Origin of the sequence: Pseudomonas sp. NPDC089428 (genome assembly GCF_044749325.1) — a bacterium.
Classification (GTDB): Bacteria; Pseudomonadota; Gammaproteobacteria; order Pseudomonadales; family Pseudomonadaceae; genus Aquipseudomonas.
Window position 1 is genome coordinate 57,672 of the sequence record NZ_JBIVHT010000007.1, and the last position, 57,671, is coordinate 115,342.

The 57,671-nt window shown below is 58.7% G+C and carries 44 protein-coding genes and 1 other RNA gene (2 of these 45 cut by a window edge); 19 read left to right on the plus strand and 26 right to left on the minus strand.

The features are described from left to right. From carB to grpE, 6 genes are all read right to left on the minus strand, one after another. On the minus strand, positions 1-1,391 hold the 5' portion of the coding sequence (gene carB, locus ACIPZ5_RS15040; protein WP_261941626.1) for a carbamoyl-phosphate synthase large subunit. Its footprint begins 1,831 nt before the window's first position; only the first 1,391 of its 3,222 coding nucleotides appear in the window; its start codon is at positions 1,389-1,391; its stop codon lies off the left edge, out of view. Positions 1,392-1,497: 106 nt separating this feature from the next. Then, positions 1,498-2,634: a glutamine-hydrolyzing carbamoyl-phosphate synthase small subunit gene (gene carA, locus ACIPZ5_RS15045; RefSeq protein ID WP_261941627.1), complete on the minus strand. Its 1,137-nt coding sequence runs from the start codon at positions 2,632-2,634 to the stop codon at positions 1,498-1,500. Positions 2,635-2,960: 326 nt separating this feature from the next. After that, positions 2,961-3,764: a 4-hydroxy-tetrahydrodipicolinate reductase gene (gene dapB / locus ACIPZ5_RS15050; protein WP_003249933.1), complete on the minus strand. Its 804-nt coding sequence runs from the start codon at positions 3,762-3,764 to the stop codon at positions 2,961-2,963. A gap of 13 nt (positions 3,765-3,777) precedes the next feature. After that, positions 3,778-4,902 (minus strand): molecular chaperone DnaJ, encoded by a 1,125-nt coding sequence (gene dnaJ, locus ACIPZ5_RS15055; protein WP_027917696.1) that lies wholly within the window; start codon positions 4,900-4,902, stop codon positions 3,778-3,780. 197 nt (positions 4,903-5,099) lie between these two features. After that, positions 5,100-7,025, minus strand: a complete 1,926-nt coding sequence (dnaK, locus tag ACIPZ5_RS15060) for a molecular chaperone DnaK (protein ID WP_261941629.1) — start codon at positions 7,023-7,025, stop codon at positions 5,100-5,102. 102 nt (positions 7,026-7,127) lie between these two features. Then, positions 7,128-7,682: a nucleotide exchange factor GrpE gene (grpE, locus tag ACIPZ5_RS15065; protein ID WP_343599365.1), complete on the minus strand. Its 555-nt coding sequence runs from the start codon at positions 7,680-7,682 to the stop codon at positions 7,128-7,130. 191 nt (positions 7,683-7,873) lie between these two features. Here grpE and recN point away from each other — a divergent pair, with 191 nt between their 5' ends. After that, entirely contained in the window at positions 7,874-9,547 is a 1,674-nt protein-coding gene (gene recN, locus ACIPZ5_RS15070) for a DNA repair protein RecN (protein WP_400809418.1), read from the plus strand. 190 nt (positions 9,548-9,737) lie between these two features. Here recN and fur read toward each other — a convergent pair whose 3' ends face one another. After that, positions 9,738-10,142, minus strand: a complete 405-nt coding sequence (gene fur, locus ACIPZ5_RS15075) for a ferric iron uptake transcriptional regulator (RefSeq protein ID WP_046788147.1) — start codon at positions 10,140-10,142, stop codon at positions 9,738-9,740. A gap of 97 nt (positions 10,143-10,239) precedes the next feature. On the opposite strand from fur, the gene ACIPZ5_RS15080 reads away from it, so the two are divergent. Continuing rightward, a complete protein-coding gene (locus ACIPZ5_RS15080) occupies positions 10,240-10,773 on the plus strand; it encodes an outer membrane protein assembly factor BamE (RefSeq protein ID WP_261941632.1) in 534 nt (177 codons plus the stop codon). 61 nt (positions 10,774-10,834) lie between these two features. On the opposite strand, the gene ACIPZ5_RS15085 is transcribed toward ACIPZ5_RS15080, so the two are convergent. Both ACIPZ5_RS15085 and ACIPZ5_RS15090 read right to left on the minus strand, forming a co-directional pair. Next, positions 10,835-11,125, minus strand: coding sequence for an RnfH family protein (locus ACIPZ5_RS15085; protein WP_261941633.1), 291 nt, complete (start codon positions 11,123-11,125; stop codon positions 10,835-10,837). Continuing rightward, on the minus strand, positions 11,118-11,552 hold the full coding sequence (locus ACIPZ5_RS15090; RefSeq protein ID WP_261941634.1) for a type II toxin-antitoxin system RatA family toxin: 435 nt from the start codon (positions 11,550-11,552) through the stop codon (positions 11,118-11,120). Before ACIPZ5_RS15090 ends, ACIPZ5_RS15085 begins: the two co-directional genes overlap by 8 nt. Positions 11,553-11,715: 163 nt before the next feature. Here ACIPZ5_RS15090 and smpB point away from each other — a divergent pair, with 163 nt between their 5' ends. After that, positions 11,716-12,198 carry an SsrA-binding protein SmpB gene (smpB, locus tag ACIPZ5_RS15095; RefSeq protein WP_003249914.1) on the plus strand — a complete coding sequence of 161 codons (483 nt, stop codon included), beginning with the start codon at positions 11,716-11,718 and terminating at the stop codon, positions 12,196-12,198. 124 nt (positions 12,199-12,322) lie between these two features. On the opposite strand, the gene ACIPZ5_RS15100 is transcribed toward smpB, so the two are convergent. After that, the gene (locus ACIPZ5_RS15100) at positions 12,323-13,090 is read right to left on the minus strand and encodes an FCD domain-containing protein (protein ID WP_261941635.1); all 768 of its coding nucleotides are present in this window, start codon (positions 13,088-13,090) and stop codon (positions 12,323-12,325) included. Between the two features lie 256 nt (positions 13,091-13,346). Here ACIPZ5_RS15100 and ACIPZ5_RS15105 point away from each other — a divergent pair, with 256 nt between their 5' ends. The 6 genes from ACIPZ5_RS15105 (at position 13,347) to ACIPZ5_RS15130 (ending at position 21,506) form a co-directional block, all read left to right on the plus strand. After that, a complete protein-coding gene (locus tag ACIPZ5_RS15105) occupies positions 13,347-15,017 on the plus strand; it encodes a lactate permease LctP family transporter (protein WP_085677194.1) in 1,671 nt (556 codons plus the stop codon). A 63-nt stretch (positions 15,018-15,080) separates the two neighbouring features. Next, positions 15,081-16,226 (plus strand): FMN-dependent L-lactate dehydrogenase LldD, encoded by a 1,146-nt coding sequence (lldD, locus tag ACIPZ5_RS15110; RefSeq protein ID WP_343599374.1) that lies wholly within the window; start codon positions 15,081-15,083, stop codon positions 16,224-16,226. Between the two features lie 75 nt (positions 16,227-16,301). After that, positions 16,302-19,112 (plus strand): FAD-binding and (Fe-S)-binding domain-containing protein, encoded by a 2,811-nt coding sequence (locus ACIPZ5_RS15115; RefSeq protein WP_400809421.1) that lies wholly within the window; start codon positions 16,302-16,304, stop codon positions 19,110-19,112. Positions 19,113-19,284: 172 nt separating this feature from the next. Next, entirely contained in the window at positions 19,285-19,578 is a 294-nt protein-coding gene (locus ACIPZ5_RS15120) for a hypothetical protein (RefSeq protein WP_343599378.1), read from the plus strand. A 103-nt stretch (positions 19,579-19,681) separates the two neighbouring features. Continuing rightward, positions 19,682-20,073: a transfer-messenger RNA gene (gene ssrA / locus ACIPZ5_RS15125) on the plus strand. Positions 20,074-20,258: 185 nt separating this feature from the next. Next, positions 20,259-21,506: an integrase domain-containing protein gene (locus ACIPZ5_RS15130; RefSeq protein WP_133330382.1), complete on the plus strand. Its 1,248-nt coding sequence runs from the start codon at positions 20,259-20,261 to the stop codon at positions 21,504-21,506. A gap of 202 nt (positions 21,507-21,708) precedes the next feature. Here ACIPZ5_RS15130 and ACIPZ5_RS15135 read toward each other — a convergent pair whose 3' ends face one another. Beyond that, on the minus strand, positions 21,709-22,587 hold the full coding sequence (locus ACIPZ5_RS15135) for a YafY family protein (RefSeq protein ID WP_133330380.1): 879 nt from the start codon (positions 22,585-22,587) through the stop codon (positions 21,709-21,711). A gap of 349 nt (positions 22,588-22,936) precedes the next feature. Here ACIPZ5_RS15135 and ACIPZ5_RS15140 point away from each other — a divergent pair, with 349 nt between their 5' ends. Then, positions 22,937-23,182: a hypothetical protein gene (locus tag ACIPZ5_RS15140; RefSeq protein ID WP_019470431.1), complete on the plus strand. Its 246-nt coding sequence runs from the start codon at positions 22,937-22,939 to the stop codon at positions 23,180-23,182. A gap of 56 nt (positions 23,183-23,238) precedes the next feature. Here the strand turns inward: ACIPZ5_RS15140 and ACIPZ5_RS15145 are convergent, their stop codons facing one another. The 5 genes from ACIPZ5_RS15145 to ACIPZ5_RS15165 all read right to left on the minus strand — a co-directional run bounded on the left by ACIPZ5_RS15145 (position 23,239) and on the right by ACIPZ5_RS15165 (position 31,541). After that, positions 23,239-25,587, minus strand: coding sequence for an AAA family ATPase (locus ACIPZ5_RS15145; protein WP_400809424.1), 2,349 nt, complete (start codon positions 25,585-25,587; stop codon positions 23,239-23,241). Positions 25,588-25,596: 9 nt separating this feature from the next. Continuing rightward, positions 25,597-26,850 (minus strand): DUF1269 domain-containing protein, encoded by a 1,254-nt coding sequence (locus ACIPZ5_RS15150; RefSeq protein ID WP_400809426.1) that lies wholly within the window; start codon positions 26,848-26,850, stop codon positions 25,597-25,599. 95 nt (positions 26,851-26,945) lie between these two features. Next, positions 26,946-27,581: a hypothetical protein gene (locus tag ACIPZ5_RS15155; RefSeq protein ID WP_133330374.1), complete on the minus strand. Its 636-nt coding sequence runs from the start codon at positions 27,579-27,581 to the stop codon at positions 26,946-26,948. After that, the gene (locus ACIPZ5_RS15160; RefSeq protein ID WP_400809429.1) at positions 27,581-29,449 is read right to left on the minus strand and encodes a dynamin family protein; all 1,869 of its coding nucleotides are present in this window, start codon (positions 29,447-29,449) and stop codon (positions 27,581-27,583) included. Before ACIPZ5_RS15160 ends, ACIPZ5_RS15155 begins: the two co-directional genes overlap by 1 nt. Then, positions 29,424-31,541 carry a hypothetical protein gene (locus tag ACIPZ5_RS15165; RefSeq protein WP_400809431.1) on the minus strand — a complete coding sequence of 706 codons (2,118 nt, stop codon included), beginning with the start codon at positions 31,539-31,541 and terminating at the stop codon, positions 29,424-29,426. Before ACIPZ5_RS15165 ends, ACIPZ5_RS15160 begins: the two co-directional genes overlap by 26 nt. A gap of 328 nt (positions 31,542-31,869) precedes the next feature. Between ACIPZ5_RS15165 and ACIPZ5_RS15170 the strand changes: the two genes are divergently transcribed. From ACIPZ5_RS15170 to ACIPZ5_RS15200, 7 genes are all read left to right on the plus strand, one after another. After that, positions 31,870-32,199 (plus strand): hypothetical protein, encoded by a 330-nt coding sequence (locus ACIPZ5_RS15170; protein WP_400809433.1) that lies wholly within the window; start codon positions 31,870-31,872, stop codon positions 32,197-32,199. An 87-nt stretch (positions 32,200-32,286) separates the two neighbouring features. Continuing rightward, entirely contained in the window at positions 32,287-33,255 is a 969-nt protein-coding gene (locus ACIPZ5_RS15175) for a DUF932 domain-containing protein (RefSeq protein ID WP_400809435.1), read from the plus strand. 75 nt (positions 33,256-33,330) lie between these two features. Continuing rightward, positions 33,331-34,335 carry a YqaJ viral recombinase family protein gene (locus tag ACIPZ5_RS15180; protein WP_400809437.1) on the plus strand — a complete coding sequence of 335 codons (1,005 nt, stop codon included), beginning with the start codon at positions 33,331-33,333 and terminating at the stop codon, positions 34,333-34,335. An 88-nt stretch (positions 34,336-34,423) separates the two neighbouring features. After that, positions 34,424-35,374: a hydrolase or metal-binding protein gene (locus ACIPZ5_RS15185; protein ID WP_400809438.1), complete on the plus strand. Its 951-nt coding sequence runs from the start codon at positions 34,424-34,426 to the stop codon at positions 35,372-35,374. Continuing rightward, a complete protein-coding gene (gene radC / locus ACIPZ5_RS15190) occupies positions 35,346-35,843 on the plus strand; it encodes a DNA repair protein RadC (RefSeq protein ID WP_400809440.1) in 498 nt (165 codons plus the stop codon). The genes ACIPZ5_RS15185 and radC overlap by 29 nt, the downstream gene beginning before the upstream one ends. Positions 35,844-35,854: 11 nt before the next feature. Beyond that, a complete protein-coding gene (locus tag ACIPZ5_RS15195; RefSeq protein WP_019470421.1) occupies positions 35,855-36,016 on the plus strand; it encodes a hypothetical protein in 162 nt (53 codons plus the stop codon). A gap of 122 nt (positions 36,017-36,138) precedes the next feature. Next, a complete protein-coding gene (locus tag ACIPZ5_RS15200) occupies positions 36,139-36,441 on the plus strand; it encodes a hypothetical protein (protein WP_186598288.1) in 303 nt (100 codons plus the stop codon). A 48-nt stretch (positions 36,442-36,489) separates the two neighbouring features. Here the strand turns inward: ACIPZ5_RS15200 and brxL are convergent, their stop codons facing one another. From brxL to ACIPZ5_RS15250, 10 genes are all read right to left on the minus strand, one after another. After that, positions 36,490-38,568 carry a BREX system Lon protease-like protein BrxL gene (gene brxL / locus ACIPZ5_RS15205; RefSeq protein WP_400809443.1) on the minus strand — a complete coding sequence of 693 codons (2,079 nt, stop codon included), beginning with the start codon at positions 38,566-38,568 and terminating at the stop codon, positions 36,490-36,492. Positions 38,569-38,571: 3 nt separating this feature from the next. Then, the gene (locus ACIPZ5_RS15210; protein WP_400809445.1) at positions 38,572-41,094 is read right to left on the minus strand and encodes a PglZ domain-containing protein; all 2,523 of its coding nucleotides are present in this window, start codon (positions 41,092-41,094) and stop codon (positions 38,572-38,574) included. Continuing rightward, positions 41,094-42,944 (minus strand): DUF262 domain-containing protein, encoded by a 1,851-nt coding sequence (locus ACIPZ5_RS15215; RefSeq protein WP_400809447.1) that lies wholly within the window; start codon positions 42,942-42,944, stop codon positions 41,094-41,096. Before ACIPZ5_RS15215 ends, ACIPZ5_RS15210 begins: the two co-directional genes overlap by 1 nt. Continuing rightward, the gene (pglX, locus tag ACIPZ5_RS15220) at positions 42,941-46,951 is read right to left on the minus strand and encodes a BREX-1 system adenine-specific DNA-methyltransferase PglX (protein ID WP_400809449.1); all 4,011 of its coding nucleotides are present in this window, start codon (positions 46,949-46,951) and stop codon (positions 42,941-42,943) included. Before pglX ends, ACIPZ5_RS15215 begins: the two co-directional genes overlap by 4 nt. Positions 46,952-46,954: 3 nt before the next feature. Then, positions 46,955-50,593 carry a BREX system P-loop protein BrxC gene (brxC, locus tag ACIPZ5_RS15225; protein ID WP_400809451.1) on the minus strand — a complete coding sequence of 1,213 codons (3,639 nt, stop codon included), beginning with the start codon at positions 50,591-50,593 and terminating at the stop codon, positions 46,955-46,957. A 15-nt stretch (positions 50,594-50,608) separates the two neighbouring features. Continuing rightward, entirely contained in the window at positions 50,609-51,181 is a 573-nt protein-coding gene (locus ACIPZ5_RS15230) for a BREX protein BrxB domain-containing protein (protein ID WP_019470414.1), read from the minus strand. After that, a complete protein-coding gene (locus tag ACIPZ5_RS15235) occupies positions 51,162-51,947 on the minus strand; it encodes a BrxA family protein (RefSeq protein WP_400809453.1) in 786 nt (261 codons plus the stop codon). Before ACIPZ5_RS15235 ends, ACIPZ5_RS15230 begins: the two co-directional genes overlap by 20 nt. Further along, positions 51,944-52,444: a BrxE family protein gene (locus tag ACIPZ5_RS15240; RefSeq protein ID WP_019470412.1), complete on the minus strand. Its 501-nt coding sequence runs from the start codon at positions 52,442-52,444 to the stop codon at positions 51,944-51,946. Before ACIPZ5_RS15240 ends, ACIPZ5_RS15235 begins: the two co-directional genes overlap by 4 nt. A 426-nt stretch (positions 52,445-52,870) precedes the next feature. Further along, entirely contained in the window at positions 52,871-53,842 is a 972-nt protein-coding gene (locus tag ACIPZ5_RS15245) for a hypothetical protein (protein WP_400809457.1), read from the minus strand. Positions 53,843-54,161: 319 nt separating this feature from the next. Continuing rightward, a complete protein-coding gene (locus ACIPZ5_RS15250) occupies positions 54,162-54,392 on the minus strand; it encodes an AlpA family transcriptional regulator (RefSeq protein ID WP_019470410.1) in 231 nt (76 codons plus the stop codon). A gap of 594 nt (positions 54,393-54,986) precedes the next feature. Between ACIPZ5_RS15250 and ACIPZ5_RS15255 the strand changes: the two genes are divergently transcribed. Beyond that, positions 54,987-55,883, plus strand: coding sequence for a hypothetical protein (locus ACIPZ5_RS15255; protein WP_400809460.1), 897 nt, complete (start codon positions 54,987-54,989; stop codon positions 55,881-55,883). A gap of 695 nt (positions 55,884-56,578) precedes the next feature. Next, on the plus strand, positions 56,579-57,671 hold the 5' portion of the coding sequence (locus tag ACIPZ5_RS15260) for a DUF6538 domain-containing protein (RefSeq protein ID WP_400809461.1). The gene runs 737 nt beyond the window's last position; the window shows 1,093 of its 1,830 coding nt (coding positions 1-1,093); its start codon is at positions 56,579-56,581; the stop codon falls past the right edge of the window.

Below are 57,671 nucleotides of genomic sequence, written 5' to 3' on the forward strand. Positions count from 1 at the left end.
ACCAGGAACCAAAGGTCGATGCCGGTCAGCTGGAAGATTTCCTCGATGGTCATGCCCGAACGCATGGCGTCGGCGACGTACCAGATACGCTCGGCGCCCGGCACGGTCAGTTCGCGCTTGAGGATGCTGGCGGCTTCAGGGCTGGCCAGGTCGACTTTCGGGTCGAGGCCGCAGGCGCCGACTTCCAGACCGCGCAGGGCTTTCTGCAGGGACTCTTGGAAGGTACGGCCGATGGCCATGACTTCACCCACGGATTTCATCTGGGTGGTCAGGCGGGCGTCGGCTTTCGGGAATTTCTCGAAGGCGAAGCGTGGCAGCTTGGTGACGACGTAGTCGATCGACGGTTCAAAGGACGCTGGAGTGCGACCGCCGGTGATGTCGTTCTGAAGTTCGTCGAGAGTGTAACCAATGGCCAGCTTGGCGGCGATCTTGGCGATCGGGAAGCCGGTGGCCTTGGAAGCCAGGGCGGACGAACGAGAAACGCGCGGGTTCATCTCGATCACGACCATGCGGCCGGTGTTCGGGCAGATACCGAACTGCACGTTGGAACCGCCGGTTTCCACACCGATTTCACGCAGCACCGCCAGCGAGGCGTTGCGCATGATCTGGTATTCCTTGTCGGTCAGCGTTTGCGCAGGTGCGACAGTGATCGAGTCACCGGTGTGCACGCCCATCGGGTCGAAGTTCTCGATGGAGCAGACGATGATGCAGTTGTCCTTCTTGTCACGGACCACCTCCATCTCGTATTCCTTCCAGCCGATCAGCGATTCGTCGATCAGCAGCTCTTTGGTCGGCGACAGGTCCAGACCACGGGTGCAGATTTCTTCGAATTCTTCACGGTTGTAGGCGATACCACCACCAGTGCCGCCCATGGTGAACGACGGACGGATGATGCACGGGAAGCCGAGCTTCTCGAGGACCGCATTGGCCTCTTCCATGCTGTGGGCGATACCGGAGCGCGGGCACTCCAGGCCGATGTCCTTCATGGCCTTGTCAAAGCGCGAACGGTCTTCGGCCTTGTCGATGGTATCGGCATTGGCACCGATCATCTCGACGCCGAATTTTTCCAGAACACCGTGGCGCTCCAGGTCCAGGGCGCAGTTCAGTGCAGTCTGGCCACCCATGGTCGGCAGTACGGCGTCCGGGCGCTCTTTTTCGATGATCTTGGCCACCGACTGCCATTTGATCGGCTCGATGTAGGTGGCGTCGGCCATGGCCGGATCAGTCATGATGGTGGCTGGGTTGGAGTTCACCAGGATGACGCGGAAACCTTCCTCGCGCAGGGCTTTACAAGCCTGGGCGCCGGAGTAGTCGAATTCGCAGGCCTGGCCGATCACGATCGGGCCAGCGCCGAGAATCAGGATGCTTTTGATGTCTGTACGTTTTGGCATGGTTGTCACTCAAATCCGCGGGTCAGTCGGCAAGCCGTCTTGAACAATCTGGGTCAGGCGCTTCCGGGCGCGGCGCGAGCCGGCCCGGGGCCTTGATGCAGGATGCTCAGCGGCGCTTGGCCATGGCATCGGTGAAACGATCGAACAGTGGCGCGACGTCGGTCGGGCCTGGGCTCGCTTCAGGGTGGCCCTGGAAGCTGAACGCGCACTTGTCGGTACGCTCGATACCCTGCAGGGTGCCGTCGAACAGCGACTTGTGAATGGCACGGACGTTGCCCGGCAGGGTGGCTTCGTCAACGGCGAAACCGTGGTTCTGGCTGGTGATCATGACCACGCCGGTGTCTAGGTCCTGGACCGGGTGGTTGGCACCGTGGTGACCATGGCCCATCTTCACGGTCTTGGCGCCGGAGGCCAGGGCCAGCAGCTGGTGACCGAGGCAGATGCCGAATACCGGAATCTCGGTCTCGAGGATTTCCTTGATCGCCTGGATCGCATAGTCGCATGGCTCCGGATCACCAGGGCCGTTGGACAGGAACACGCCATCCGGATTCAGCGCCAGCACTTCGCTGGCCGGGGTCTGGGCAGGCACCACGGTCACGCGGCAGCCGCGGGCGACCAGCATGCGCAGGATGTTCAGCTTGACGCCGTAGTCGAAGGCGACCACGTGGTACGGCAGGTCGGCAGCATCGATGGTCGGGTGGCTGTCGGTTTTCAGCTCCCACACACTGGAGCGCCATTCGTAGCGCTCCTTGGTGGAAACGACCTTGGCCAGGTCCATGCCCTTCAGGCCAGGGAAGCCGCGGGCAGCAGCGATGGCGGCTTCTTCGCTGATGTTGTCACCAGCCAGGATGCAGCCGTTCTGAGCGCCTTTTTCGCGCAGGATACGGGTCAGGCGACGGGTGTCGATGCCGGCGATGGCGACGACGTTGTTGGCCTTGAGGTACTCAGGCAGCGACTGGGTGTTACGCCAGTTGCTGGCCAGCAGCGGCAGGTCACGGATGACCAGGCCAGCGGACCAGACACGGTTCGACTCGGCGTCTTCCGGCGTGGTGCCGGTGTTGCCGATGTGCGGGTAGGTCAGGGTAACGATTTGCTGCGCGTAGGAAGGGTCTGTAAGGATTTCCTGGTAGCCGGTCATAGCGGTGTTGAATACCACCTCACCAACGGTCTGACCGTCGGCACCGATAGCTTCACCGCGGAAAATACTGCCGTCGGCAAGGGCGAGTATGGCTGGCTTTGTCAAGAAGACCTCCCGTAAATCAAGCATGAAAGGGCGATCGCAGGTTGCAAAAAAGCGGAGTGACGTATGGACACGTCACCCCGCTTTTATGTGCTGAATTCAATTCGCTGCGCGCTTTTAGTGGACACACTAAAGCTGTAGCTTACAGAAAAGTGCGTTTTCGGTCTACCGCATATGTGCCTCCAAGACACATGATTGCGACAGACTGACATCGGCGTCGCCTGTTTCGCGGATAAACCCGCTCCCACAGGGGCCGCACAGCGCCTAAGCCCTGCATCAATCCTGTGAGAGCGGGTTTACCCGCGAAGAGGCCAGCCCGCTTGAACGACTTAGCGCAGCTCGAGCACGTCCTGCATGTCGTACAGGCCCGGCTCGCGCCCATCCAGCCACAGCGCCGCACGCACCGCTCCCTTGGCGAAGGTCATGCGGCTGGAGGCCTTGTGGGTGATTTCCAGACGCTCGCCTTCAGCGGCAAACAGCACGGTGTGATCACCTACCACATCGCCGGCACGCACAGTGGCAAAACCGATGGTCTTGCGATCACGTGCGCCGGTCTGACCTTCACGGCCGTAGACCGCCACTTCCTGCAGATCACGCCCCAGCGCATTGGCAACCACTTCACCCATGCGCAGCGCGGTACCTGAAGGGGCATCGACCTTGTGCCGGTGATGCGCCTCGATAATCTCGATGTCGACATCATCGCCCAGCACCCGTGCCGCCATATCCAGCAGCTTGAGGCTGAGGTTGACGCCCACGCTGAAGTTGGCCGCGAACACGATCGGGATATCCTTGCCCGCTTCGGCCAGCAACTGCTTCTCCTCGACGGTGAAACCGGTGGTGCCGATGATCATCGCCTTGCCGTGTTTACGACAGAAGGCCAGGTTCTTCAGGGTCACTGACGGATGAGTAAAATCGATCAACACGTCGAATTCGTCGGCGACCTTGGCCAAGTCATCGGACAGCAGAACGCCAATCCGGCCGAGGGCCGCCAGTTCACCGGCATCAGCGCCGACGAGGGAGCTGTCAGGACGATCGATTGCCGCCGTCAGCCCCGCACCAGGGGTTTGCTGCACGGCTTCGATGAGGGTCTTGCCCATCCGCCCTGCTGCGCCCATTACCGCAATACGTCGCATAGCCTATTCCTTGTCAAAGATCGCCAAAGAAGCGTTTCACGCCATCGAACCAGCCACTGGCCTTGGGTGAATGGGAGCTGTCGCCTTCCAGCGAACTGCGCAGCTCTTCGAGCAATTCACGCTGACGGCGGCTGAGGTTGACCGGGGTTTCCACCGCCACACGGCACAGCAGGTCACCCGCACCACCGCCACGCACCGGCGCCACGCCCTTGCCACGCAAGCGGAATTGCTTGCCGGTCTGGGTGCCTTCCGGAATTTTCAGTTTCACGCGACCATCGAGGGTCGGCACTTCCAGCTCGCCACCGAGGGCGGCATCGGTGTAGCTGATCGGCACTTCGCAGTACAAGTGCTTGCCATCACGCTGGAAGATCTCGTGCTCACGCACGCTGATCACGACGTACAAGTCGCCGGTCGGACCACCATGGGTGCCCGCCTCGCCCTCGCCGGACAGGCGGATGCGGTCGCCGGTATCGACACCCGCAGGCACTTTGACCGACAGGGTCTTGTATTCCTCGACACGCCCTTCGCCGTGGCACGAGGTGCACGGGTCGGTGATGATCTTGCCCTGGCCATGGCAGCGCGGACAGGTCTGCTGCACCGAGAAGAAGCCTTGCTGCATACGCACCTGGCCAATACCGCCGCAGGTCGGGCAGGTCGACGGGGTCGATCCCTTCTTGGCGCCGGAGCCGTCACACGGCTTGCAGTTGACCAGCGTTGGCACGCGGATGCTGACCGTGGTGCCACGCACCGCTTCTTCCAGGTTCAGTTCCAGGGTGTAGCGCAGGTCGCTGCCGCGCTGGGCACCGCCACGTCCACCGCCGCGACCACCACCGAAGAAGTCGCTGAACACATCGCCGAAAATGTCGGAGAAGTTGGCGCCACCGAAGCCAGCACCACCGCCACCCATGCTCGGGTCGACGCCGGCGTGGCCGTACTGGTCGAACGCTGCACGCTTGCTCGCATCAGACAGTACTTCGTAGGCCTCGTTGGCTTCCTTGAACTTGTCTTCCGATTCTTTATCGCCCGGGTTACGGTCCGGGTGGTACTTCATCGCCAGGCGGCGATAGGCTTTCTTGAGGTCAGCTTCGCTGGCGCCGCGCTCGACACCCAGGACCTCATAATAATCACGCTTGGACATAGGTCATTTGCACCTTGTGGGGCGTCTGGCATCTGCGCCGCGCCATCAGCACCTGCCTGCAAACCACGAATGGCCCGGACAAATGCTGTAAAAAATCTCGAATTCCAGATACGCCAACGCGGGAGCAAGCCCCCGCGCGGCGACATCCTACCAGTTCACCGGCACAAGCCGGTGAACTGGTCGACAGCATGCAACGATTACTTCTTGTCGTCGCCTTTCACTTCTTCGAACTCGGCGTCAACCACGTCATCGTGCTTGGCTTCCGGTTCGGCTTGCTGAGCGCCGCCCTGAGGCTGTTCGGCCTGCTGCTCAGCGTACATCTTCTGAGCAACCGGAGCCGAAACCTTGGACAGCTCTTCGACCTTGGCGTCAATGGCAGCCTTGTCGTCGCCTTTGACAGCGGCTTCCAGGGCAACCACGGCCGCTTCGATCGCGGTTTTCTCTTCAGCAGTGACCTTGTCACCGGCGTCAGCGACCATCTTGCGAGTCGAGTGCACCAGCGCGTCACCCTGGTTACGGGCAGCGGCCAGCTCTTCGAACTTGCGGTCTTCCTCGGCGTTGGCCTCGGCGTCACGCACCATACGCTCGATTTCTTCGTCCGACAGGCCGGAGTTGGCCTTGATCACGATCGACTGGGTCTTGCCAGTGGCCTTGTCTTTGGCGCCGACATGCAGGATGCCGTTGGCATCGATGTCGAAGGTCACTTCGATCTGCGGCACGCCACGTGGCGCTGGCGGAATGTCAGCCAGGTCGAACTTGCCCAGCGACTTGTTCTGCGCAGCCTGCTTACGCTCACCTTGCAGCACGTGAATGGTCACGGCGCTCTGGTTGTCGTCGGCAGTCGAGAACACCTGCGACTTCTTGGTCGGAATGGTGGTGTTCTTCTCGATCAGCGCGGTCATCACGCCACCCATGGTTTCGATACCCAGGGTCAGTGGGCTGACGTCCAGCAGCAGTACGTCTTTCACGTCACCGGCCAGTACGGCGCCCTGGATGGCAGCACCCATGGCCACGGCTTCGTCCGGGTTGACGTCTTTGCGCGCTTCTTTACCGAAGAAGTCGGCAACGGCCTTCTGCACCATTGGCATACGGGTCTGGCCGCCGACCAAGATCACGTCGTCGATCTTGCCAGCGTCGATGCCGGCGTCTTTCAGGGCGATGCGGCAAGGCTCGATGGTACGGTTGACCAGGTCTTCGACCAGCGACTCCAGCTTGGCGCGAGAGATCTTCACGTTCAGGTGCTTGGGACCGGTGGCATCTGCAGTGATGTACGGCAGGTTAACGTCGGTCGACTGAGCGGAGGACAGCTCGATCTTGGCTTTTTCAGCGGCTTCTTTCAGGCGCTGCAGAGCCAGTGGATCGTTCTTCAGGTCCATGCCGGACTCTTTCTTGAACTCGTCGACGAGATAGTCGATCAAGCGCATGTCAAAGTCTTCGCCACCCAGGAAGGTGTCGCCGTTGGTAGCCAGCACTTCGAACTGGTGCTCGCCATCGACTTCGGCGATTTCGATGACCGAAACGTCGAAGGTACCACCACCCAGGTCATAAACGATGACGGTGTGGTCGCCCTTGGCCTTGTCCATGCCGTAAGCCAGCGCAGCAGCGGTCGGTTCGTTGATGATACGTTTTACGTCCAGACCAGCGATGCGACCGGCGTCCTTGGTGGCTTGGCGCTGGCTGTCGTTGAAGTACGCCGGAACGGTGATGACCGCTTCGGTAACGGGCTCGCCGAGGTAGTCTTCGGCGGTCTTCTTCATTTTCTTCAGGACTTCGGCACTGATCTGCGGCGGTGCCATTTCCTTGCCGGCGGCTTCTACCCAGGCGTCACCGTTGCCGGCTTTGACGATCTTGTAGGGAACCAGCTTGATGTCTTTCTGCACGACGTCTTCTTCGAAGCGGCGGCCGATCAGGCGCTTCACTGCGAACAGCGTGTTGTGCGGGTTGGTGACAGCCTGGCGCTTGGCCGACTGACCCACCAGGATTTCGCCGTCGTTGGCGTAGGCCACGATCGAAGGGGTAGTACGCGCGCCTTCGGCGTTTTCGATGACCTTGACGTTACCGTTTTCCAGAATGGAGACGCACGAGTTGGTGGTCCCCAAGTCAATACCGATGATTTTGCCCATGTTATCTCTCCCGAAACTTGAATTTGGTGGCAGCGGCTACTTCTGGCCAACTGCGGTAATACTTGAACGCTTGACACCTAGATGGGGATGCCCCGACAGATTTCAAGCCTTCTCATCGATAGAAGGTTGCGGGGCCGCCGGCGCCTTGCTCACCACCACCATGGCAGGGCGCAGCAGGCGACCGTTGAGCAGGTAGCCCTTCTGGAACACGTTGAGCACGCTGTTTGGCTCGACGTCGGCGCTTTCCTGCATGGCCATCGCCTGGTGGTGCTCGGCATTGAATGGCTGGCCGTGCGGGTCGATGGCTTCGAGGTTGTAGCGCTTGAGGGTGTCCTGGAACATCTTCAGGGTCAGCTCGACGCCTTCGCGGGTGCTCTTGACCTGCTCGTCTTCAGGGTCGAGGTGGGTCAGGGCCATCTCCAGGCTGTCGATCACCGGCAGCAGGTCGCCAGAGAACTTCTCGAGGGCGAACTTGCGGGCCTTGTCGACTTCCTGTTCAGCGCGGCGAATGCTGTTCTGCGCTTCTGCAGCGACACGCAGGGACTGATCCTTGGCGGCGGCCAGCTGCTCCTCGAGCTCCTGAACGCGGGCGCCGTTATCCACTGCACCAGCCTCTTCGGCATTAAGGTCCTGTTCGTTCAGCTGTTCGTCAGCCATGGGTTCTCTCCTCCGCAATTTCTGTTGTACGAGCAAAGCTCGCCGTGTCTGCCGGCTATATGGGGCCGGAAAAACCAGCTTCAAGGGGCAAGTAGGTTTTGCAGGCCGCAACAGAATCCGCCAGAGGGCATTGGCAGGGCTGAAAAAAGTACTGTATAAATAACCAGACCTGAACTTCGGGAGCCGCCCCCATGCTGGTGCACCTGTCCATTCACAACTACGCCATCGTCGAGCACCTCGACCTCGAAATCGCCCGCGGCATGTCGGTCATCACCGGCGAGACCGGTGCGGGCAAGTCGATCATGCTCGACGCCCTCGGCCTGGCCCTGGGCGACCGTGCCGACAGTGGCGTGGTGCGCCCCGGCACCGACAAGGCAGACATCCTTGCCACGTTCGACCTGGTGGACATCCCCGAAGCCCATGCCTGGCTGGCCGAGCGCGACCTGAACAACGACGGACTGTGCATCCTGCGCCGGGTGATCACCGCCGAAGGCCGCAGCCGCGGCTACATCAACGGCACCCCCTGCCCGCTCGGCGACCTCAAGGCACTGGGCGAGCTGCTGATCGACATCCACAGCCAGCATGAACACCAGTCGCTTCTGAAGACCGACACCCATCGCCGCCTGGTGGACGAATACGCCGGCGCCATCGACCTGGCCCGCCAGGTGCAGCTTGCCGCCAAGCGCTGGAACCAGACCCGCCTGGAGCTCGAGCGGCTGAGCAATTCCGGCGACGAGCAACGCGCCCGCCATCAACTGCTCAGCTATCAACTTGAAGAGCTCGACAACCTCGGGCTGGGCGAAAACGAACTGGAGCAACTGGAGCAGGAGCACAAGAACCTGACCAACGCCGAAGCCCTGTTCGGCATCTGCCGCCAGGTCATCGACCAGTGCAGCGAGAGCGATTCGGGCAACGTGCTCAGCGCCCTCACCTCCAGCCTCAACCGCCTCGGCGCCGCAGCGAACGCCCCGCGCGCACTGGGCGAGGCCGCGAACATGATCGCCAGCGCACAGATTCAGGTAGAAGAAGCGATGGGTGAACTCAACCGCTTCCTCGACAACTTCGATGCCGACCCCATGCGCCTGCAAGCCCTGGAAGAGCGCCTGGACACAATCTATACGCTGGCGCGCAAGCACCGCGTGCACCCCACCGAGCTGCCGCACCTGCAACAACAGCTGATGGACGAACTGGAAGGCCTGAACGCCAGCGACGAGTCGATCGAGCGCCTGGGCGAGGAGCTCGGCGCCTTTGCCCAGCACTATAAAGAGAAGGCACTGGAGCTGAGCAGCCTGCGCCAGCAGGCAGCCAAACAGCTGGCCGTCGCGGTCGAGCAGGAAATCCAGCGCCTGGGCATGCCGGGCGGCCGGTTCTGCATCGAACTCACGCCCAACGAAGGCAACGACCTGTCACCGCACGGCCTGGAGCAGATCGAATTGCTGGTCAGCGCCAACCCCGGGCAACCGCTCAAGGGCCTGGCCAAGGTGGCGTCCGGCGGCGAGCTGTCGCGTATCAGCCTGGCGATCCAGGTAATCACGGCGCAGACCTCGCGCATTCCCACCCTGGTATTCGACGAAGTGGATGTCGGCATTGGCGGCCCAACAGCCGAAATCGTTGGCCAACTGCTACGCCGCCTGGGTGAGCGCGGGCAGGTACTGACCGTGACGCACTTGCCACAGGTGGCCGCGCAGGGTCACCATCACCTGTTCGTGCACAAGGTGCGCAACAGCGATACCACCCACACCGCAGTGGCTAGTTTGGGCAAGCGCGAGCGGGTCGAGGAAGTGGCGCGGATGCTCGGCGGCATCGACCTGACCAAGGAATCCCTGGCCCATGCGCGCAAGATGGTGGTTTCCGGCAAGGCTTGAGATCTACTTCGCCCAATTCGCGGGCAAGCCCGCTGCCACAGGGTTCTCATAGACCTCAAAGCTTGTGCAGTACTTGTGGGAGCAGGCTTGCCCGCGAAAAGGCCAGTAGAAGCGGTGCATCTTTCTGCCTGCCCCAAACGCACAAAGGCGACCCGAAGGTCGCCTTTGTCATACATAACGCGCTAAATCGTTACTTTTTCTTACGTACATAGAGGACCAGATTGTGGTCCACGAGCTCGTAGCCATGCTCGGCCACGATCTCCTTCTGGCGACGCTCGATTTCAGCGTCCATGAACTCGATCACTTCACTGGTATCCACGTTGACCATATGGTCGTGGTGACCGCCGTCAGCCAGCTCGAACACCGCGTGGCCACCGTCGAAGTTGTGGCGCACCACCAAGCCAGCCGCTTCGAACTGGGTCAGTACGCGATAGACGGTTGCCAGACCGACGTCCTCGCCAGCCTCCATCAGCGCCTTGTAGACATCCTCGGCGCTCATGTGACGTTGCTCGGTAGAGTCGAGCATTTGAAGGATCTTGACTCGAGGCAGTGTCACCTTGAGACCGGCTTTGCGCAATTCGCTATTTTCAACCATGGTCAGCTTTCTCGCCGATGCTGCTTCGCAGCTTCTCTTAATACGGGTATGATCGGGGTTTACGTTGTCCAGCCAAGATAGTGGAAGTCGCCCACCGATGCAAAACACCAAGCTCTTGCTAAACAGCCTCGCCCTCGCGGGACTGCTCGCACTCGCCGGTTGCTCGTTTCCCGGGGTTTACAAAATCGACATCCAGCAGGGCAATGTCGTCACGCAAGACATGATAGACCAATTACGCCCCGGAATGACCCGTCGGCAAGTAAGGTTTATCATGGGCAACCCGCTGCTTCAGGACACCTTCAACACCAACCGTTGGGATTATCTGTACAGCCTGCAACCGGGTGGCGGCAAACGCCAGCAGGAACGCATGAGCATCTTCTTCAACGACAGCGACCAACTGGTCAGCCTGTCCGGGGATTTCATGCCAGGCGTAAGCCGCGACCAGGAAATCCTCGGCGGCAGCAGCGACACAACTGTCAGCCCGAGCACCCAGCCAGAGCAGGCCAAGCCGCAGCCGGTAGAAAAACCCGCCAAGCCAGGCTCGACGGAAGAGTCCATCCAGCGCGAGATCGACACCATCGAGACCACCCCAGTGCCGACACCGGCACCGCTGGAAACCTCGCCGCAGTAATTGCCGGCCAGATGAAAAAGCCCGGACCATGGTCCGGGCTTTTTATTGCCAGCCAGTTCAGCTAGCGCTTGGCCTTGGCCTGTGCAGCGCGCTGCCTGCGCGCCTCTTTGGGGTCGAGCAGCAGGGGCCGGTAGATTTCCAGGCGATCACCCTCCTCGACCAGGCGCTCGTGCGCGTCCGCTACCTGCTTGCCGAAAATGCCCACAGGGCATTGCTCGACATCCAGCCCGCCAACCTGCACGGCAATCCCGGACAGGCGTAGCGCTTCACGCACGGTCGTCCCATCCGGCACGTCACAGGCCAACAGCCACTGGCGCTCGGCCGTGGCGTAGGCCACCTCGACTTTAACCATTGAGCTGCTTGGCACGCTGGCAGAAGGCATCCACCAGGGTATTGGCCGCCTGGTTGAACAGCGGCCCCAGCGTGGCTCGCACGATCGCCCCGGCATAGTCGAAGGTCAGGTCCAGGCTGATCTTGCAGGCTTTTTCACCGAGTGGCTTGAACACCCACAGGCCATGCAGCTGGGTGAACGGCCCCTCTTCCAGGTTCATCTCGATGGACTGCCCCGGCACCAGCACATTGCTGGTGACGAACTGCTGACTCATGCCGCCCTTGGCCACTTCCAGCTTCGCCCGCATGTGCGTGCCACTGGCCTCGATCACCGTCGACGCCGAGCACCAGGGCAGAAATTCAGGGTAGCTGGCCACATCATTGACCAGATCGTAGAGCGCCTGGGCAGGGTACGGCAGCAGGGCGGAGCGTTGAATATGGGTAGTCATCCAGGCGTCACTTCCAAGGCTGGTTGGCGGCGCTTCGCAGCGTGCCGAAAACAGGTTCTGTGCATAGAACAGGCCTTGTATTGTCCGGTATTCATTGCAGTGGCTCAAGCACACCGAAATCCCATAGCCGACCACGTGATGACTTGCCTATAATGCCGCCCCTATGGCTAAACAAAAGAAACATCCGACCGGGACCATCGCGCAAAACAAAAAGGCGCGACACGATTACTTCATCGAACACAAGTTCGAGGCCGGACTGGTCCTGTCCGGTTGGGAAGTAAAAAGCCTGCGGGCCGGCAAGGCGCACCTGACCGACAGCTACGTGCTGCTCAAGGATGGCGAAGCCTGGCTGTTCGGCAGCCACATCACCCCGCTGACCACCGCCAGCACCCACGTCATCGCCGACCCCACGCGCACCCGCAAGCTGCTGCTGAACAAGCGCGAGCTCGAGCGCGTGGAGGCCGCCGTGGCGCAGAAGGGCTACACCTGCGTGGCCCTGGCGCTGTACTGGAGCAAGCACCTGATCAAGTGCGAGATCGCGCTTGGCAAGGGCAAGAAGGAGTTCGACAAGCGCGACACCATGCGCGAACGCGACTCCAACCGCGAGCTGCAGCGTGCGGTGCGGAACAAGGGCAAGGAAGAGTAAATCTTCTTAAGCCTGTTCCGGCCTCTTCGCGGGCAAGCCCGCTCCCACAGAGATAGCGTCGAATTCAAATTCAGCGCAGCACCTGTGGGGGCGGGCTTGCCCCGCGATGAATCCAGCACCGAGCTTAGCGCCCGCTGCGCCGCTCCGCTCGCGCCACCCGCTGGGCCTCGTCCTGCGCCTCTTCCAGCACCTCCTGCACATACAGAATGTGCCGGCTGGACACCTCCCGCGCATCCTCCGCCCTGCCCTCGACAATCGCCAGGTACAACTCGCGGTGCTGACTGATCAGCATGTCGCGTGTTTCCGTGCGCTGCTGATACATGCCACCGATGTTTGTCACCACGTTGCGCTTGAGCAGGTCGAACAAGCCACGGATCGTATGCAGCAAAACCGCGTTATGGCTGGCCTCGGCAATCGCCAGGTGGAAGCGCGCATCGGCCGCGCCCTCCTCCGCCCGCGTCACCTCGTCAGCCCGCGCGTAGCAATCCTGCAAGGTATCGAACGCTGCCTTCAGGCGCGCACGATCCGGCTCGGTGGCTCGCTGGGCCGCGTAATAGGCACACGACGCCTCCAGGGTATGGCGAAACTCGAGTAGGTCGCGCTGCGCCTCGGCACTTTGCTCGAGCAACTGCAGCAATGGGTCGCTGAACGTCGAGCCGAGCGATTCGGCTACGTAATTGCCACCCCCCTGGCGGCTCACCAGCAGCCCCTTGGCCACCAGCTTCTGAATCGCCTCACGCAGTGACGGGCGCGACACACCGAACTGTTCGGCCAGGACACGCTCGGCCGGCAGCCGCTGCCCGGAGGTCAGCGTGCCTTCCAGAATCATCCCTTCCAACCGATCGACGATGTCGTCGGACAGGCGCCGTTGGCGGACCTGATCAAAAACCATCACATGCTCTCCACAAACCCCCGGCCAATTTCAGGGGGCGTCTATTCTCGCCGATCCACGCCGCGCCAGCACGTATCAGCCGACGATTTTCACAAGGCTCCAAGCGCCCGTTCATCGACCCACGACCAAAGTTTTGCACGGGACAAATTGACACACCCACGACAGCGCTTTTAACCTAGCGACCAGCCATTGTAAATTGGTCTTACCAATTATCCAATGCCAGTGCCTGACCAACAACAATTAGGGGCCACCCCATATGCAAACCTGGCAACAACTCTATACCCCGCTTGGTAGTCTCGGCCTGTCCGCGCTGGCGGCAGTCATCCCTATCGTGTTCTTCTTCCTGGCCCTGGCCGTGTTCCGCCTCAAAGGCCACGTGGCTGGCAGCATCACCCTTGCCCTGTCGATCCTGGTGGCGATCTTCGCCTTCCAGATGCCTGTCGACATGGCCCTGGCTGCTGCAGGTTATGGCTTCCTTTACGGCCTCTGGCCGATTGCCTGGATCATCGTTGCCGCGGTGTTCCTGTACAAACTCACGGTCAAGAGCGGCCAGTTCGAAGTGATCCGCAGCTCGGTACTGTCGATCACCGACGACCAGCGCCTGCAGGTATTGCTGATCGGTTTCTGCTTCGGTGCCTTCCTCGAAGGTGCAGCCGGCTTCGGCGCCCCGGTGGCCATCACCGCTGCGCTGCTGGTGGGCCTGGGCTTCAACCCGCTGTACGCCGCCGGCCTGTGCCTGATCGCCAACACCGCACCGGTAGCCTTTGGCGCCCTGGGCATCCCGATCATCGTGGCCGGCCAGGTCACCGGTATCGACGCCTTCCACATCGGCGCCATGACCGGCCGCCAACTGCCGCTGCTGTCGCTGTTCGTACCCTTCTGGCTGGTGTTCATGATGGACGGCCTGCGCGGCGTGAAAGAAACCTGGCCCGCGGCCCTGGTCGCCGGCCTGAGCTTTGCCGTGACCCAGTACTTCACCTCGAACTTCATCGGCCCAGAGTTGCCAGACATCACCTCGGCCCTGGCCAGCCTGATCTGCCTGACGCTGTTCCTGAAAGTCTGGCAGCCCAAGCGCGCGTTCGCCGAAGCCAAAGGCAGCGTCGGCGCCGCCGTGGTACAGCCAAGCGGCAGCCAGCCGACCCCGTACAGCTTCGGCGAGATCTTCAAGGCCTGGTCGCCGTTCCTGATCCTCACCGTGCTGGTCACCATCTGGACCCTGAAGCCGTTCAAGGCGGCCTTCGCCCCAGGCGGCGCGATGTACAACTTCGTGTTCAACTTCGCCATCCCGCACCTCGACCAGCTGGTGATCAAGACCGCGCCGATCGTCACCGCGCCGACTGCCATGCCAGCGGTGTTCAAGCTCGACCCGATCTCTGCCACCGGCACCGCGATCTTCCTCTCGGCGCTGATCTCCATGTGGGTGCTGAAGATCAACTTCAAAACTGGTCTGACCACTTTCAAAGAGACCTTCTGGGAGCTGCGCTGGCCAATCCTGTCGATCGGCATGGTGCTGGCCTTCGCCTTCGTCACCAACTACTCGGGCATGTCTTCGACCATGGCCCTGGTGCTGGCCGGCACGGGCGCCGCGTTCCCGTTCTTCTCGCCGTTCCTCGGCTGGCTGGGCGTGTTCCTGACCGGTTCCGACACCTCGTCCAACGCCCTGTTCAGCTCGCTGCAGGCAACCACCGCGCACCAGATCGGGGTCAACGACACCCTGCTGGTTGCGGCCAACACCAGCGGTGGCGTGACCGGCAAGATGATCTCGCCGCAGTCGATTGCCGTAGCCTGCGCCGCCACCGGCCTGGTCGGCAAGGAATCCGACCTGTTCCGCTTCACCGTCAAGCACAGCCTGTTCTTCGCCACCATCGTCGGCCTGATCACCTTGATCCAGGCCTATTGGCTGACCGGCATGCTGGTTCATCACTAAAGTGAAAGGGGCCGGGCGCCCAGACGCGCCCGGCATCTCCTTCAACCCACGCTGCGAGAATCCATGATCATTTCCGCCTCCACCGACTATCGCGCCGCGGCCCAACGCAAGCTGCCTCCCTTCCTCTTCCACTACGCCGACGGCGGCGCCTACGCCGAGCACACCCTGCGCCACAACGTCTCGGACCTGGCCAGCATCGCCCTGCGCCAGCGCGTGCTGAAGAACATGTCCGAGCTCAGCCTCGAAACCAAACTGTTCGACGAAACCCTGAGCATGCCCGTGGCCCTGGCCCCGGTCGGCCTCACCGGCATGTACGCCCGTCGTGGCGAAGTGCAGGCGGCGCGCGCCGCGGCGGCCCACGGCATTCCGTTCACCATGTCGACGGTGTCGGTGTGCCCGATCGAAGAAGTGGCACCCGCCATCGACCGGCCGATGTGGTTCCAGCTGTACGTGCTCAAAGACCGCGGCTTCATGCGCAACGCCCTGGAACGGGCCAAGGCCGCTGGCGTGAAAACCCTGGTGTTCACCGTCGACATGCCGGTACCCGGCGCCCGCTACCGCGACGCCCACTCCGGCATGAGCGGCGCGAACGGCCCGATGCGCCGCGTGCTGCAGGCCATGACCCACCCCGAGTGGGCGTGGGATGTTGGCGTGATGGGCCGCCCGCATGATCTGGGCAACATCTCCAAGTACCGTGGCAACCCCACGGGCCTGGCCGACTACATCGGCTGGCTGGGTAACAACTTCGACCCGTCGATCTCGTGGAAGGACCTGGAGTGGATCCGCGAATTCTGGGACGGCCCGATGATCATCAAGGGCATCCTTGACGCCGACGACGCCCGTGACGCGGTCAAGTTCGGCGCCGACGGCATCGTCGTGTCCAACCACGGCGGCCGCCAGCTCGACGGCGTGCTGTCCAGCGCCCGCGCCCTGCCGGCGATTGCCGATGCCGTCAAAGGTGACCTGAAGATCCTCGCCGACTCCGGTATCCGCAGCGGCCTCGACGTGGTGCGCATGATCGCCCTCGGTGCCGACACCGTGCTGATCGGCCGCGCCTTCCTCTGGGCCCTGGCCGTGCATGGTCAGGCCGGGGTGAAGAACCTGCTCGAACTGTTCGAGAAGGAAATGCGCGTGGCCATGGTGCTGACCGGCGCCAAGTCGATCAGCGAGATCACCCGCGAGTCGCTGGTCCGCGAACTGGGCGCCTGAGCGCCCCTCTACAGTACCGCCTGAATGACCGGGGCACGCCGCGCACCAGACGCCGCGGCCCCGCGAGGAGATTGCATGAGCCTGCCCGCTGCGTTCCTGCGTGATGTCGAGCGCCTGATCCCCGCCGAACGCCGTTTCGACGACCCGACCTCCACCTTGGCCTTCGGCACCGACGCCAGCTTCTACCGGCTGATCCCCAAACTGGTGGTGCGCGTCGAGTCCGAGGACGAAGTGGTCGGGCTGATTCAACTGGCCCAGCGCGAACGCGTGCCGGTGACCTTCCGCGCCGCCGGCACCAGCCTCTCCGGCCAGGCCATCAGCGACTCAGTACTGATCGTGCTCGGCGATAACTGGAACGGCCGTGAGATACGTGGCCAAGGCAAGCAGATCCGCCTGCAACCCGGCGTCATCGGCGCCCAGGCCAACGCCTGGCTGGCCCCGTACGGGCGCAAGATCGGCCCCGACCCGGCCTCGATCAACGCCTGCAAGATCGGCGGCATCGTCGCCAACAACGCCAGCGGCATGTGCTGCGGCACCGCCCAGAACACCTACCACACCCTCGCCGGCCTGCGCCTGGTGCTGGCCGACGGCACCCGCCTGGACAGCGAAGACCCGGCCAGCGTCGCGGCCTTTGCAAACAGCCACGCCGAACTGCTCGAAGCGCTGGCGCGCCTGGGCCGCGAAACCCGCGCCAACACCGAGCTCGCCGCGCGCATTCGGCACAAATACCGCCTGAAGAACACCACCGGCCTGTCACTCAATGCACTGGTGGACTACGACCAGCCGCTGGATATCCTGCAGCACCTGCTGGTCGGCTCCGAAGGCACCCTGGGCTTCATCAGCGCCGTCACCTATAACACCGTGCCCGACCACCCGCACAAGGCCAGTGCCCTGCTGGTGTTCCCCAGCGTGGAGAGCTGCTGCCGCGCCGTGACCGTGCTCAAGCGCCAGCCAGTGTCCGCCGTGGAACTGCTCGACCGCCGCAGCCTGCGCTCGGTGCAGAACATGCCGGGCATGCCATTGTGGGTCAAAGGCCTGTCAGACAATGCCTGCGCGCTGCTGATCGAGTCCCGCGCCGCCAGCCAGAGCCTGCTGCACGAGCAGCTGCAATTGGTCATGGCCTCGATCGCCGACTACCCGCTGGAACAGAAGGTCGAGTTCAGCGAAGACCCGGCCGTGTACAACCAGCTGTGGAAGATCCGCAAAGACACCTTCCCCGCCGTCGGCGCCGTGCGCCAGACCGGCACCACGGTAATCATCGAAGACGTCACCTTCCCCATCGAGCAACTGGCCGAAGGCGTCAACCGCCTGATCCAGCTGTTCGACAAGCACCACTACGACGAAGCGATCATCTTCGGCCACGCGCTGGAAGGTAACCTGCACTTCGTCTTCACCCAGGGCTTCAACAGTGCCGAGGAAGTCGCGCGCTACCAGGCCTTCATGGACGACGTCGCGCAGCTGGTGGCCGTCGAATTCGGCGGCTCGCTCAAGGCCGAGCACGGCACCGGCCGCAACATGGCGCCCTTCGTCGAGCTGGAATGGGGCCATGACGCCTACCAGCTGATGTGGCAGCTCAAGCGCCTGCTCGACCCCAACGGCATCCTCAACCCCGACGTGGTGCTGAGCGAAGACCCAGACATCCACCTGAAAAACCTAAAGCCGCTGCCCGCCGCCGACGAGATCGTCGACAAGTGCATCGAGTGCGGCTTCTGCGAACCGGTCTGCCCCTCCAAAGGCCTGACCCTCAGCCCCCGCCAGCGCATTGTCATGTGGCGCGACATCCAGGCAAAGAAACGCGCTGGCGTCGACACCCGCGAGCTGCTGCAAACCTACCAGTACCAAGGCATCGACACCTGCGCCGCCACCGGCCTGTGCGCCCAGCGCTGCCCGGTGGGTATCAACACCGGCGAGCTGGTGAAGAAACTGCGCAGCCAGGCCGCCGACCACGCCAAGACCGCCGACTGGCTGGCCGAGCATTTCCACACCGCCCTGGGCGGCGCCCGCTTCACCCTGACCGCCGCCAACACCGCCCGCAAGCTGCTCGGCGCCCCACGCCTCGGCCGCCTTAGCGCCTCACTGAGCAAGGCAAGCAAAGGCCGCCTGCCGCAATGGACCCCGGCCATGCCGCAGCCACTGCGCACCATGGCCTTCGGCCCGGCGAGCAACGATGCCCGGCCCCGCGTGGTCTACCTTGCCGCCTGTGTTTCACGGGTGATGGGCCCCGCCTACGCCGACCGCGAGCAAAGCTCACTGCTGGACAAGACCCGCGCCCTGCTGGAAAAGGCCGGTTACCAGGTGGTGTTCCCGGACAACGCCGACAGCCTCTGCTGCGGCCAGCCGTTCGCCTCCAAGGGCTACCCCGAGCAGGCCGAGCACAAACGCCAGGAGCTGATCAACGCCCTGCTCCACGCCAGCCGCGGCGGCCTCGACCCGATCTACTGCGACACCAGCCCCTGCACCCTGCGCCTGGTACAAGACCTGGGCGAAACCCGGCTCGACCTGTACGACCCGGTGCGCTTCATCCGCACCCACCTGGTCGACAAGCTGGAGTTCACCCCTCAGGACGAACCGGTGGCCGTGCACGTGACGTGCAGCACCCAGCATCTGGGTGAAAGCCAGGCGTTGATCGACCTGGCACGCCGTTGCAGCAAACAGGTGGTGGTGCCGGAAGGCATCCACTGCTGCGGTTTCGCCGGCGACAAGGGCTTCACCACACCCGAGCTCAACGCCCACTCGCTGCGCAGCCTGAAGGATGCGGTGCAGTATTGCAGCGAAGGTATCTCCACCAGCCGGACCTGTGAAATCGGCCTGTCCAGCCATAGCGGCATCGACTATCACGGCCTGGTCTACCTGGTAGACCGCGTCACCCGCCCGCGCAGCATCTGACCTGTCCTGGGGCCGCGCTGCGGCCCCTGTGGGAGCGGGCTTGCCCGCGAACACGGGCGAAGCCTGTGCCATCCACTCTGCCATCAGGGCATCACCCCAATTGAACCCTCGCCAAACCCCGGCAGTCCACCTTTATAGGCCCACCTCCCAGCGGCCATAAAAGGAGACACCCATGAAAGGTACCGCGCTTTCGGCCCTCTTCGCGGCCGCTACCCTCCTGGCATCCCCGGCCTTCGCCGCCGATGACCTGTGCACCACCAACCTGCAGAAGATCGACGACAGCATGGCCACCGCCGGCGCTACCTCCGAAGGCCTGGACAAAGCCCTCACCGAGCAGGTCGACAAAGCCAAGTCCGCCCAGGCTTCAGGTGACACCAAAGGCTGCATCGCCATCACCAGCAAGGTGCTGGAGCGCCTGGAAAAGACTGAGAAAGGCAGCGGTTCGGCCGGCGGCAGCGGTGCTTGAGCCCTCGCAGTGCGGACGACCGGGACCGGTTGTCGACGTCGCCCGCGCAATGGCGTATACTCAGCCTCACGTGCCGTAAGGTGCGTTAGCCAAGAGCTAGTGTGGGGCCGATCAGGATTCGACGCCGGTAGCGAAACTCTAGGTGCATGCCGAGTTGGTAACAGAACTCGTAAATCCACTGTTGCAACTTTCTATAGTTGCCAATGACGAAAACTACGAGGGCTACGCTCTCGCTGCGTAAGCAGCTGAGCCCGCTCTCCTGGTAGCTTCGGCTCCAGCAATCATCAGGGGATGCCTGTAAACCCGAAATGATTGTCATACAGAACAGGATCGTCGTGTAGCACGTTGGGGGCAAAGCGACTAAAACTTACCCAACTCATCCAAAGCACCCTGCCCGTCGGGCGGCTGCGGATTAAATCAGTAGACACGGCTAAGCATGTAGTACCGACAGCGGAGTACTGGCGGACGGGGGTTCAAATCCCCCCGGCTCCACCAAATAATCATCTAAAGACGTCCATGGACGTCTTTTTTTGTGCCTGAAACCCAGTAAATACGCGGCTTTCAGCGCCACCAGGGTCCGTTAGCGTCCAGCAGGGTCCACGACATTCGGTATTCCAAGTGGTATTCCAAGCCATCTACTGGTAATTTTTGGAATACCGAAACCGCTCTTGGAATACCGCATGTGCGCTCAAGCCACCCGCCTCTCGGACCTCAAAGTCAAAGCCGCCAAGCCTCAAGAGAAGGACTATGTCCTAAGCGATGGTGACGGCCTTCAAATGCGAGTGAGAAGTAATGGCTCTAAGCTCTGGAACTTCAACTACCGGCACCCGGTGACGAAGAACCGGATCAACATGGGCCTCGGGACCTTCCCCGAAGTTTCATTGGCGCAAGCCCGAAAGCGCACCGTTGAGGCACGCGAGCTCCTCGCTCACGGCATCGACCCCAAAGAGAAACGGGATGCAGTGCAGCAAGCTAAGAAGGCAGCGACTGAGCACACTTTCCAGAACGTGGCGACGGCCTGGTATGAGCTGAAAAAGGATGCAGTGACACAGGCCTACGCTGAGGACATCTGGCGCTCCCTCACGCTGCACATCTTTCCGTATCTGGGACACACCCCACTCTCGACCATTAGTGCTCCTCAGGTCATTAACCTGCTCCGGCCACTCGAAACCAAAGGCAGCCTTGAAACCGTGAAACGACTGACACAGCGGCTCAACGAGATCATGACCTACGGGGTCAACTCGGGACTGATTCACGCGAACCCGCTCAGTGGCATCCGCTCCGTTTTCAAGAAACCGAAAAAGAAAAACATGGCGGCACTACCTCCCGATGAGCTGAAAGAGCTCATGGTGGCAATCGCCAATGCCAGCATAAAAAGAACAACACGCTGCCTGATAGAGTGGCAGCTTCACACCATGACCCGGCCAGTCGAAGCAGCGACCACCTGCTGGGCAGATATCGACATCGAGAAGAAGATCTGGACGATTCCTGCGGAGCGCATGAAAAAGCGCCGCGCGCACATTGTCCCGCTTACTGAGCAGGCTCTTGCACTCCTCGACGCGATCAGGCCCTACAGTGGACATCGGGAATTTGTGTTCCCCGCAGACCGAAACCCACGTACCCACTGCAACAGCCAGACCGCCAACATGGCGCTGAAACGAATGGGCTTCGAGGGGCGTCTGGTCAGCCACGGCATGCGGTCGATGGCCAGCACCATCCTCAACGAGCATGGTTGGGATCCCGAATTGATCGAGGTAGCACTTGCCCACGTCGATAAAGACGAGGTTCGCAGCGCCTACAACCGTGCGGACTACATCGAGCGGAGACGACCGATGATGATCTGGTGGAGTGAGCATATCCAGGAAGCAGCGACGGGTAATCTGTCAGTGTCAGCTATCCAAGAAAATCGGCACAGGGAGGTCGTTTAGATCCGCTGACACTGCCTCGAAGTAGCCAGTCCCAACAGCCTAACGGCCAAAGGCGGTCATCCGCGATCAGCGTGATCGATAATGAGGCTTTGCTCAACCCCGCAGCCGAAACAACGGCAATGTATCTATCCTCGAACATAATGACTCATACATCGGCTTTAATGCCTAGCCTGGTAAAACCGCGAGGTCGACCAGGGACGCCTTAGTCTAAGCTCAGCCAGAGTTTCAACTCAGCCCGGTTCGCCAACACCAACTGCTGGGCTTCAGGGCGGGCGTCATGCTGGTTCGGATTTACGTGAAATCGTTTCACTACGTACTTCGCCAATGCTTGTGAGCTTTTGACCACAAGCTGCCCATTAGTCATCGCGTAGTCCACTTCAATGATCGACCGTTGCGCCGGCGTCAGGCGCTCGTCCGGCTTGAAGATCACATCGATCTTGGTGTTCCACTCCACGTCGTGCTCGACACCATTTTCCGTCTGATCGTCGAGCAGCTCCGGCTCGCCTCGAAAACGGCTCAACACAAAGTCCCGATACTCCCGGTTCTTCTCGCAGTAAGCCCGCACGTGCCAACGCATCCCGGTGTACACCAACGTGTGCGGCGCAATGGTGCGCCCTTCCACTTCCGGGGTTTTGAACGACACGTACTCGATGTCCAGACGCCGCTTTTCACGACACGCCTTGAGCAGTGGCCGCAGCACCTCGGGCCTCACAGAGCGATCGGGTACCTTCAACACTTCAGTGTGCGCGTAAGCTAGGTTCAACCCTTCGATATGCGGCGCACGCTCATCGTTGTGGTTGAGCAGGTCCAGGTAGGCACTGGCGCTGTCGTCGATGAACAACGGTTTGAACTGCCGGGTTGGCACGTAGCCTTTGATCTGCTTGTCGTAGACCAGATTCTTCGAGGCATAGTCGGTGATGTAGGTGTTGATGTCCTTTGATGCCTGCTGCCGGCTGATGCCGAAGCACTGCATCAAGTGGTTGGTGGTCAGGCGCCCCTCCCACCAGACCACCGTTTCGATCAGGCGGTAGCGCAGGGCAAGGTCCCAGCGGATTTGATCCATGCTTTGCTTATGTTTCATCGTGGGCCCTGAATGATTGGCAGTGGGTAGCGACCAGACAAATGACGTGACGTGAAATCCTACGTGTCTGCTCAATTACGATCAACACGCGCTAGATATGTAAAGTATTTATACGTATCAAGCAGACGGTCGAAAATCTCCATTGCGAGAGCGCTTCCCTCTTAAGACCATGCCATCCGCGGCCTACACGATAGCACATTGCTTTCACCCTCCTATCCACGCGCCAGCCAAGCGCAGGCGGGATCTGCACCAATCCTTTACCTGTACAAGTAGCCAATATAGACATGTAGCAGTACTAGACATATCGTTTCGCTTAACGGCAAACAGCCACTACTCAAGGAAGCGATAAATGGAAACCCTGCAGCTCGCACTGCTGAGCCTAAGCGGCATCACTCTGCTCGTTCTCGTGCTGGTGCACTCGCGGATGGGAGAGGTTTGGGATGTGGTCAGAAACGATCGGGATGTGCAGCGCATCGCTCGGATTCACGAGCACGAGAACAATGAACTGCGGTCCGAGTTGCGCGCTGAACGTGAGCTGGTGGGGCAACTGCGGCGTCAGGTTCAAATGCTGCTGGGAGTGGCGCCCGAGAGCTGAGGTATGCCGGGGTGTGAACGTGAGCCAGCACAAGCCTGGCTCACGGGTGGGTACTGCTAAAAACTGCTATGAATGCTGGAGAAAAACCCACCCCCACCCAGGTGCCTGTTCTCCATGATGTACTTCTTAAACTTCATTTTTTGCTCGTGATCAAGGCAGAGCGCTGGATTGTCTGAAAGTGCTCGCTTGACCTGATAACTGCCGTCCTCGGCCAAGATTTGCTGAGCCTTTTTGATCAGCGAAGGATTGCTGGCCAGCTTCTCTCTTACATCCGGATCAGGATCGTTGGCGAGATTCAGTTGCAAGGCGGCAGACAGCTTGGGGTTTTTGCTGAGGGTCCCCCTGAGTGCAGGGCTCGCATTACTGAGCAGCGAACGCTGTTCATCCTCAGTCAAACCGGGGTGCCTGGCGAACGCTTGCTTAACACTACTTTTGCCTTCCTCAAGCAACTTGGACTTCACACTGGTTAGTAGTGAAGGATTTAAGATCAGGCCAGCCACCACCGACGCAAGTCGGTCGCGAGCCAACTTGAACTGGAGGGCTTCGCCTTTGGCACAGGCCGCCAACGACGCACGTAAATCATCGTCGAGTACATCCTCATCGATCATGCGTATCAGCAGATCTTGCGGCGCATTGCCATTCAAGCAAGCCAGCTTGAACATCCCATGGTCATACTGCGGTTGACCCTTGACGAGGTTGAGCCGAATCGACAGCACGTGCTCAGGACACCGCGGATTTGTATAGACCGCTTCCGCCACACTGCGCTGCGCATCCATGGAAAGCTTCTCCAACTGATCACCAGGGCAATCAGGATTACGGGCCACCTCCTCCCGCTTCACATGGTTAGGGTCAGCAGCCAGCTTGATCATCTGTGCCACGCTCAACCCCTGATACTCGGACGCCGGGCGCAGCTTCAGCTTCTCGAACAGCTCCTCGTACTTGCCGACCTGGTCACGCAAGGTTTCACGCAGAGGAATGGTGGACTGAATAGCGGCCTCCAGGTGCTGCTGCGTCAACGCGCCTCCGCTGATGAATGCGTTGGCGACGGCCTCGTTGATTGAGTTTTCGATATCGGCACCGCAGTAATCCCGACAGAGATTCACCAGCTCATCCATCCTTAAATCCGCGACCCGCTGGCCCGATTTACCCAGATGGATACCCAGTATCTTTTCGCGCTCCACAGGGTTGGGGAAGCCGACATAGAAGATCTCGTCGAAGCGCCCCTTGCGCAGCAACTCCGGTGGCAATGCGGTGATGTCGTTGGCAGTGGCGATGACAAATACGGCGCCGGTCTTTTCCTGCATCCAGGTGAGGAAGTAGCCCAGCAGCCGTGCAGTCACTTCCGAAGCGTTCCCGCCACCCATGCCTACAAACGCTTTCTCCAGTTCATCGACCCACAAGATGCAGGGGCTGACAGTCTCGGCCATGCTGAGTGCGCGCCGCATGTTGTGCTCGCTCTCCCCAACGTACTTGCCCAGTAGCGAGCCGATATCCAGACGCAACAGGGGCAGCTGGAACAAACCAGCAGCCACCTTGGCCGTCAGCGATTTCCCGCAGCCAGGCATACCGGCGATGAGCACGCCTTTGGGCGTCTTGACGCCCTGGCTTGTCGCCTCGTCCAGGCGGCGGATGATGGTCGAGCGTTGCTCAAGCCACTGCTTCAGGTTTTCCAGGCCGCCGATATCGCTTACGCTCACATCGACTCGGACCATCTCCAGCACACCGCTCTTGACGATGATCTGCTCTTTCTCATGGAGGATTGTGTTCAACGACTTCTCATCGAGGGTTTGGGTCTGTCTCCCAACCATCCTCAGTAACTGAGCCATCTCGCTGGAGGTCAGCCCACTCAGCCCAGATACGGCCAGGTCACTGAGGTGATCCGGAACGGTCAGTTGCCCACGAGACTCGACCTCGGCCAGCAACGTCTTGATTTCAGCACGGCTCGGCAGCGGCAAAGGCAGGAGCGTGACCTGGGCCTCGATCGGCGCGGGAATGCACACGGCTTCCGAGACCAGAATGACCGAGCATTCGCCTGCATAGTTGCGCTCGATCGAGTTCAACAGCTGTTTGAGTCGGGCGACCGCGAGCGTGTTGTTCTCCAGCGCGAGCCGAGCCCCCTTGATGACGATCAGCGATTCTTCCAGGTCTGCATCCAACAACGCCAGCAGCGCGTGTTCCAGCTCTGTTTTACTGGAGTCGAGGTTACTCAAGGGGCGCTTGTTTTCGACATCCACCCAGCCATAGCCAAGGTTCCACTCGTGGATGCGTTTGAGCTTGACCTTGTCCTTGAGTCGGTTCAGCAACTGATCGACACGCGCTTCTTCAGCCGACTGAATGTAGATGGCGGGAGCGCCAGCCAGAAAGTGCTCTTCCAGTTGGGCGTCAAAACTCTTTTTATCAGTCATGTCTCGGCCTCAACTAAACAACGACGAAAAGAAATCTGACACGCGTTCGACGGTCTTCGTCGCTACATCTTTGAGTGTGCCGACCACCTTGCGAACTACCTTGCTGGCAACCTCGATAACCTTTCGGCCGCCCTTCTCGATCAGGGTGCCGACGGCCTTCCCGGCCGCACGGCCAACGACACCACCGACAACCCCGCCAATAGCCGTACCTCCTGGACCAAACACAGTGCCCAGAGCTGCACCCCACTCGGCGCCGAGCGCCGCGCCTTCATGTTCAGCGGCCTGGGCCAATGAGCGAGCAGCCACCATGGTGGTCTGTTCGATGGCGTTGATCGCGGTATCCGCAAAAATGTCGCCTTGCCCGAGCTTGTACAAGGCTTTGGCACGCTCCAGGCCAACGTAGGTCGTGGTCGCGACCTCTTCGGCTGACGCGTCGCGGAAAAAGCTCAACCAGCCACTTTTTGCCGCAACCATCACGCCACCCGACACCGCAACCTGCGCGCCGACATGGTCGGCCGACTTCAGCGAGCTGTCGAAGAATGCCTGCATCGCCACGCTTGCGGGTGCGTTTTCCTCACCTCGCCACCAGTTCCAGGTGCGCTGTCCGAGGATACGGGCACCGTGGTACGAAGCGTTCAGGGCGGCATTCAGCAGCGCTTGCTTGTTGATCTCCCTGGAAATTTCCAAGCGGGAGGTTTCGTCCCAGATGGTCGGCTGGGTTTCAGCAAGAATCGGCGAAGAATTACCGGTGACATCGTCAGGCACAGTGGAATGGCGCACACTCGGATCGAGTTTTTGCGCCAGCGACACATTGGCTGACGCCAGCATGCTCTGCACCTGGCCCGCGTATTCACTTGGATTCAACTCAGGGTTGTTCTGCACGTCCTGTTCCAGCTCTCTGGCCAGCCAATTGACCGCGCTCTTTCCCTTGTCGAGGTGTTGTTGCAACGACGCTTTGTGCTGATGAGTTCGCGAGATCGAGTTGATCAACGTACGTGCAACAGCCTCGACCTCAGCATTGCCCTGCCAAAGTTGCGGGTACTTTTTGAGCTCTTGGGTGAGCCACTGGTCCAGCGGCATCTCGTTGCGGTGCTGGTCATAAGAGCGAATGAAGCTCCAGATGACCGCAACCGCCTTCGGTGCGCTGGCTGTATCAGTGAAGGCAACCTGGTCGAGCAGGTCGGCTTGGCGCTCCTGCTCGCGTTCTTCGAGAAGCCGTTGCACAGTAGTATCAGGGGAAGAAAGTACTTTTGAGGAACTCACGACGGGCTGTCCTTGACCGGTTCAAAAAGGAGGAAGAAGACGATCCGACTGCAACATTCGGGCGCCGCGACAATGCCGGGCACCCGAGCAAGCCTCTACAGGAATGCTTTGACCAATACGGCTACGAGAACACCAAGATTCAAGCCAAGCGCCGCACAGATCCAGATAAAGCGCCGCTTGGACAACTGTTGCACCGTCTGCGACTGAGCCTGCTGCGCTGCAATCGTGGACGCGATTTCATCCAGTCTGGCCAACGACTGTTGCTGGTCATCGCGGCGTTCAGCACGCTGGCTGTGAATATCTGCAGCCAGCGCTTTCAACGCGGCGTTCAGGTGATGCAGTTGGGCGGCGCCAAGTTTGCTCAAGCGCTCCTCGACACCGGCGATCCCTTCGGTAACCAGGCGAGCGCTTTCGACAACCTGCAAGCCAGCATTCTCGAACCGGCCATCCTGCGCAGACTCAACCTTCTGAACCAGTGTCTCGATGCGCTTGGACACCTGGCGGACGCTGCCAAGGTCGTCGCCCAAGTCCTCGAACGCGCTGTGCAGCTTTTTCAGCTCCGACCGTAGGCTGAGCACGGTGGACTCGAAGTCGCCCTTGAGTGTGAGCGACAGCCCCCCGCTCACTTCCTCGATGCTTCGCTTCACCGGCGCATTGATGTGCTTTTCCAACAGCGCTGACAGCTCTTGATCAGCGGCTAAGATTTCGGCATCCAAATCGGATCGTTCCATCAGAACTTCTTCCCTTCCAGCATTTTGTCGAGTTCGCCCAGCAGCACATGGAGGTAGAACATGTCGTAGAGCTGTTCTATCGCATTGAGCGGACGGCGGATGGCTTCCCGGACGCGATCGAGCTCGGCCTTGAACGCTTCGAGGATGTATTGTTCAAACTTGTGCGAGTGTTCCATGCTGAACTGCATGCGCGCTTTGAATTCCGCGTGGGCCTGTTCAAGATGGTGGCGCTTGCCTTGTATGCCCTTCACCGCCTGCTGGCGCTCTGCTACGGCTGTTTTCATCACGGCAAGCCGCCGCTCGTAATCCGAGTATTTTCGTTTCAGGCCATTCGCCTGATGCTCCATATACTTGCGAATTTCCTCGGTGGCGGCTTCGGTGTAGGCGTCCACGACCTTCTCGGCCGCCCCCAGCAGCATGCTGTGATCGGTACGGAAGTTCTCGCTTGACCACCAGTAGCCGTCGGTAAGGTACCCGTTCATTTTCTGATAGAAGCTGTTCAGCGCGCTGGTCGTGGGAGGCGAAAGCTCGGCCAGTCGGGAATTGGCCTGACGATGGGCGTGGCGCTCACACATCGCTTTCCATTTGGCCTGGATACCGTTCTCGAACTGCATGGCAAGCGACTTCAGGGCACTGACTGATTCCGTAGTACTCGGCAAAGGCTGAGTGAAGTAGCGGCGAAGATCATTGCCCCGGTAAACCTTCAGGTACCGGTGCAGGCAACGTCTGTGATGATGTAGCGCGCCGCTTTCTTTCTGGCAGTCATTCAACAAGCCCTCGCTCTGCATCAGCGCATCCAGTGCCTGCTGAAGGGCGACCTCCAACTCCTTCCTGTGCTTTTCGTATTGAACCTGCTCTCGCTCAAGCCTTACATCGATCAAGGTTTTCATCTTGAATGCGGAGGCCAGACGCCCGTACGGGCTTGCAGATTTTGTGATGCCGGCCAGTAATTCACTTCGCAACCGCAGGATCAGTTTCACGGCTCTCTGGTGATATACCGGGTCGGCACTGAGGCTTCGCAGCGAGTCGCCAAACTCCAGTGGAAACAACATCTTTTCCACTTCCGGCGGCGGCATGTAGTCGTGGGTACCCAGCTCTTGGTAAATATAGGCTCTCACCTGATCCACCGTGCGCTCGTCCTGCCCGAACCAGGTCTTGAAACTGGCAGGCGAGAACGTATAGGAGAGCACCACACGATAGCGGTTGGGTTGCAGCATCCAGTCACCCAACGCCGCCAGCTTGAGCTTGTTGGGATGAAGGAAGCCCAGGTCATCTGCACGCCCGACCAGCAAGATCAGATCGGCCGTGGCCACATACTTCTCCGCCACTCGCGCGACCTGAGCCTGCTCAGCCTCGTTAACAGCATTGATGCCCGGGATATCGAGAATGCGCAGGTCCAGGCTCAGCGCATCCCCTCCCCCTTGCTCGAAGAACATCGATGGCAACCGCACAGACAACACCTCAACGGACTGTGCCCAGCCCTCCTCCATCTCAGTGCGTATCGCGGAAAACTGTACCCTTGCGGCTTCATCATCCAACGCCCCACCGTCATCGCCGATGTACCAGTGATCATCCTTCGAGCGGCCGTAACGAATCGCACAGGCCGTCGAAGACTTGCCCATGCGTTGATCGCCTCGCAATACACTGGAAGCGCGCTCCAGAGCCTCACCGGTCACGCCCAGCAAATCCAGAATCAGCGTGGTCTTGCCGACCTGAGTGGCGCCATAGACGGCGACCGTCACATGGCTGGAGCGGTTGAAGTCTCCAGCCAGGCTTGGGTCCATTTCGTCGATGAAGCGCTGATACGCGTTATAGGCCCAGCGATAGCGGTTGCTGTATTTCTCAAGCCACATGGCGGCTTTGCGCATCGTCGATGGCTTTGACCAGGTTCACCCGAGCGTGCTCCAGGCGCTTCAACCCACGTGCCAGTGCGTCTTTTACCGTGAGGTCGGCGCCCAGGCCATAGGCCACCCGCAGGTTGCGCACCAGGCGCTCTTCGAGGGTTTCCATCAGGTCGTCGTAGAGCTCCAGGCCCTTCTTGATATGGGCCTCGGCGAACTGGTTGAGGCTTTCGGCGATGAAGCCCTTGCGCGCCGCATCATAGCGCTGAATTTCGGAAGCACCGCGATAGGCGATGAAACCAAGGGTGATCGCCCCGGCAGCGGCCATGGACAACGAAGCGCCCAGCGAAGCAGCAGCGGTCTGGCCGCCCGTCAGCGTGCCCGCGATGGCCGGGATGGTGTCGATGGAGCCGTCGATGACCACGTCCACTGCGAGGATTGCCGCAAGGGTATTGAGCAGCGGCTTGGCCGAGGCGGCGACCTTGGGGAGGTCTTGCTGAATGGACGAAGCGAGCTTGCCGAAATCGAACGCTTCCAGTTCGGTGCGGGCCAGCTCAGGAGTACGGATGGCAACTGCCTGGTTGAGACGGAAGTACTCCATGGTCATCGCGGGCAGCGCCTTGAGCACCTCTTCGACATGCTCCGCTTTGAATCGCTCGACGTCATTGGTGGTAGTACTACCCTTGGAAAGCAGCAGACGCAGATCATGCTGCAGCTCCTGGGTACCCACCGCAGGCACTTCGAGAGAGGCACCCTCGTAACCCAGCAGTTTGTTCAGGCCCTCATGCTTGATCGCAGCGAGCTCCGTGGATTTGATTTCCTGAATACCGATTTCTTTCGCGGACATGTCCGAGATGGCCAGGTAATCGGACTCCAGCGGGGATTGCAGAATCTTGGTCCCGTTGCACCAGCAATCGATGATTCGCGACCTGAAACGGGTTTCGTTTTCACCGGATTGCAGCGTGAGGAAGTTCGCCGCATGCCTAAGCTTGTTGGTGAAGTTCTCTTCTTCCTTAATGTACCTATCCTCAGCAATTTTCTGGACCTGATTGAGATAGGACATGGTGTGCTCGCGCAGCCGTTTGGCATAACGGTTCCGGTAGCGCTCCGACGCCTTGGTGAAAACCTCTCGCATCCGCTCGGCCTGGCGCTCGGTCAGGTGTTCGCTAATGCTCTGAGCGTCCAACTCACTTTCCAGCGCCGCCTTGACTGTTGCCAGTTCCGTGTCCAGCAGCTTCTCCAGCTCCCGCAGACGACCTGCGTCCGAGCCGCCTGCAGACAGCGTATATTTGTTGATGACTTGGATGAGTTGGCTGCTCCAGGCAGAGCGGTAGGAGTCGTCGCCAACGCCGGTGAATATCACACGGTCTTGCTCGTCAGAGCGGATCTGGAACACTTCGGCCACAGTGCCTGCCAGTTCATCCATCTGCCCTGGGGTGAGCGTTTCAGTCTTGGTGACGGCGATGGCAGGTTTGCGATCGGGGAAGTAGCGGGCAACCAGATCGTTGAGGATCTGCTTCTGGCTGTTGTCGGCGACGCGGGTGCGGTCGGTGACCAGAATGCTGCCCAGGGAGTGCACCAGGGTGTGGCGCATGAGGCCCTGCCACTCGACGTTGTCCGGGTTCAGCATTTCGTAGCCTGGGAGCAGTACGAAGCCGCAGCGCTGGCCGTCGAAGTAGCGACGTGGGACGTAGAGCTTGGGGAACAGGCAGTCGAGGTCGCCAGAATTGTCGTAGCCGCTGATCAGCGCCCGGAAGACGCTCTGGGAGATCTCTTCTTCTTGCTCGTTGCCTTGGGCGTCGTACTTGACGACTACAGCGTAGGGCGCGTCGCAGTCCTTTTCGAGGATGAACACCGGGATACGCTCGCCACGGCCTTGGTTGTCTGCCAACCAGCTATCGCCCAGCTCGTAGAGTTCGCGGACCAGGCGGGTCTTGCCGGCGCTTTGGCTGCCGGCTACGCAGATGTAGTAGACCGAGGAAAGCTCGCGGGCGATGCGCAGTTTGCGCAGGATCGAGACCAAGGCTGGGCGGGGGTTGCTACGAGTCTTCAGCTCGGCTGAGATCTTGAGCACACCGGCTACAGCGGTTTCCATGTCTTTGATCAGGGGGGCTTTCATCAACTACTCCTGTTGAAACACGCGCAATGTTGGTGAGGTCATCGGCTTGTAAAGGGATTTCTTGATTATCTAACCGACGCAATGATGGCCATTAGCCCGCCATCAACTCAAGTCTGTATTTATCCTCGGACGCTCTTCTCTTTGGCACGTTTACTCTTTCAGCAAAAGTGGCGAATTGGCCCTTTAAATGCTGATGAATTGCTATAGATATCAACAGTGAGGTCACCGATCAGACAGACGTGAGAAAGATATTCAGCAAAAAATCGACTCAAAAAAATTTCAATCACACATAACCCCAACGACATCATCACCATTGAGGTTCCCCCCCATGTCGTTGCAATGCCCTCTCTGCCACTCCCCTAGAATCGCCTCCTTCCATCACGCCATGAAGGTCGGTGCGTCCATCGGCACCGTGAGCGGTTTTGCGCGTGGCGTCAGCGCGGCCCTATCTGGCGGTCAGACTGGCGCAGCCATCGGCGCTATCGCCGGACCGGTCGGTATCACCCTCGGCTCCGTATCAGGTGCCATATTTGGCGGCCTGGCCGGCGGTGTCGGTGGCTGCGTGATCGGCGCTCAGCTCGGTGAATCACTCGACCGCCACATCTTGGCCCACAACCTCTGCCTGCAATGCGGTCATCGCTTCAATCTGCCGACCTGATTGGCCCTCTCTACTTTTCATTAATCCGTCCGGTGCTGCGCCTCGCGCAGCGCTTTATGCCTGCCCGTACTAAAAGGAATCACCAACATGGCACATCTCATCGAAACCATGGCCTACGCAGGCGCTACCCCGTGGCATGGCCTGGGTAATCAGCTCAGTCAAAAGCAACCTATCGAAGTCTGGCAACGCGAAGCTGGAATGGACTGGCAGATTCTGGAAAGCCCCGTGCATTTCAAATCGGATGCCATCGGCCACCTGGGCGCGATCCACTCCTTCCCCGAGCAAAAGGTGCTCTATCGATCCGACAGCAAGGCGCCGCTGTCGGTGGTCTCTCAGCGCTACCACACGGTGCAGCCCCGAGAGGTACTCGAATTTTATCGTGACCTCACCGAAGTTTCCGGCTACGAGTTGGAAACGGCCGGCGTGCTCAAGGGTGGGCGCAAGTTCTGGGCGCTGGCGCGTACTGGGCAAGGCGCGGCGCTCAAGGGCAACGACCAGGTGAATGGCTATCTGCTGCTGGCGACCTCCTGCGACGGCACACTGGCCACCACAGCCACACCAACCACGGTGCGCGTCGTGTGCAACAACACCCTGACCATCGCCCTGGATGGCACCTGCCGGGCGATCAAGGTGCCGCACAACACCCGTTTCGATCCGAAGGCGGTGAAGAAGCAACTCGGTATCGCCGTCTCGCAATGGGACGACTTCATGTACCGCATGCGTGCCCTGGCTGAGCGCAAGGTGCAGTGGCATGAGGCATTGGGCTTCTTCATGACCGTGATGTGCGAGACCAGTCCGACCGGAGTACTGCCGGAGCAACTGCCCAACGAGCGCGCCCTGCGCAAGGTTCAGGAGCTGTACGAAGGTCGTGGTCGCGGTAGCCAGCTGGACTCGGCGCGCGGTACCGCCTGGGGCCTGCTCAACGCCGTGACCGAGTACGTCGACCACGAGCGCCGCGCGCGCAGCAACGAGTACCGCATGGACTCGGCCTGGTTCGGCCAGGGCGCGCAAATCAAGCAACGCGCCCTGGATGCTGCGCTGCAGCTCGCCGCTTAACCCTCACTCACCTCAATCCTCGCGCCCGGTCAGCCTTGTGCTGATCGGGCCTTCTTATATCTGCAGGTGAATACCATGAAAGCACCGTCATTGAACGGCAGCACCACCAAGAAACGCCCAGCCCTGCGCCTGGTCAGCACCAAGGAGCTGCCTCGCGAGGACTGGCTGCAGATACGCAAGCAAGGCATCGGCAGTTCGGATGCAGCCGCTGCCGTAGGCCTGAATCCCTACAAGTCCCAGCTGGAGCTGTGGCTGGAGAAAACCGATCGCGATGCCGGCATGCCCGAGGCCAATCCCCACGATGAGGAAAGCCCGATGTACTGGGGGAATATGCTCGAGCCCATCGTGGCCTGGCACTACAGCAAACGCACCAGGCATAAAGTCCGTCGCATCAACGCCGTGCTGCAGCATTCGGATCCGGAGTTGCCTTGGATGCTCGCCAACATCGACCGCGAGGTGATCGGTGCCGACGATGTGCAGATCCTCGAATGCAAGACCGTCGGCATAAACGGGGCGCGCCTCTGGAAAGAGGGCGTCCCCGAGTATGTTCAGCTTCAAGTGATGCACCAACTCGCCGTCACCGGCAAACAGGCTGCAGATGTGGCGGTGCTGCTCGGCGGTCAGACGTTGGAGGTCCATCGAATTGAGAGGGACGAACAACTCATCGCGCGCCTGATCGAACTGGAGCGCAAGTTTTGGCAGTACGTGGAGACCGATACGCCACCGCCAGCCGATGGCACCGCCTCTGCTGAATCCGCATTGCGCTGCCTTTATCCGGAGGACAACGGCCAAGTCGTAGACTTCAGTGACCATGCCGGACTGAGCGCTGCCTTCATCGAGCTCAAGGCCGTCCGCCAGTCGATTGCCGACAAGGAAAAGCGCGAGGCCGAGCTCAAGCAGAGATTACAGCAGGCCATGGGCTACGCCAGCCGGGCAGAGTTCACCGGCGGCTATGTCAGTTGGCGCAAAGCCAAGGACAGCGTCGGCCTCGATGTCGCTCAGCTGCTCCAGGACAAGCCTTACTTGCAGGCCAAGTACCCACTACTGAAAGCTGGTGCTCGGCGCTTCCTGGTCGGCTGATTTTCACTTTCCTCACTCCATCTCTCCTTGGCCAGTCCATGCAGCTCGCGCTGCGTGGCTGGCCTTTTTCATTTCCAGGAGAACCACCATGCTGAAAGGCTTATCCCTGACGCCCCCAGTGCTCGGGCGCATCTCCATCGGTAAGGTCATCGAGAAAAATGGCAAGCGTTTGCCGGAGAAGGATGACCAGTTCACCATCACCTCCCAAGTACAAGGCAAGGACGGCTGGCTGTTGCACCCTCTCAACGACGGGCTGCGTCAGGGTAAGGACGAGAAGCTGCGCAGCATTCCGGTGCGCCTGCTGTTCAACGAGCCTGAGCTGAACTTTCGTGCCGACTACACGCTGTTTGATCGGCAGTCCGGACGACCGCTTTGCGTGGGCAACGGTGAGACCTGCAAGCGCGTCACTCAAGACGGTATGCAGTCCCTACCCTGCCCTTCGCCGGATGCATGCCCATTGGCCAAGGGCAATATCTGTAGGCCCTACGGACGGCTGAACGTAGTCATTGGTGATGAGGATCCGCTCGGTAGCTTTGTGTTTCGCACTACCGGCTTCAACAGCATCCGCACCCTCGCCGTCCGGCTGCATTACTTCCAGGCCATTTCCGGCAACCGCCTGGCGTGCCTGCCGCTGGAACTACGCCTGCGTGGCAAGTCCACTCGCCAGAGCCATGGCACTCCGATCTTCTACGTCGACCTGACAGTACGCGGCGGTATGGACATGGCCGAGGCGCTGCAAGCCGCCAAAGAGCTCGATGCGCAGCGGCAAGCAGCAGGCTTCATTCAAGCCGCACTGGATGAAGCGGCGCAGCGTGGCTTCGGCAATGGCGCGTTCGAGGACAGCGAGGAGGATGTCGGTGCGATCGTCGAGGAGTTCTACCCCGCAGAGGAAAGCCAATCCCCAACCGCCAACTCTCCCCTGCAATCTGCGAAAAACAGCCTGGCCAAGAAGCTGGAGGCGCAAGCCCAGCGCCATACCCCACCGACTGATAACCACCAAGGAGCCGGCCATGCGCCTGCACAAACTGAAAGCCAGTGATTCGACCGGAACCTACCTGATCGAGTCTCCGGTCACCGAAACCGACATCCTGCTGATGGCCCGCCAGTTGGCAAATCTGCGTCTGCGCCGGGGGCGAGCACTGAACTCACCGAAGGCGGTGTTCAGTCACCTGCAGTCGCTGTTGAGCGATTACGAGCATGAAGTTCTTGCCCTTCTCCACCTTGATAGCCGACATCGAGTTATCGCCTTTCAGGAAATGTTCAGGGGCACACTCGACGGCGCCAGCGTTTATCCACGCGAGGTTGTTAAGGCAGCCCTGGAACACAACGCCGCAGCCATAGTCTTGGTGCACAACCATCCCTCCGGAGACCCTGAACCCAGCGAGGCGGACCGCAACCTGACCCACAAACTGAAGGAGGCACTGAACCTGGTCGGGGTGCGGACGCTGGATCACATAATCGTGGGCCGCGAAGGCTGTGTGTCATTGACCGAACTGGGCTACCTGTGAGGAATACGAAAATGAAGCTTCTGCGCGTCTTTGCAGCAGTTTTCATTTTCGCAGGCATCCTTGCAGGGTGCCTGACGCTTATGCTGCTGGTGATTCTGATGCTGCGCTTTCCGCCAATACTCTTCGTCGTGTTGCTGGCGTGTTGGATGCTAAGCCGGTTGCAGCGGGGCTAATTCGATAGGCGTATGTTCAGGTAGAGTCGCAGACAAGCGACTCTACCTGAACAGATCCTCGGATGTTCTTTTTTACCAGTCAGGCAGAATCCAGCGCCCAACTGAACTATAGGCAAACACTGATGAAACTACTCAACACCTACGACGACCGGGACGAAGCCGAAGCCGCCGCCGAAAAGCTTAGCGGGGACAAACGCCTGGCCAGCGAACGCGACGCCACCGTGGTCATCTACAACCTCTTCGGCATTCCCAGCTGGGGCAACTTCCACCGCCTGGGCATGTACAACCTGGACGAACTGAAGAGACTGCTGGAGCGCCGTCCCACATGGCAGGTCGCCGATCAAGCTCAGCATGTCGAGATCCTCTCTACGCTAAAGACCGTGGCGAAGAACTACGGAATCAAGCTGCCAGAGCACTGGCTGTGACGGCCCGAGCAAAGACCTCAGCGAGGACTCCGCTCGGACAGCCCGCAATCATCCCTTCGCCTTGAAGATATCGACTTTAGTCTCCAGACAGCGCCGCAGCGTCAGGTCGTTCGCTCCAATGCCAAACCAACTGTCCGGCTTCTGAAAGAAGTCAAGACCACGGCCGATCTTAATTACCCAGCCGCTGTCGGTACGGATCTCGCGGTCGTGCAGGTTCTCGTTGATCCTGACCTCCAGTGCGATATCCATCTCTAGCAAGCTCTGCTTGAGCTCTTCCAGGTGCTCCGCAACATCCTTGAGGTCGGTATCCTGATCATAGCTCGTGGTCAACTTTATGGCTCTAACCGTGGGTGACTTGATCACCGCCTCGCAGAAGCGCACGAAATTGTGGATCTGGTGGTTAGCTCGAATATAGGGATCTTCGATTTCCACGGTCTTCGCTGCCCTCAGGTAGGGAAGCATTATCGATTCGTAGCTGTAGCCAGTATCACCGTAGTGAATGGTGTAATGCTGCTCTTGCAGCTCTGCTTCGCCGACAGAAGCCGCGACCAAAAGTGGCTGCTCAACCGTGGCGATAGCTGCCACAACCGGCTGATCGACGTACACAGGTGCAACACGCCCCTCCTCCCCGGCGCTGACGTGTATGCTTTTGCGGGTCGGCTCCTGAGTGGCAGGTGCAGTACGTGACTCAGAGCAATAGACCACCACCTCTTTGCCTGAAGCATCAAGATAAGACAGATTGATCCGCGCATACTCGTCATCGGTCTTACGCTTATTCATTTGCTCTTTGACGCGTCGGCGACTTTCTACCGCATAGGCCACGTACTCATCGAACTCCTGGTCGCTCGGTGGGCCATTGGGATGGAGGATCTTCAGAAAGGCACAAACGGTCTTCTTGATGCCCTTCTCGTCACGACCTTCAACCGCCCTGCCCAGCTTGATGCGTTTGCTGACCTCCTCGTAACGGTTGGTCTGCTTCAACTGGTAGTGGAATGCTTCGGCCAGGTAGTCGGTGATGAAGCCGTAGTGACTGGTCAGGAATTCACTGCTGTTCTTGGGCATTTCCCAGCCCGGCAGATAGCAAGCGAAACGATCCTGTACCGCCAGGTCGAACTCCTTGGGTAACGGCTGGAACAAATCATGAACTTCCGAGTTGACGATCTGCTCGACCGAAAGATCCAGATTCCCCACGAAGGCCATGGAGGCATCGGCAATGACCTCAACGCCACGGGAGAAACGCCCGTTGGCCATGAAGTCCTTCATGATCTGGATGGTGTCCTGGTCCTTGACCTTGATTCCGCCCACCTCATCAAATGCCACCGTATCCCAGTAACCTACCAGTCCGATCTTGTGACGCTGGTTGTTGTAGAACAGGGTGGCCTTGGTAGCCTGGCCACCGCTGATTAACGTCGAGTAGGGCGAGAACTCGCTGAAAAAGTAGGACTTGCCGGTACCTCGCGGCCCCAGCTCGATAAAGTTGTAGTTAGGCTCAATCAGCGGGGCCAGCCTGGCAATGAAGTGCAGCTTGACTCGCTGTGCCAGCTTGCTCGGCTCCAACCCCACAGAGCGCAGCACCACGTCCAGCCACTCGTCCCGAGTAAATTGCTCACGCCCCTCGCAGTAACGCACGAAGTCGAAGCGACTCATCTGGATCGGGCGCAGATCTTCGATGTAGAAAGCGTAGTCGTCGTCTTCGATCTCGTTAAAGGCCAGGGTCACCTCAGCCCACAGACCGCCTTGCAACAGACGGTCGTGGTCGCGGTAGTACTTCTCGCTGATTGCCACCTTACGAGAGTCGAAGTTCTCCAAGGCCGCCCAGTGACGGCGATCCTTCTCCACGTAGTTGACGTGCACCTTGTCGATGAAGCGATGCTTGCCCTTGGTGGCCACCTTTGACTGGGCTGCGTTCGCCTCGTTTGGCCGCACGTAGTTCTCATTGAGGGTGTCTAGCACCGCCTCCAGGCCTGCCTGGATCTCCGAGTCATCGTCGCTGGCACAAAAGCGCGCCAGGAGGAACTCCAGTACGAAGGTGGGCACGTTGGTACCCTTCTTAATCCGATGCAGCAGATCCTTGCGCACTACCTTGCCGTCGAACGTCGACGTGAGCTTCTGATCCAGGGTATCCATGGTTTACACCGCGTAGTCCGTTTCCAGCTCGATCTGGCTGTAAATGGCGTTAGTCTTCGGATTCAGTGCCTTCACCTTGAATTTGCCCTCAAACTCCATATGCATCTTCAGAATGACCTGCACCCTCTCCCCGGCCTTGAGCATCAGCGTACCAGTTGCTGGGTTCACAGCACCGCCAGCCTTGGCCTCACCCACCACCTCGCCCTTGCTGCTTTGAGCCTCCAGCAGGATCTCGAAGTCGCTCTCGGTCGAGAATATGTCTGCGGCCTCAACAGCTACCTCAATCACCGGCACCCGCGTGGTAATGCGCTTGGCGCCGTTCTTGTAAGAGATGATGATCGCCGCCTTGTTGAGGCTCGGCTGCTCCTCGGCTTTCAGCTGCATGGTGATGACCGGTACCACGCACTCTTGCAGTGAAGCACCGCCGTGATAGTACAGAAGCCCACTGCGATAAGCGGCGAGCGTTTGCGGCCCGGCGAACTTGGCAAAGTCTCCACGGATACCCAGCTTGTCGGCCCCCATCACCAGGTGGTTGGCATCTGCGCTGCCATCACCCAGAGCGCAGCGGTCATGCACGACCAGCCAGTTACCGATCGGCTTGCTACACACGTCCCCTGCCCCCGCATGGTTGTTCATGAAGAATCCATGGTCAGTGGCAATCACGACTTCATGAAAACCACGCTGGGTCAGCTTATGTACAGCCACCCGAATACGTTTGAGGGCGTTTGTGATTTCCGCAGGCGCGGTATCCGGATGATTCTCGAAATGGCTGTCGATCTCCACCGCACGCAGCACCAGTAAATCGATGTCAGCACCAAAATCAATCCGATCCCGAACGAAGTCTTCTAACCGACCTTCGGCAAACCGCTGACCATAGCGTTTCCTGAACACCTCCATGCGCTGCGTTACGGTGTTGACCAATTGATCGCCCAGCATGGGCTGAATGCTCTGCTCAGCATTGCGCAGGAACAGCTGCTGACCTGCCCCCGGCAACAAGCTCGCCATGCCAACTGGAGTCACACTGGGCAACTGCGCCAGAGCGGTACTCAGCGTAACAACACCATCCTCTGCCAACTGCCGTTCCAACGCTACGCCCAGCTCGTAGCGAAGGGCATCAATCATCAGGTAGGCGACCTTACGACCGTTCTGTTGCAGCTTGGGCGCAACCAGCCGATCAAATACATCTGCGTTGGCGAGATACCCCGGCAATGGCCAGCCGCTACTCTGCAAATGGCGGGTGAAGACGACCTGCACCTTCTCAGCCAGCTTGCCGTACTGCTTTCGGGCCTGTTGCTTAACGGGCGTCATCACCCCATCGGCATCCTGCCACTCGAAATCGCTAACGGCCTGTTCGAACTCGCGATGCAGACGATCGACCTCGCGCAGCGAGCCCACGTAGAAATCCAGCAAAGCCTCCAGGTTACGAGTGTGGTCCCCCAACTGACGATCCAGATCTTGACAGCTCTGTATCAGTTCCAGAGCCGAGCGCACCAGATCCCACTGACCATAGCTTTCGCCCTTGCCAGTCCATACAGAGCGCTGGTGCTGCTCAAGAATGCGCCTTACCTGATCGGTGTCATCGCCGAGAATGGCCGCAACAGCACGATTTAGGAAAGTGCGTTCTTCGAAGGGGAAAGTATCCCGCTGGCCGAGATTAACCAACTCGGTGCAGTGTTCGACCAGCCCCAGCTCAGCCTCGACTTCCTCGGCCCTGTCGATGTACAGGCTCTGGGTCCGCCGATCATTGCGCAGATCATCACAGAGCCCCTCGATCACAGGTCTGGCTATGCTATCTGCACGTGGAATGTCGGCCAATGCCGCTGGTAATTGCTCGGGCAGATCGAAGACGAACTCGCTGAACAGCACGAAACGCCACAGCTCGCTGGCAATCGAAGACCAAGTCTTGCCCTTCGTCTTCAGCGACAGACCAATGCTACTCTTCAGCAGGTCACGGGCCTCGCTTACCCAGGTATCACTATTCTTGAGGTCAGTTTCTTGTGAGGCGCTCGGTGCCAACAGGGCGAAGATGATGTCACGACTGGACTCCACCTTGAGCAAGGCGCGCAGATTCGGCCAACCCAGCCCTCCCCCGACGGCGTCGATCACCGCGAAGCTCGGGTTGGGGTCGGCCTGGAAGATCTGACGAATGGCAATGGACTGATCGGGCTTAGCCTTCAGACACAGGCTGAGAAAGCTGTCACCGTCACCGCTCGGAAAAATCTCGCCACACGCGCCATAGATCGCAAAAGGATCGGCTTGCTTGGCCTCCTCGATCAGTGGCTGAGTAACCGGGACATAGACCAGCAGCTTTTCCAGCTGCCCCTTGCCCAGCGCGACCAGTGCCTTGCTCGCCTGCTCGCGGCTGAGGATGCTGCTCTCAGATGCATCTACCACCTCGCAACGCTCGTCAGCCAGCGCCAGGCAGGTTTCCCTATAGCGCCGCTCCGGGTCGTAAACAACCAACACACCGCGCTTCGACAGCCGCGCCGCGAGGATTTCCTGTTGTATGAAGGTCTGAATATTCATCAAACAACAGCCTCTTCAACAGAGTTGAGCACTGACCAGAGGTCATGTAAATCGGAAGACTCGCCATCAGCCAACTGCTTCATTGCAGCCTCAACCAACAGGGCTCGGTTACGCAGGAATGCTGTGAAGTCTGCATTCAAGAGCTCTACGAACTCGTCACCGCTAACAGCGCCATAATTCGCCTTGGCAAGATCGTCATAGTCGATCAGGTGCGTCTTGAGACGCTTGCGTACAGTATCTTCACCAGCCCACTCCACGCGATCTTTCAGGTAGTTGAGAGGATCTTTGCGGCCAATGCTTCGATTGGTTTTCCAAGTGATCAGTGCACAATTGAGCGCCAGATAGCTTGGGATATTGGCCTCAGCCAGCAAAGCATCGGGGAAGACGTGGTGATACTCCCGCCCCTGCAAACTCTCGTACGAGGCCGGCTTGTGGTCAGCGAAATCGACTGCCCCGAGGTAGGTCGTCACCGCCATGATGGCTCGCGCCTCGATACCAGCTCCCTTAGGCCAACCTGCATTCATCAGCTCATCCACGGTCGCCAGAGGATGCTGGGAGCGATCCAGAACAGGCACCCCTGCAAGATCTTCATCCGAAAAGCTCTTCTTCTGCAGTAGTAGTTTCAGCGCCTTGAAATCGGCAAAGGCCCGAGATGCAGCAGAGTTCTCGTAACGATCACTGAAGAAGGACGACCACAGATAACGGCGCAGCAATTTCTCCGCATTGCCCAAAAAGTCTCCATGCTCCGGGATCAGCGCATAGCTGGCTGCCAATACGGCCAGCACGGCATTGGTCGGCAACCGTGCGGAGTCGTAGATGCCCTGGCTCGCCAGCATCGCCACCATGCGCTCCAGGCCACGCTCAAGCGTCGGCCAATTGTCCAGCATGAGCGTCTTGGACATCTCCACCATGCCGCGTGTACTGGGGATTTTCTCCTGAAGCAGCGCCGATGTTGAAAGAATCAGGTCACCCAGCTCGCCATAGCGGCGGACGTACGGACACTTCTCGTCCAGTGCCACTTGAAGTTCATGCAGCGAGCGGCCAGCGACGCTCTCGACCTCAGCAACAATGATGTCGTACAGCGAGAGCGGCTTACTATTGGTATTCATATTGATGAACACCTGTAGCGCCACTTCCTTGGATGTGCCGGCCGGTAACGAGAGATAAGGCAGATTGAAGTGGGTTACCCGCTCGCGAAGTGTGCTGAGTTCGTTCTTGAACTGCTCGCGCAAGACGTTGTACTTCTCCATCTGGTCCCAGGCATCAGAATCGCCTTTGCTCGGCCGCAAGTGGTTGGTCGCGCTAGCCAGCCAGGCATCGATCTCGCCAACCAAATCACCTGGGCGCAGAAGGGAAATGGGCACGAACCCACGCTCGAAACTGCTTCTGGGATCATCAGCCCAACGGGGCATGTGCAGGCCATTCTTGTTGATCCAGCGCGGAATGCAGCACACCTCCACCTCATCGCACGACTTATCGTAGTAACGGTCGAACTGCGGCAAGTACACGAAGTAGGTTTCCCACTTGTAGTTGTTGTGCATCGAGCGCCAGAAGGCTGTCAGGCGCTGCTGACCATCAAGCAGGTGCTGGTTCACACGCCCTGCTGCCGGAGGCTCGGCGGTAGAGATGTAACGTGACTCGAACTTCTCGACATCACCCACCTCTAGCGCCAGGGTCACGCCCACAGGCAGGTTGTTGATGATGGTATTGAGAAAGCCGGTCACCCGATTGCGATCCCAGGCCTCGAAGCGCTGGAAACGTGGCAACTTCACCTGCCCTTGCTGGATGCTCTGGAACCAAACCCCCAGTGCCCTGTCCTGGGCTTTGCTGGACTGCTGCATGATGCTCATTCGGTGCTCCCTGCTTTCTTGCGGCCCCGGGCCTTCGCTGGCTTCGGCTCTGGTTCGACATATAAATGTTCTAGGTTGTGGGCGATGGCTAGCGACTTGTCGATGATGCACTTCTCGCTCACCCGCTGCGGCCAGTAGTTCATCGCCATGTGTGCCCAGTCATAGTCGCCTTTTTCCAGCTTCACCCAGGTGTCTTTCAACACCTTCTGCCAGGACTTGAGGCTGAAAAGTTTCCACAGGGGGGCGGCGGTGAGCTGTACGCCGTCGTCTTGGTTAGGGCGGAAGTTGGGAGCGATTTCCAGCAGGCTGTCGCGCAGGTCGGCTAGCTCGTGCTCCAGAGTAGCGAGCGCCTCCAAATCCTTCTCCTCCTGACGGCTACGGTTGGGGCCTTTGCCGCGCAAAGTAGCCAGCTCATCGCGCAAATCCTCCAGCTTGGGATCAACGAAGTCGTTAACTGCCGTGAAAAGCGTCTGGTCGCTCAGGCTAGGGTAGTAGAGCCATAGCGTGTAGCTACCGGAAGCGGTCGCCAGCGGCCAGTAAATCGGCGCCTTGCGGGTGCTCTTCGTGTAGCGCCTGAGATGGTCGGCAAAGAATCCACCTGGACGTCGAAAGTAATCACGAAGCGACTTACAACCCAGTCTTACGCATGTCTCTTCCTCAATAACGTCTGCCTGCTCCTTCCAAATTGAACGAAGTGCACTTTGCAACCGCTCAACAACGTCCGATCTATGGCCTTCTTCATCAACAAGCACACCAGACCACGCAATGGCCAACGGATATTTTTCTGGTAACTCTTGCTCAGAGGCGGGGAGGCCCTTTTCGTTTTGAAGCATGCCTGGAGGACATACTGGCAAGGGAGCGAAAGGACTTGGTAACGATTCAGGCTGACGCTCTCCCGTTGCAAAGCGAATATCCCAACGACCGAATACACAACCTACAAGGTAGGATATATGCGCCTCCTCAGTAGCGTAAGGAGAGGCATCCAGAACAAAGTCTGAGTCTTCGGCTGAAGACTCTTCGCCATCCGCTTCAGAAATACCACCATGTTGATGAGCTATGGCTTCCCGCAAGTCACGTTCCACTGTCTCTGCCTGCTTCGGTGTAAAGCCGTAGGCATCTGCAACCAAACTTTCACCGTATTCACCTATGAGGCTATAGCGATCGAACGCCAGGGCAGCGCCACCACCAGAATAATCGCAAATGCGAGCAGGCAATACGAACTCATGAAAAGGCTCGAAATTTTTATAGGCTTGTCGCCTTTTCTCAACTTCATCAGTAATTAAGGTACTGAAGTAATCTTTGGCATCGTCGCCCAATCGAGGCCAAGGCAACATCTTGACGCTCTCGACCAAGAAATTCGGAAATTCAAATTTTTCGCCATAAAATCGAAAAAATGCAGACGCTAAGCGTGACGCACATACACCTAAAGCTTCGGCTTCACGTCCTGAACTAGGAAACGCCATATAGCGGCTGACAGACGGAATGCAGTTGCTTGGAATTACGTAGGGGTAGAAACGGACTGCGCGGCGAGTCCAACTGAAGCCAGATCGATAATAGTATCCTTGACTCCTCAGATATGCTCTTGGTTTCCCTTTTCCATCCTTGAAACCCCGAAGCTCGGCACCATGTTCTAAGTAATTCAGTTTCAACGTAATAGGGGAGTACCAAGGCTGCGAAGCTCCTGCCTTGACATGAAATGCCCAGCGCGGAGTACCTTCATCACGTCTACGAAAATATGCCTGCACAACAGGATCTTCGAAACTGCAGAAAGCTTCCTCATTTGTCGGGTAGTAGCAAAATTGCGTGTCTTTGGGGGGCACCTCCCACACAGCCCGCACGAAGCGTGGGTCGTCGCCGGTTTGCAACCCCACTCGCACACTAGCCACATTCGGCTCAAAACATTCATCGGAATTAAATTGCTTGATCGTGCTGGCGTCTACCCAATAGACAAAAGGTGAGTCTGGTAATAGATCAAAGGTCTTCTTCTCGGCCTTGAACAAGCGTGCATCAGTCTCGCCTTTGCGATGAGTAGCCACACAGACATCTAAGGCTTCCTTGCGATTCGAGTCGGCAATAGCACGAATGACATTGGTAGTCGGGTGTGCAGTTCCGCGTTCCAGGACATAAGCTGCCGCCTCCACCATTGCATCGTCCATCACTCCCTGACCAAGATCGGCAATTACCTCGATACCAGAACGACCTAAAACGACGTTCTTCCTCCAGTCTGTGAAGCTGGTCAAGAAGAAACAGGTTCTTGAGGTAATTGCTCCCAGACGTCCCCCAATTCGAAGCAACGACAATCCACGATCAACAAAAATGCTCAGAAGATCATTACCAGAATTCGTATAGGTATCGGATAAATAGCCCTTCACACCCAGGGATAACGCCCCAAACGGCGGATTCATGACAACCGCGTCAAACACTTCGCGGCACAAGTCAATCAAGCGCAACCCCTCCAAGGCATCCTGAGCAAATAGCCGTCCCTGGTAAGTCGATTTTGTTGCCTGTGTGAATTCGACCAGTGCCGCACGCAGGCGGGCTTCAGCTTGGTCCCAGCTTTCTTGTTCCTCCGAAGCAAACAAGCCGGTGCCGGTGCCAACATAAACCTGGCGAATCAAGCTGGGCAGCTCGCGTTCCACTTGCAATAGCACGCCGAGTTCAGGCAGGCCATTGAGCAGTTGCAGAGTCTTTTCGAACAGCTCAGCATCGCGCTTGTCAAGGCTGGCGGTGAACTGTTGGCATAACTCGCGCTCGGCCGGTGGAGCAATGGCAGCGACTACATGTCCACGCCCCACTTCCGGACGCTGCTGAACCTTGACCCCTGCATCGTGCCAGGCGCGCTGCGCCCGTAACCACAGCGCCAGTGAGGCTATTTGTGCAGCGCGAGGGTCGATATCCACGCCGTAGATATTGTGCTCGACGATCAACCGCGGTACTTCACGCAGGTAGGCCTCACGGTCGGCGTAAGAGTGGCTGAGCGGCAGCCAACCGGCATTCGGCTGGGAAGACACATCCAGCGAGCCTGGGCCATGAGTCTGCTCCCAGTCCCAGGCTTCCTGATATAACTGCAAGAATAAGTCGAAAGCGTACAGCCCAAAGTGCATTGACCCGCAGGCCGGATCGAGCAGCTTGAGGGTGCGCGGATCGCGCAGCCGGATGCTGATCTCAGGCTGTTCGTCCGGCTTGACTAGCAGGTATTGACAACGCCGGCGTAAGTCAGTCTGCCCCCCAGTAGCGTTGAACCACAGACGCCCCAGGGTGTTGTCGACCAAGAACTCCACCACGTAGCGTGGAGTGAAGAACTGATTACGTACCGCTAGTTCGCGGCTGTTACGCGGCGCCTGGCTGGCATCGCGCATTGCCTTGCGCTCTTCCTTAGAGTTGAAGTACTGGTAGATCCAGCCGATGGTTTCGTCTTCAGCCCATAGCGGCTGAATGTCTTGGTGATTCAGCGCTTGCAACACTTCAAGCAACGCTGGCTCGCGAGGGAACAGGCGCCCCTGTGCGGCATAGCGGTCGAATAGCGCCGGCAGATCGATGGCGAACTCATCAAACAGACTGAACAGGAAGGTGCGGTAGGCTTCACCAGTTTCACCCAGAGCGCTACCAGCTACCATCTTGTACAGTTCGAAAGCCTGGGACTGCTGCCCTTGGCTGACCACCGCCGCCGCCAGCAGGCCTCGCGCCTCCATCATCAGCAGGGCAGCCAGCCGGTTGAGCACAGTGAAGGCCTGCTCGCGAATGATGCGGTCGATGGCGGCGATACGATGGGCTTTGTCGTCCTCATCCACAGCCAGATAGTGCGCGAGGGTGTCGCGCAGCAGTTGAGCGGTCTGTCGATCCCGGTCACTCAGGTGAGCCAGCCGCTCCATGCTTGCTACATCGCCACTGTTCGGGTCAATGCCATAGGCCTGCTGCAATTGAATGCTGAACTCCTCACTGAGCAGTCTTCGGCAACGACTGACCAGCTTTTGCAGGCAATTGCGGGTGCTTTGATCAAATGCCATGGATTACTCCTCCACCTGCACATCAAGCTCGAAGGCGTGGGCGTATTTCAGTTCGCTCTTGAGCTTTTGCAGCACCTGGATCATGGCATCCAGGTCGGACAGCGAGGTAATGCGCGAACGGGCCTTGAAGCTGCGGGTAATGGTCTTACTCTCTTGCCCCCCCACCTGTTCTTTTTCCTGCTGCTCAGACTTGACCTTCTCTTGTAGGCGTTCGCGCCCCAAGCGCTCGATGCGCTGCTTGAGCTGCTGCACCTGGCTGTGGATTTCGTAGTCACGATTGACCAGTGCTTGCAAGCCAGCAACATTCGATTGTACTTGGAGAATTAAACCTTCCAGGTTACCCAGTAGCTCCTGCTGCTCTTGTAGGGTCAGCTCGCTCCACTCTGGGACACGTTGCAAATCGACTTCTGCCGCTTTCAAGCGCTCAGCCTGAGCTGCCTGCATGGCCTCAGCAGCACTGCTCACCTGAGCTCGCAGGTGGGTAAGGCGGGTATTGAAGTCGGCTGAGTGGCTATGGAAGTCCAGCTGTTGCAAACGCTGTTCCAACTGGGCAAACGGCTCGGCAAGCTCCTCCTTGAGCCGAGCGGGAATATCGGTTTGCGGCAGCCCATCGATAGCACGGCGATGATGCTGAAGATCGCGCAGGGTTTGCTCCAGGCCCTGCTCCAGGCTGTTACGCACATCGGCGGCCCATTTGAGGGTTTCGTAGAGGGCCGAGTCCTGCTTGCCTAGCCGTTGCGGCGCATCTGAGGCATCGGTCAGAAGGACATCGGCGATATCCCGGCTCAGGCTGTCAAGGCGCTCAACGCCCGGCAACCCTAAACCTTTGAGTTTTTCCGCCAAGGGCGCATAACGCTGTTGCAGGTTGGGAAACAGCTTGGTGGTCGCCTTGCTGATTGAGTCCTCCAGCGGCACGACCAGGTCGCCGCTCAGTTCGGTCAGCCGGGCCGAAGCCAGGGCGAGCATTTCCATCGAGGGCTTGTCATCACGCAGGGAAACACCGACGCTCTTGAAGCTATTGTTGGTCTTCAACGCATCGATGGCTTGCTGGCCGTTGACGGTGACCTCACGTCCAGCGACTTTGAGCTTGATCTCACCTGCCACCAGCATGGCGGCCAGCAAATAGCGGAGCGTGTCCGGAGACCACCCAAACGGCGCATCGGCGAACTTCTCGCTGAGGCTCTTGCCCTCGACGATCCCCAGCCGGTCGATGTGGTCGCGGATGCTGATCAGTGCCCTGTGGTCGGTGCGGATGTTAGCCTTAGCAGCCTGAACATGCACCAAACTGAGCGGATCGAGCTGGGTAGTAACGCCGGTGAGATTGCCAACACGCAGGAACTTCTCTGCCAACTCGGTAGCTGCGCGCACAGGTGCTTCGCCATAGCGGTCGAACACCTGGTCCGCAACTTCGCCCAGGTGTTTGCGAGCAGCATCAGCCAGCTCTGTACCCAAGTTCGCCACGGCATTTACTTGGCCCCGGAAAACGAAGGAGCCTTGCAGCAGGCTGCGCTTGATCAGGCGCTCCAGCTCAGCATTCAAGCGATTGGCACGATCCGACTGACCATTGCAGTACTCCTTGACCTCCTGATCAGGGTCATTCCGGTACTTGTTGGCGATTTCCTTGCAGCGATAGATTTCCGCCGTCAGGTCGTCGATTTCCGGGGTGGTACGCCCGACCAGGAAAATCTGGTACTGGGTCTGCTTCTGACGCGACTCATCCACCGAGCGAGTACGCGTGGCGTCGTAGTCCTTCGGATCGACCAGCTCGACGATGGTCTGGATGGTGTTGCGATCCCCGGCCAGAGCAACCGGAAGGCCGCCTTGGCTCTGGACCTTGAGGCCGGCTTGCACTACCAAGGAGCCGTGCAACTGGGTGCTCGGCAGCGGGCTGTAAGCAGTCGTCAGCGCATTGTTGGCGATACGCTTGAGTTCGACGGTACGCAGCGGTATCTGGCTGCGTTCTTGCTCGATATCGTTGAGCTTCTCGCTAAAGAAGCGCAAGCAGCCGTCCTGCTCACCAAAAGGAACTATGGGGTCACTAATCAGCTCTTCGACGGCCTGCTTGATTGCCTCCGCCTGGCTGGGTGCGGAAATGCTGCCATGCATTAGGCTGCTGACGTTTTGCCGGGTGATCGGCAGGTTACCGAGGATCTGCAGGACCCCTACAGTCTTAGCGATCTGCTGGTGGATCGCCGAGTGGCTGAAGCGAATCTTGCAGACGCTTTCAACGGCCTTGTGAATGCTGGCGAATGCGCGCTGGATATCTTTTTCCAAGGCGTCATACAGCGTCACCGTGGTGGCCAGCCAGCCCACCGGCTGATCGGCGATGGGAGTCTTGCCCTCGCCCGGCTCGACCAGCACATCCTGGATCACCTTGATCGCCGAGCGAAGACCGATACCGCCCGTGGAACGCGCCAGAGCGCCCAGCAGATGCAACAGAATGTCAAAGTGCGCCGGCAGGAAGGGGTACAGGTTGGTGAATGTAGCCTTGTCGAAATCCGCGCCGTAAGCGCGGGCGTCCTCCAGTTTGGTGTTGTGACGTAGGGCTTGCCCATATTGGTCGAACAGAGCGCCAATCTCGGCGCTCCCTTGCGGCGACTTGCCGAGCAGACGGGTGTAGCAGATTTCCTTGATGTCATTGGCTTCCAGGTCGATCTGGATCGGGAAGCGGTCTTTGAGCTTGAACAGCTGCGGCGAGTTGAGCGAGGCGCGCGGATCGTCCTCGGTCAGAGTTTGTTGCGCGGTACCGATGATCCAGACCTTGCCATCACCCAGGGCCTTGAGGTTCTTGGCCAGACCGTCGAGATTGAGGATCAGGTTGGGACGCGAGCCGACGTACTGCCCCACCTCATCGATGATGAAGATGATGTAGTCCTTGCCGGAGGCCTCACGGGCGATTTCCAGCATCTCCTGAACACGGTCGTTCTCGAAACGGATGACCTCGCTGGACTCGGTGCTGAACGAGCTCTCGGTCTTAAACAGATTCGGGTAGAGCTGGTGAGCAATGGCCGGCACCAGGCTATCTACGACCAACTCGTCATTGCGATAGTTCTGCCATTGTTCGCCCCCCGTCATGTCCTTAAACAGATCGAGGAACTCCTGGTAGCGACCATCCTTCTTCAGTTTGCGCTCCAAGGCCGCCACCTTGAGGTTGCGCGAATAGCCGGCCCATTGCAACACCTTGTAATAGAGGACGGTGGAGACCTCCTCCATGGTGGCACCCGCCACCTGCTCGCTGGCTAAGTCGAGCATCAACACCGCCGCCGGGAAGCGCTTAGCCACGGTGCTGAGCAGCTGCCGAGTAGTAGTCTTCTTCAGGCGGTCTTGCAAGTGCTGAATGAACGGCACACTGTCAATCTTGATGCTATCGTCGAAGGCCAGGCCTAGGTACTTGGTCAACGAGCTCTTGCCAGAGCCGTAAAATCCGGAGACCCAGACCCCTACCTCGTTCTCACCACCAATATCCATGGCTGCCTGCATCTTGAGTAGCAGTTTGTTGAACTGCTCGTCGATGCTGTCGGTCACTACGTATTCGCCGATCTCCGCCTTGAGGCGCTCCTCCTGGGAGATCCCGTAGGTGATGACTTTCTCGATGCTGCGGTAAATGTTCTTGCTGGGGTCGAAAAGCTGTTTGATTTCCATACGAGTCTCTAATTCTTAGCCGCCGACATGCACTGAGCGGTAGTTGCCGTCCTCGGGGTAGAAACCGAGGAACTTCAAACGGGTCTTGCCAGTGCGCACGCCGGGGTAAAAAAACACGGTGGGCACGTGGAATTTACCTTGCAGCTTCCCTTCGATGACACCGATGCGCATGAAGGGGTGCAGGGCCTCAAGATCGGACACCAGCAGGATGGCCTTGGGCTTGCCTTCCAGGATGCTTAATTTGGCTTCCAGCCGATCCTGGAGGGCGCCGTTGGCAATGGCATTCGCAAGGGAAGTATTGGTCTTCTCCCAGGATTGGGGGGCACGTTGGTCTGCTGCCAACCAGATCTTACGCAGGGGTGCTTTACCGAGGATGTCGGCGATTTCGTCAACAATGGAAAGCGTATGGACATCCCAACCATCGTTACGCAGCCGCGCTTCCCAGGCGGGCTGCTGACGCTTCACCTCCAGAATCTGCTCCGGGTGAAAAACCAGATAAAAAATCGGCTCGAAACTGGCGTGACCGAACTCGCGCCCCTGCCGAATACGTTCGATTAGCTCGTTGAAGTCAGCCTTGAGTGAGGACATCGATCACCTCGTCCATGTGCTTGTATATCCAACTGATGTGAGTGACCTCGGCAGCGGACTGCATGATCAGTAAGCCTTGCAACGACAGGCGCTTGAATTGATCGCGTACATCTTCGCGTTCCAGGCCGAACAGTTGCCAATCGCTGTGACCAACAATCTGGTTGTCTCCCAGCCCCTGAAATTTCAGGTCGTAGGCCAGGTATGCAGCGACCTTGGGTTGGATCCGGAAGGGCAGAATCCGGCGGGGACCACGCCCATTGTTAGAAAGCAGCTCATAGTTGGCACAGCAGCCAATCAGGTATGAGGAAATGCGTTTAATGGTGCTGTCCGACCAGGATTTCTGAGTCTTACCCTTGCGGACAGCGGTCAGTACGAACTCGCGGGCGTCATCCAAAGACAGGCTGTCTCGTCCGGCGCTGTAGCGCGGCCAGTACTGTTCACGGACGAACTCCTCCAGGATCAGGTTGGCTCGCGCGGTGTGCAGGAACAGCAACTGACTGAGCTCCTGGCGCGTCAGACTACAGGCCAGGCGCTTGAGCGCAGCAGCTACTCCCAGCGAACGCAGGTAGCGCGGAGCAAAGCTCTCGGCGACGATGTTGTGTAAGCGGCGAGCCGAGATCAGAGGGAACAATCCCGAGACCAAGGCCTTTTCTGACAGCTCACTGGTGCTCATTCCAGGCTGGTAAAGCCCGAGCAGCAGCCGTGTTTCCTCGATGAGTCCCAAACCCGCCTGGAGCTGGGTGGTGTAGAAACGTGTTGCGCTCACTGCGCCTCCCGCAGGTATGGGAAACACTGGATCCCCTTGTTGAAGGCATCCAGGTATAGCGCAGCACAGGACTTCAGAGAATCCCCCAGCCCATCCCTCAAATCGCCCACGACCACCGGTCCCTCAGTGGCACTGGCTACTTGCCCTGCCAGCTCAGCAAGGCGCGCAAGCGCCTGATCGCGACTGGTGACCGTGACACGGATGCTGGCCTCGGAGGGCTTGTCAGCAAACACGCTAGCGGCGGACTGCTCGAAAATCTCGGGGAGCCTGAACAGGTGAAAGCTGCGCCCCTCCCCAATGTGCTCCTCATGCTTGCGTGCGGCGGCAGCAGTCACGCCCTGGTACTGCGCCAGAGCCGTAGAACGGGCGAACACCGGCCCCAGGAAGGCTGCGGCGTTGGGGCTGTAGAACTGGCTAGGCCACCAGGCTGGCTGCTGCTCACCGAGGTAACCAATGAGCACTCGCAGCTCGGCAATGATTTTTGCGTCCTTGATCATAGGTGGCATCTCGTCGTTCGACTGGCAAATGACTGAATCATAAGGGGTAATGCATCGATTTTGGGCAAAAATCTTGGGTCAATACATCAGTTTAGTAGCAGCTCTACATGAGGGTGGAGGCTGTGCGCCTAGAAGGCACAAAGATCAAAACGGCCTGGTACCTCGCACAGAGGGGAGTCTGGACGCTGCACAAGCATGTAAACGCGATGCTGGATAAAACCGTACGTGAGTTGCACGGGTGCGGCCTGCCTGGATATTGAGCACGGGATCGAGCCGAAGCAGGAAATATTCTCCAGCCGCTTCTTAGGCATACGACTGCGCGAGTTTCCACTATTTAGGAGGCCGTCACCACTGCATTGAAGCCCCCAGGTAATCCCCCCCGCAGGAGTCCATGACCGCCGTGCACGGTTGTTAGCACGTCCGAGCTTACCCTCGGCGGAGGCGCTTCAGCCGCCCCACCCGCAAGCATCGTGCACCCACAGGCCTCAAGCGCAGGTGCTGAGCATCTTTGACAAGATACTTCACGACCTTGTGCACCTGACACCGAATCGACCGGTCACGCCTTTCGATGCGACCAATACCGCACTCGCTTCCGTATTGCCCCTTGTAGTGGTTGCAACTGTGCACGTAGCCCTGGCCATGCGTTATGTCATCCCACAACTCGCCGAGCTGAATGGCCTTGAAAACGTCTCCACGCACCTCATTGCCATTGAAGAAGTAGGCAGCGTGAATGTGGTAGCCCCCACCATCATTCTTGTCGCCCTGCTCCACGGAATAAATGTGGCCGATGAGGTGCTCAAAAATCGTATTGCGCTTGTGCTTGGCAATCAGTTCATCTAGGTCATCGAAGACATGCTCGACTCGCAGCCTGACTTGAGCCTCACTACGGTAGTGGAAGTCGACCCTGACGATAGTGATGCGTGAATAGAGCTCACATAAGGCATCGGCGTAGTCGCATACTTGGATCTCCTGCTCCTTGGCCTGGTGACGAAGGTCATGCTTCCTGCGGAGATACCACCGCTCACAAGTCAACTGCCGGATCCTGGTGACTAAGAGTTTCATGCTGAGATTATGATCCAGGTAGGCCGCGCCCTGTTCATTCAGACAGGCTGGACCGTCAGGGTGACGCTCCAACCCGATGTCCTGACATGCAGCCCTGAACGCTTGCAGGTGCTCGCTGTAGCTGTATTCGATACGGCCTTCGAATAGGTCCACCATCTGCTGGATGTGATCGAAGTAGCGAGAGATCCTAGCCTCTTGGACGCGTTCGCAACCTGGCCGTACCTGCTTGATTCGGAGCGCAGGTAAATCGGATTTTTCAATAGCCTGTACAAGACGCTCAATCTGAAGAGCAATATTAGCCTGGGAAAGATGAGTGTATTTTTTGCGATTAATCATGAATGCATGCCTGGTTTGTTGGTATGTATACCAGTCACGCGCCTTGTAATTTTTAACCTGTGTAGTAGGTGCTGTACCGGATGAGTGTCGATGAGTGATAAATTACTAGGCAATGATAGTCAGAAGATATATCACTAGAGGCAGCCCAGCCCATTACCAACTATCCCGGCGAGACTTGGCAATGGGGAGCAACATTGCCCTGCCTGCCGAGAGGTTTGCTAAATCGAATCCAGGGAGAGTTAGCTGAGAACTCATACTCTTCCAAAGCGGCATAAACGCCATGACCAGCCGTAGCTGGTCATGACGCAAATAGTCAACTCTAGTTGGCCACACTCCGTTGGCCAGCGGAGCGCACCGCAGCCCCCTCTGCCAGATCACGCTCCCCGATCCTAGCCAGGATCCAGTCATACACCTCGCGGTCGATCCAACCAACGCAGCGGTCCCCCAGCGACACCGGTTTCGGGAAGTTACCTTCCGCAATGTATTTGTAGATGGTAGACCGGGCAAGGCCGGTCGAATCGATAACTTCTTTCAGGCGGACGATCCTCATGAACGGGCTCCTAGTATTCGCTCACAGGATTGGTTTGTCCTGTAAGAAAATACTGCGCATGCCTAGCTGGGCATGACAGAAGCTGATGCCAGTACGCATCTCGCACTAGCATCACATGCAAAAGGATTCACTAGCCTTCGTCCGTTGAGCCTACATTCTCATTCCACGCATCGCCCCCTCCGGAGCAACGGGACAGCCAACTTTGCAGTTTGCTGACTTGAGACTACGCGCGCCCGCGCTAACCGAGAATCGAATCCCCCAGTCCGCCTACAACTGCAAGTGGAAAACGGCCTATGCCGCCTAGCATTCGCCGCAAAACTAAAAGGCTACTCCCACGTCAGGGGGATGATAATCCTTTAGTCCTAAGATCTCACACAAAGAAAACGCAGTGCTCACCCACTCACCCCCAGCATTCTAGGCGCAAAACGACAAAATCGAAATCATAGAAGATTCCTAGAATTATCTATAAATAAACTTAGAATTGAAATTGAAATTTCATAGGCGGTGCATAGGATGCATATAGAACCTGCTAGAATCACTCCACCAATAAATAGTTTTTTTATTTTTACTTACAGATACCAATAGATTTAAACTATGAACCGGAAAGATGACTTTGTCCTGGCGGATGACTGGAATGATGAGCTGGCCATGCTACTCGAGGACGTGCGGAACGATCCTCGCCGGGACATTTGGCTATGGCTATACCTTGTTATTTATGAGAACGCTGACCTCCCATTCGAATCCTGCAATGGGTCGACTATGCGAGGCCAAATCGCCCGCCTTCTGGAAAGGAGGCGTTCCATTCTCAGGCGACTAGGGTCACTTAAAGACCAGTTTCTCGTCTTAGCTGAACGAATAAACTGGATAGATCAGAGCGAACGACAATACCTCTGGTTGCGACCCAGAGTTGAAAGACTGACGACAGGGAAAAATCATCCGGGACTACCCCGGGGGCTAGTTCATCTAACCGGCAGGAGTCGTCTCATCGCTATGCTGGATATTTGGAATATCAACATTGCGGAGAAAGCTAAACAAATCGATTCCCTTCGCAATGAATGGCTACAGCACAAAGCAAAAGACAGTGATTTCGGATGGTTTGAAGATAAAAACGAAGGCCACTTACGCTGTAAATGCGCTTGGGACTGGCTGAAAAAAAATCGTTTACCCCCACATTCACTAGCCACCCCCATAACGAACCACACAGAACTAATTACATTCTTCGATCACGCGGAATTTGGCCCCACCGAGCAGAAAGCCATCATCAAGGCGATCAAGCAGTTGTGGAGCCGAAGACAGTTCGATGTGCGCGCGGTAGACAAGAAGCAGGTTAATGTCATGCTGGCAAAAACCGCCATCAACCTACTTGACGAGCTCGCAGAAAAGCACAAACTGAAACGAGCTCAAGTCCTTGAGCGGTTGATAACAATGGAATCCGAGGGTGGGGGATATTTAGTAGACAACCCTTACCCCCCTAAGGAAACTCCGAAATAGTTACTCAGCAGTCGGCGATGAGCGGAGTCTTGACTCAGTCAGGCTAGGCCTCCAAATGCCTTGACGCCGAAACCAACGCTTAGCACCCGCGCAGTCAACAATTGCCGCCGTACGATCCACAGAGTCCACAGCGCAAACAGTGTGGTCAGTTGCGCCGTGTTGTCGGCCACTCCACGAAAGCGGGTTGCGACCGCCCTCAGCTTTCGGGTAGTACGGCTCGGTCAACGCCACCTATTCTCTCTACGGCAATACCTGCTCCATTTCGACCAGGAAACGCTCACGGTGGGTTTGCTCGCGCTTTCGGCGTACTAAAAATGGGAAAAGCTCATCTGACTCATGGGTGGCGCTTGTTAAGGGTGCTGGACGGCACCTCAGCCCAGGTCATCTGACCTGTGCAGACTGTCCACAGATTCCTTAAGAGAAAGCAAGAGTAGGGATGCTACTCGACACCTGCCTTCCCATCTGCGCCGTTAACCTGATACTTGCGGTATTCCAAACGGTATTCCAAAGACATCTTCAAACAAAAAATAACCTTTAAAATCAATTTATTATGAAAACTATTCAGATTACCCCGGCTCCACCACCTTCCTTACACAAGCCCCATTTTATGGGGCTTTGTGCCATCTGGGCCTTGCATTTCTGCCGGTGTGCCACTGAGGTGTCACATTCCCGTGGGGCATCACTCGGTGCCTAGCATGAAACCATCTCCTTCCTACCTGACGCTTAACCGTCACGGAACGTTCTACTTCCGTATTGTCATCCCCAGCTCTCTGCGTATGCTGTTTAGTGGACAGCGCGAGATCAGACGAACCCTGAAAACCGACAGCCGTCGCTTGGCCCAAAAACGAGCACGGCAGTTTGTAGCGAGGTTTGAGTCAGCTTTTGACAAGGTGGTTAGCGTGATAGAACGAGATGAGCTTGGCCTTTCTGAAGCCGATTACAAAGAGATTCTGGAACTGCTTCCTGCGATGGAGCGCCTTCCTGATTTCTCTAGCCCTAAGGATGACAGCAAACCCGCTGATCCAATCCTTTCGAACGAAGAGTTAGAAACTCGCCAACGCCGGAGAGAGGTGGCACGACTCCTGACTGGGGCCTATGGCCGTCAGATTCCGCACGAGCATGAGGCATTGGCGAAGCAGTTACTGGAGCTTTCCCAACCCTACCTAGCAACCGAACTACGGGCGGTCCTACCGAAGCTTCGGGATGAATTGGTGCTCCGCAAGCTCGCTCCAGTAGGTGGCCATGCCGATGCAGAAGAAAAGCGCCAGCCGTTACCAAGCCATGATCCAGCAATGGCTGACTGGACGCTTTATAAGGTGTGGGAGCACCAGTTGGCACGAGACAGGGCTGACACCTCGTCGAGGGGTGGGCAGGCGAACCATGGCGGCACCCTGGAGGAAAGAGAGCGCCGAGCCAGGGTTATGACCGTCCTCACCCAGCACAAGCCCGTATGCAAGCTGAGCAAACAGGACTGGCAAGCTGCTTACGATGCTGCTCGTAGGATGAAAGCTGGCGCTACCGCCACCATAGCACCATCGCCAACCCCGCTTGATCAGCTTCTAACTGAAGACCCGGAGCAGATGACTGGGCACGAGCGCGTATCAGCACTCATCGGCTCCATGAAGCAACTTCAACAGTATGCTCGCTTCCTAGACTTGACCACCATCAAAGCTGACGACTTGATCATCAAACCAGTCGAGGAGAGGAAGACAAAGCGTAGCCGCGATGGCACCGCCTTCACCGACGCTGACATTGAGGCAATTTTCTCCGGGTACATCTATAACGGCC

Excerpts from the sequence above, each read along its gene's own strand:
- dapB (WP_003249933.1), bottom strand. The coding sequence starts at position 3,764 with ATGCGACGTATTGCGGTAATGGGCGCAGCAGGGCGGATGGGCAAGACC.
- dnaJ (WP_027917696.1), bottom strand. The coding sequence starts at position 4,902 with ATGTCCAAGCGTGATTATTATGAGGTCCTGGGTGTCGAGCGCGGCGCC.
- dnaK (WP_261941629.1), bottom strand. The coding sequence starts at position 7,025 with ATGGGCAAAATCATCGGTATTGACTTGGGGACCACCAACTCGTGCGTC.
- grpE (WP_343599365.1), bottom strand. The coding sequence starts at position 7,682 with ATGGCTGACGAACAGCTGAACGAACAGGACCTTAATGCCGAAGAGGCT.
- recN (WP_400809418.1), top strand. The coding sequence starts at position 7,874 with ATGCTGGTGCACCTGTCCATTCACAACTACGCCATCGTCGAGCACCTC.
- fur (WP_046788147.1), bottom strand. The coding sequence starts at position 10,142 with ATGGTTGAAAATAGCGAATTGCGCAAAGCCGGTCTCAAGGTGACACTG.
- ACIPZ5_RS15080 (WP_261941632.1), top strand. The coding sequence starts at position 10,240 with ATGCAAAACACCAAGCTCTTGCTAAACAGCCTCGCCCTCGCGGGACTG.
- ACIPZ5_RS15085 (WP_261941633.1), bottom strand. The coding sequence starts at position 11,125 with ATGGTTAAAGTCGAGGTGGCCTACGCCACGGCCGAGCGCCAGTGGCTG.
- ACIPZ5_RS15090 (WP_261941634.1), bottom strand. The coding sequence starts at position 11,552 with ATGACTACCCATATTCAACGCTCCGCCCTGCTGCCGTACCCTGCCCAG.
- smpB (WP_003249914.1), top strand. The coding sequence starts at position 11,716 with ATGGCTAAACAAAAGAAACATCCGACCGGGACCATCGCGCAAAACAAA.
- ACIPZ5_RS15100 (WP_261941635.1), bottom strand. The coding sequence starts at position 13,090 with ATGGTTTTTGATCAGGTCCGCCAACGGCGCCTGTCCGACGACATCGTC.
- ACIPZ5_RS15105 (WP_085677194.1), top strand. The coding sequence starts at position 13,347 with ATGCAAACCTGGCAACAACTCTATACCCCGCTTGGTAGTCTCGGCCTG.
- lldD (WP_343599374.1), top strand. The coding sequence starts at position 15,081 with ATGATCATTTCCGCCTCCACCGACTATCGCGCCGCGGCCCAACGCAAG.
- ACIPZ5_RS15115 (WP_400809421.1), top strand. The coding sequence starts at position 16,302 with ATGAGCCTGCCCGCTGCGTTCCTGCGTGATGTCGAGCGCCTGATCCCC.
- ACIPZ5_RS15120 (WP_343599378.1), top strand. The coding sequence starts at position 19,285 with ATGAAAGGTACCGCGCTTTCGGCCCTCTTCGCGGCCGCTACCCTCCTG.
- ACIPZ5_RS15130 (WP_133330382.1), top strand. The coding sequence starts at position 20,259 with ATGTGCGCTCAAGCCACCCGCCTCTCGGACCTCAAAGTCAAAGCCGCC.
- ACIPZ5_RS15135 (WP_133330380.1), bottom strand. The coding sequence starts at position 22,587 with ATGAAACATAAGCAAAGCATGGATCAAATCCGCTGGGACCTTGCCCTG.
- ACIPZ5_RS15140 (WP_019470431.1), top strand. The coding sequence starts at position 22,937 with ATGGAAACCCTGCAGCTCGCACTGCTGAGCCTAAGCGGCATCACTCTG.
- ACIPZ5_RS15145 (WP_400809424.1), bottom strand. The coding sequence starts at position 25,587 with ATGACTGATAAAAAGAGTTTTGACGCCCAACTGGAAGAGCACTTTCTG.
- ACIPZ5_RS15155 (WP_133330374.1), bottom strand. The coding sequence starts at position 27,581 with ATGGAACGATCCGATTTGGATGCCGAAATCTTAGCCGCTGATCAAGAG.
- ACIPZ5_RS15160 (WP_400809429.1), bottom strand. The coding sequence starts at position 29,449 with ATGCGCAAAGCCGCCATGTGGCTTGAGAAATACAGCAACCGCTATCGC.
- ACIPZ5_RS15165 (WP_400809431.1), bottom strand. The coding sequence starts at position 31,541 with ATGAAAGCCCCCCTGATCAAAGACATGGAAACCGCTGTAGCCGGTGTG.
- ACIPZ5_RS15170 (WP_400809433.1), top strand. The coding sequence starts at position 31,870 with ATGTCGTTGCAATGCCCTCTCTGCCACTCCCCTAGAATCGCCTCCTTC.
- ACIPZ5_RS15175 (WP_400809435.1), top strand. The coding sequence starts at position 32,287 with ATGGCACATCTCATCGAAACCATGGCCTACGCAGGCGCTACCCCGTGG.
- ACIPZ5_RS15180 (WP_400809437.1), top strand. The coding sequence starts at position 33,331 with ATGAAAGCACCGTCATTGAACGGCAGCACCACCAAGAAACGCCCAGCC.
- ACIPZ5_RS15185 (WP_400809438.1), top strand. The coding sequence starts at position 34,424 with ATGCTGAAAGGCTTATCCCTGACGCCCCCAGTGCTCGGGCGCATCTCC.
- radC (WP_400809440.1), top strand. The coding sequence starts at position 35,346 with ATGCGCCTGCACAAACTGAAAGCCAGTGATTCGACCGGAACCTACCTG.
- ACIPZ5_RS15195 (WP_019470421.1), top strand. The coding sequence starts at position 35,855 with ATGAAGCTTCTGCGCGTCTTTGCAGCAGTTTTCATTTTCGCAGGCATC.
- ACIPZ5_RS15200 (WP_186598288.1), top strand. The coding sequence starts at position 36,139 with ATGAAACTACTCAACACCTACGACGACCGGGACGAAGCCGAAGCCGCC.
- brxL (WP_400809443.1), bottom strand. The coding sequence starts at position 38,568 with ATGGATACCCTGGATCAGAAGCTCACGTCGACGTTCGACGGCAAGGTA.
- ACIPZ5_RS15210 (WP_400809445.1), bottom strand. The coding sequence starts at position 41,094 with ATGAATATTCAGACCTTCATACAACAGGAAATCCTCGCGGCGCGGCTG.
- ACIPZ5_RS15215 (WP_400809447.1), bottom strand. The coding sequence starts at position 42,944 with ATGAGCATCATGCAGCAGTCCAGCAAAGCCCAGGACAGGGCACTGGGG.
- pglX (WP_400809449.1), bottom strand. The coding sequence starts at position 46,951 with ATGGCATTTGATCAAAGCACCCGCAATTGCCTGCAAAAGCTGGTCAGT.
- brxC (WP_400809451.1), bottom strand. The coding sequence starts at position 50,593 with ATGGAAATCAAACAGCTTTTCGACCCCAGCAAGAACATTTACCGCAGC.
- ACIPZ5_RS15230 (WP_019470414.1), bottom strand. The coding sequence starts at position 51,181 with ATGTCCTCACTCAAGGCTGACTTCAACGAGCTAATCGAACGTATTCGG.
- ACIPZ5_RS15240 (WP_019470412.1), bottom strand. The coding sequence starts at position 52,444 with ATGATCAAGGACGCAAAAATCATTGCCGAGCTGCGAGTGCTCATTGGT.
- ACIPZ5_RS15245 (WP_400809457.1), bottom strand. The coding sequence starts at position 53,842 with ATGATTAATCGCAAAAAATACACTCATCTTTCCCAGGCTAATATTGCT.
- ACIPZ5_RS15250 (WP_019470410.1), bottom strand. The coding sequence starts at position 54,392 with ATGAGGATCGTCCGCCTGAAAGAAGTTATCGATTCGACCGGCCTTGCC.
- ACIPZ5_RS15255 (WP_400809460.1), top strand. The coding sequence starts at position 54,987 with ATGAACCGGAAAGATGACTTTGTCCTGGCGGATGACTGGAATGATGAG.